Origin of the sequence: Aquabacterium olei, assembly GCF_003100395.1 — a bacterium.
Lineage (GTDB): Bacteria > Pseudomonadota > Gammaproteobacteria > Burkholderiales > Burkholderiaceae_C > Aquabacterium > Aquabacterium olei.
Genome location: NZ_CP029210.1, coordinates 2,321,280 through 2,377,751, shown reverse-complemented (window position 1 = coordinate 2,377,751; position 56,472 = coordinate 2,321,280). Strand labels below are relative to the sequence as shown.

Here is a 56,472-nt window from a genome sequence, read left to right as displayed (position 1 = left end):
TAGCCGTCCATGTCGGGCAGGTTGATGTCCAGCAGCACGAGGTCGGGATGGCGTTCGGCCGCCAGGGCAAGGCCCTTGTGCGGGGTGTCGGCCGTCAGCAGCTGCAGGTCGGGCCAGCGCGCAAACGCATGCTCGATGAACTGCAGGTTGACCGCGTTGTCCTCGATGCACAGCACCGTCCAGCGTGGGCTCGATACAGCGGCGCCTGCCCCGGGCGCATCGCGCTGCGATGGGGATGCCGGTGCGGGCGCGGGCGCGGCGGCTGGGGTGCTCCTGCCGGTCCACCGTGCCAGCGTGATCCAGAACGTGCTGCCCCGGCCGGGCTGGCTGTCCACCCCGATCTCACCGCCCATCAGGTGCATCAGGCGTCGGCTCAACGCCAGACCGATGCCGGTGCCGTCGATCTGGCGTGCATCGGCATCCAGACGCTCGAAGGGCTTGAACAGCCGTTCCTGCTGGGACGGTGTCAGACCGGCGCCCGTGTCCTGCACGCGCAACTCGATCACGGCGGGCCGCTGCAGCAGGGACAGCGTGAGCTGGCCGCCGCGCCGGTTGTACTTGACGCCGTTGGACAGCAGGTTGAGCAGCACCTGGCGCAGACGGGTCCGGTCAGCGCGCACCTCGGCCGATGCCGCGATGGCCTCGACCTTCACCTTGACGTCGTGCCCTTCAGCAAGCGGCCGCATCAGCTCGATGCATTCGGCCACCAGCTCATCCACGCGCACCCGCTCCAGACTCACGTTCATCTGGCCGGCCTCCACGCGAGAAAGGTCCAGAATCTCGTTGATCAGCGTGAGCAGGTGATGGCCTGCGCTGATGATGTGGCCGACCTGCCGACGCTGGCCGCTGTCGTGCACCGTCAGGTCGAGCAGCTGGCCGAAGCCGATGATGGCGTTGAGCGGTGTGCGCAGCTCATGGCTCATGCGCGAGAGAAACTCACTCTTGCTGCGGTCGGCCCGCTCGGCCTCGTTCTTGGCCGTCAGCAGCTCGGCCGTGCGTTCCTGAACCCGCTGCTCCAGTTGCTCATTGATGTGGCCGAGCGCCATCTCACTCTGCTTGCGCTCGGTGATGTCTCGGGAGATCACCAGGAACGTCAGCGTGCCGTCGTCGAGGCGGTTCTTGCGGGCCACCGAAATGTCGAACCAGCGCTGGCCGGCCGGCACGTTGATCGCCACCTCGCGGCCCCAGACACAACCACTGCGCGCGGCGTCGTCGATTGCCTGCTGCACAGCGGCCGCGGCCTCGGGCGAAAGGACCTCGTGGACCGTTCGGCCGACGAGGTCGGGTGGCGCCTGCACCACGAGTTCGGGGCGCATGGCAAGCACTCTGCGATAGCGGCCCCCCGCATCCAGCTCGAAGAGCAGGTCGGGTATGGCCTGCCAGGTGGCAGACAGCTCCTCGCGCAGCGCGTCCAGACCCGCCCCCAGCTGGTCGATCTCCTTGAACCCACCGCGCGGCACAGGCGTGCTCACTTCGCCCGCGCGCAGGGCGCAGGCCGCGGCGTCCAGGCGTGCCAGCGGGCGGGTCACGTTGCGTCCGAGCCACCAGCCCATGAAGACGAACACGAGGATCAGGCCGACGAGGTCCGGCAGGCGTGCCAGCAACTCGTTGCGTGCGGCCTCGGCCCGTTCTTCCTGCAAGTCGTAGGCGACGTAAGCCAGGCCCCGTTTCAGGCTGCGCACCTCGTCCGGCCCTGACGGGCGCTCGAACGACTGAAGCGCGTCCAGCGTGCCGCGATCATCGGTCATGCGCCAGTCGGGCAGGCGGCTGCTCGCAGCGCGGGCGATCCGGGCCGCGTTCAGCTCCGGCGCCACCTGGCTCACGTGGCGGCCACGCCAGTCGGTGCGGTGCGCTCGCAGCACCTCGCCGTTCTCGCTGATCAGCAGCACCATGCGCACGTAAGGCCGGCTGGCGATCTGAGCGATCTCGGCGGCGACAAGGGCGGAGGCCGTGCCCATGCCTTCGTCGCTCAGGCGCACCAGCCGAGAGACATCGCCCAGTGCCTCGCGATACACGGTCTCGGTGAGGCGGTCCTGCCGCTGCTCCAGCGAAAGCGACACGGAGACCGTGCCGATCGCGAGCAGCAGCACCGTGAGGGCCACTGGAAGAAAGAGCCGGAGGGAGCGCATGGTCATGTGGGCTCCGGAAGGTAATCGGGGACGCACAGGCCCTCGAGTGACGGCGCCCCACGCAGCAGCCGGGCGCCATGCATCAGCCGGCCGACCGTCTGGGCTGACCGGAGAAGCTGAGGTTCAGGCCCCGCAAGCCAGCGCTGGTTCTCCGCCGCGGAAGGAAGCCGGATGCCCCGGAAGGCCTCGAGCACGTCCGTGGCACTCAGCTGCTGATAAGGTGCCAGTCGCCGCGCGGCATCCTCCGGCTGGGCACGCAGGTGTGCCAGCGCGAGAAAGTAGCCGCGGACGAGCTCTCGCAGGTGCGCTTTGCCGCTGGCACCGATCTCCGGCCCGATGGCCAGCACGTCCACGATGAGGCCGGGGAAGCGGCTGCTGTCGAGCAGTTGGTGGGCACCGGCACTCCGCAGGCGGGACGCCATGGGTTCGAATGTGATCACCCCATCGACCTTGCCCGCCGTGTAGGCCTGCACGTGCTGGTCTGCCGTGAGCGGGACCTTGACCAGATCAGTGGCCTCCAGCCCCGCGACTTCGAGCAGCCGGGACAGCATCAGGGCGCCCACGGCGGTCGATTCCACGGCGATGCGCTTGCCCTTGAGCGCGCTCACACGCTGGATGGATGGATGCACCATCACCACGTCCGCGCCGCACGATTCGTCGAACACGAGCGCCGCGCGCAGGTCGAGGCCGCCTTCGCGCGCCAGCAGCAGTTCATCGAGCGTGAGCGCGGCGGCCGAAACACTGTGGTTCGCCATTGCGAGCAGGCTGGCCGTGTTGGAGGGAAATTCGACGAGGCGCGCGGTCGATTCCCGGAGATGCCCGAGCTCGCGGGCCAGAAACAGCAACGCGTAACCGATCCAGGGATTCAGAGCCACCCGCAGCGGTGTGGACGATGCGTGACAACCCGACAGGCCGGCGCCACCCAGCAGGCCGGATGACAGCGCACCAAGGCCGCCTGCCAGAACTGCGCGTCGATTCATGGTGCCATGTGCTCCGCCCCGGGACAACCGCGCTTGCAGGAAGAAAGCCCGCACGCGTACGGCGCAGAGTCTCGCCGCTCTCCGGAGAGACTGCAAGCTCGCTGCCGGGAAGGCGCAGCGGGGGCCTCGGGCGTTTGGGTCCGTCTTCGTTGTGTGTCAGCGACGCCGACGGTGGGTCACGAACGCGAAGCCGGGCTGCCCGTCGCCTTGCGCGTGATGTTCCTCACGGGACACCTCTTCAAAAGCGGTGCGAGGCCAGTCAGGAAAGAAGGTGTCTGCGTCATAGGCAGCGTGGATTTCCGTCAACACCAGCTCGTCGGCCAGGGGAAGGGCGGCGGCATAGAGTTGGCCGCCTCCCATGACGAAAACCTTGTCGGCATCGGCCGTACGGACGAGGGCTTCTTCGAGTGTGTGAGCGACTTCGGCACCCGGTGCGTGCAAATCCGGGTTGCGCGTCACCACGACATTGCGGCGTCCGGGAAGTGGCCGGAAGCGCTCGGGCAGCGAGTCCCAGGTGCGGCGTCCCATGATCACCGGGCAGCCCATGGTGGTGGCCCGGAAGTGCTTCTGGTCCAGCGGGTGGTGCCACAGCAGGTCATTGTCCTTGCCGATGGCCCCGTTCGCCGCGACGGCGGCAATCAGGCTGAGGGTGCGGGGCTTGGGTGCGGGCACGGACATGGCGCGGGACGTCAGACTGCGACCGGAGCCTTGATGGCCGGGTGGTGCTGGTACTCGGTCACTTCGAAGTCTTCGTATTCGTAATCGAAGATGGAGTCGGGCGTGCGCTTGATGTTCAGCACCGGATAAGGGTAGGGCGTGCGGCTGAGTTGCAACTCGACCTGTTCGGTGTGGTTGCTGTAGATGTGACAGTCGCCGCCGGTCCAGATGAAGTCGCCGACGTCCATGTCGCACTGTTGCGCCAGCATGTGGGTCAGCAGTGCATAGGACGCGATGTTGAACGGCACACCGAGGAAGATGTCGGCGCTGCGCTGGTAGAGCTGGCAGCTGAGCTTTGGCCGCTCACCTTCGGCCTGCGGCGGTGCGACGTAGAACTGGAAGAAGGCGTGGCACGGCGGCAGCGCCATCTGGTCGATCAGACCCGGGTTCCAGGCGCTGACGATGATGCGGCGCGAATCCGGCGAGGTCTTGAGCTGCCGGACCACCTCGGTGATCTGGTCCACATGGGTGCCGTCGGGTTTGGGCCAGTTCCGCCATTGCACGCCGTAGACGGGGCCCAGCGAGCCGTCTTCACGGGCCCACTCGTCCCAGATCGTGACGCCGCGCTCCTGAAGCCACTTCACGTTGTCGTCGCCGCGCAGGAACCACAGCAGCTCGACGATGATGGATTTCAGGTGCACCTTCTTGGTCGTCACCAGGGGAAATCCCTCGCTCAGATCGAAGCGCATCTGATGGCCGAACACGCTGCGGGTGCCGGTCCCGGTGCGGTCCGTCTTGAGCACGCCCGTCGTGTGGACGAGGCGCATGAAGTCTTCGTACTGGCTGCGCACAGGGCGGGGGGACGACGGGCTCACGGGCAGGCTCGCAAAAGGTAAAAAAGCCCTCCATTTTACTGGAGGGCCCATCTGACGGTTCCGGGGATTATCGAACAGTGCCGGCGGCCTCGGGCTCGCGCAGGAAGATTTCGACGCGGCGGTTTCGGGAGCGTCCATCCGCGGTCTCGTTGCTGGCAATCGGCTCACGCTCACCCCGGCCGGCCGTCTCGATGCGCGAGCGGCTCACGCCACGGTCCTCCAGAAAATCGCGAACCGTGTCGGCGCGGGCCACCGACAGCGTGTTGTTGGTGGCGTCGCTGCCGACGTTGTCGGTGTGGCCCACGACGCGCACCAGGGTGCCCGGGTTGGCGCGCAGGCCATCCGCAAACTGCTGCAGCACGCTGCGCAGTTGCGGCTGCAGCGCGGCGCTCCCGGTGGCGAAGGAGATGTCGCTCGGGATGTTCAGCTTCAGTTGGTTGTCGGGCGTGCGAACGACGTCCACGCCCGTGCCGGCGGTGGCCTGCTCCATGGCCTGGCGCTGCTCTTCCATGCGGCGCGACCAGACGTTGCCCGCGATGGCGCCCGCGATGCCCCCGATGGCGGCCCCCCGCACCGTGTTCTTGCCCCCCGTGGCGGCACCGAGCACCGCACCTGCGACGGTGCCGATGGCGGCCCCCTTGGCCGTGCCTTGCTGGCGCTCGTCCATGTTGGCGCAGCCGGTGGCCAGCAGCGCGGCGGCCACGGCAGCCAGGGTGAGTCGGGTGGGGGTGCGGTTCGTTGTCATGGCGATTCCTCTCAGCATGTTCGGTGGGAAGTATGTCCCTCTGTCCTTGAACGCCCGGCCGGCCTTCCGCGTTGACGGTCACGGACGCAGCCTGTGGCCGGGGGGCGTCAGGCAGGGTGGTCAGCCTTGTGGCGAGGTGTCCTTGGCACGCGGCGTGCCCGCCCCCTCCGGTGTGGGCGGTACCGTGTCGAACTGCATGGCGGCCAGCCGGGCATAGAGCCCATTGCGGGCGAGCAGGTCGGCATGGCGCCCCACATCGACGATGCGGCCCTGGTCGATCACGACGATGCGGTCGGCATTGACCACGGTGCTCAGGCGATGGGCGATGACCAGCGTGGTGCGGTCTTTCATGGCTTGTTCCAGCGCGGCCTGCACGGCGCGCTCACTCTCGGTGTCGAGGGCGCTGGTGGCCTCATCGAGCAGCAGCAGCGGGGCGTTCTTCAGAATGGCCCGGGCGATGCTGATGCGCTGTCGTTGCCCGCCAGAGAGCCGCACCCCGCGCTCGCCGAGGTAGGTGGCGTAGCCCTCGGGCAGCGCCATGATGAAGTCGTGCGCGTAGGCAGCGCGGGCGGCGGCTGTCACCTCCTCGTCGCTGGCATCCGGGCGGCCGTAGCGGATGTTCTCGATCGCCGTGGTGGAGAAGATGGTGCTGTCCTGCGGCACCAGGCCGATGCGCTGGCGCAGGTCCTCCAGCCGCAGCTGGTCAATGCGTTCACCGTCCAGGGTGATGTGGCCCTGTTGCGGGTCGTAGAAGCGCAGCAGCAGCTGGAACACCGTGCTCTTGCCTGCCCCGCTGGGCCCGACCAGCGCCACGGTTTCGCCCGGGCGCACCTCGAGGTCGAAGGCCTCCAGGGCCGCGTGCTGGGGGCGAGAGGGATAGTGGAAGTTCAGCTGGTGCAGATGCACCCGGGCGCCCGTGCGGCTGGCCGGCAGCGTGGCTGGCACGGCCGGTGACTGGATGGGGGAGCGCGTGGCGAGCAGCTCCATCAGGCGCTCGGTGGCGCCGGCGGCGCGCAGGATGTCGCCATAGACCTCGGACAGCGCGGCCACCGCACTGAGCAGCAGGATCACGTAGACGACCGTCTGGCCCAGGTGGCCGGCGCTGATGCGGCCGTCGATGACCGCTTGTGTGCCCTGGTACAGGCCCCACAGCAGGGCCCCGGTGGTGGCGGTGATGATGAAGGCCACGAGCACCGCCCGCGCCCGGATGCGGCGCACGCCGGTGCCGAAGGCGCGCTCGGTGGCGTCATCGAAACGGCGGGCCTCGCGGGCCTCGGCGGTGTGGCTCTGCACCACGGGCACCGCGTTGAGCACTTCGGCCGCGATGGCGCTGGAGTCGGCCAGGCGGTCCTGGCTGGCCCGCGACAATTTGCGCACCCGCCGGCCGTACACGATGGCTGGCAGCACCACGAGCACCAGCCCGCCCAGCACCTGGGCCATCACATACGGGTTGGTGGCAATCAGCATGATCAGGGCGCCGATGGCCATGATGGCGTTGCGCAGCCCCATCGAAAAACTGGAGCCGACGACGGTCTGGATCAGCGTGGTGTCGGCCGTCAGGCGGGACAGCACCTCGCCGCTCTGGGTGGTCTCGAAGAAGGCGGGGCTCTGCCGCAGCACGTGGGCGTAGACGGCGCGCTTGATGTCGGCGGTGATGCGTTCACCCAGCCAGGTGACCATGTAATAGCGCGAGGCCGAGAACACACCGAGCGCCAGGCCGACGCCGAACAATGCCAGGAAATGCTCGCGCAGCGCCATGACCCGCTCGCCGGGCTCGGGCGACACCATGCCCTGGTCGATCAGGGTGCGCAGCGCGATCGGGAGCACGAGCGTGGTCAGCGCCGCCATGACCAGAAAGACGAAGGCGAGCACCAGCCGCGCGCGGTGCGGCCGGAGGTAGGGCGCCAGGGCGCGAAGGGAGGCGGCGGACCGGGCCGGGGCCGGGTCACGGACGGGATCTCGGGCGGAGGGCGGCATGGGCAGACGGGAGCAAGGGAGCCAGCAGAGTATCAGCCTTGACAATATTTGCATAGGCAAACAAAATCGCGGCATGTCAGATTCGTCAAGCATGCCTGATCCGCAGGGCACACCGGGGCCCTGTCCGGCGCCCGCCGACTTCTATGTGCAGGACCGCTTCAGCCGTCACGAGAGCGTCGGCTACCTGATGCGGCGCATCATGCAGTTGCTGGTGACCGAGGTGGACCATCGCCTGCAGGACATCGGCCTCACCAATGCGCAGTGGGCGCCGCTGTTCACCATCCACAAGATCGGGACGACCACGCTCGCCGAACTCTCGCGCGAGTTGCAGACCGACCCCGGCGCATTGACGCGCACGCTGGATCGCCTGGAGGCCAAGGGCCTGGTGCGGCGAGCACGTTCGACGTCCGACCGTCGTGTCGTGCACCTGGCGCTGACGCCGGACGGCGAGGCGGCGATGGCACCCGTCCCCGGCGTGCTGTGCGAAGTCATGAACGCCTACCTGGCCGGTTTCACCCGCGAGGAATGGCAGACGCTGCTCGAGATGCTGCGTCGCATGCAGGCCAACGCGGTCGCGTTCCGTGCGCGAACCGATCCCAAAGGCCCGGGCACCCAGGGCGGCTGATGGCCGCGCTTCACCATGCAGGAGGCCCGATGCAGGGCAAGACACTTTCACTTGACGCGGCACCGCCGCGGCGGCTGTTCGCCGTGGTCGCCGCCCTGTGTGCCATGGCGCTGGCAGGCTGCGGCAGCCCGGCGGGCGTTCGTGCAACGGTCGAGCCCCTGTCGGCCGACGCCCTGAAGTTGCAGGCCCCGGATGACACCGGCCGCTTCACGCAGGCGCTGCAACCCTGGTGGCGCGTGTGGGGCGACGACAGCTTGTCCAGCCTGGTGGAGCAGGCCCTGCGCGACAGCCCCTCGATGGCCGTGGCGCGCTCGCGCCTGATGCGCGCCGAGGCCATGCGCCTGCAGGCCGATGCCGTCACGCAGCCGCATTTGCAGGCGCGCGGTGAACTGGCCCGCCAGCGCTACACGGAGCACGGGGCTGTCCCACCGCCGCTGGCCGGCTCGGTGCGCGAGAACGGCACGCTGCAGTTGGAGGGGGCATGGGAGCTTGACCTGTTCGGCCGCCACCGTGCCGAACTCGCTGCGGCCGTGGGCGAGGCCCAGGCTGCGCAGGCCGAAGCGCATGCGGCGCAGTTGCTGCTGAGCACGCAGGTGGCGCGCACGCATGTGCAGCTGGCTCGTTTGTTGAGCCTGCGCGAGGTCGGGGCCCGCACCCTGGCCCAGCGTGAAGAGACGCTCAAGCTGATCCAGCAGCGTGTGTCGGCCGGGCTCGACACCACCGTCGAGCTGCGGCAGGGCGAAGCGAGCCTGCCCGACGCGCGTCAGCAACTCGAAGCACTGGATGAGCAGATCACGCTGACTCGTCACGCGCTGGCGGTCTTGCTCGGGCAGGTGCCTGATGCACTGCAGGGCCATGCGCCGGCGCTGGACCGGCTGCAGCTGCCGGGCGAGACGGGCGTGATGCCGGTCGACCTGTTGTCTCGCCGGGCCGATGTCATGGCGGCGCGCTGGCGTGTGGAGTCGGCCGGGCAGTTGAGCCGCGCCGCCCGGGCGAGCTACTACCCCAACGTCGACCTGCGCCTGTTTGGCGGCTATGGCGCCATCGGACTGGACCGCCTGCTCGACCCGGGCAGCCTGCAGTGGGGCGTGTTGCCCGCACTGAACCTGCCGCTGTTCGATGGCGGTCGGCGCGAGGCCAGCCTGCGCGGTCGCGTGGCCGACGAGGACCAGGCGATCGCCCGCTACAACCAGACCGTGCTGCAGGCCGTGCAGGAGGTGGCCGACGCCCTCGGCAGTGGCCGCTCGCTGCAGCGTCAGCGTGCCGAGCAGGCCGCCGCTCAGCAGGCCAGCGAGGCCGCCTACCGGCTGGCGCGCGAGCGCTACCAGGCGGGCCTGGGCAGCTACCTGAACGTGCTGAGCGCCGAGACGGCGGTGCTTGCGCAGCGCCGTCTGGCGGTCGACCTCCAGGCCCGTCAGCTGGACAACCAGGCCGCGCTGGTGCGTGCCCTCGGTGGCGGCCTGTCGCCTGTGTCTACGGCCTCCCCTGCATCGCCCGTTTCCCCGATCCCCACTTCGTCGAACCCGCCCACACGGACGGCCACGCCGCATCCGACCGGAGTCCGCTCATGAGCCAAGCCCCTGCTGAAAACCTTTCCGCGGCCCAGCCCGCTCGGACCCGTCGCAAGGCGCTGTCGGCCGTGGCCGCCGTGGTGCTGTTTGGCGGCGCTGCATGGGGCGCCTGGTACGCGCTGGTCGCCAGCCACTACGAGCACACCGACAACGCCTACGTCCAGGCCAATGTGGTGCAGATCACGCCGCAGGTGGGCGGCACGGTGCTGTCCATTGGCGCCGACGACACCGACGTGGTGAAGGCAGGGCAGGTGCTTGTTCGCCTGGACCCGGCCGATGCCGACGTTGCACTGGATCAGGCCCGCGCGCAACTGGCCCAGACCGTGCGCGAGGTGCGGACGCTGTACGCCAACAACGCCAGCCTGCAGGCACAGGTGGCCCTGCGGCAGGCCGATGTCGAGAAGGCGCGCAACGAGGTGGCCCGTGCCCAGGAGGACGTGAGCCGCCGCAGCCCGCTGCTGGCCAGCGGGGCCGTCGGCAAGGAAGAGTTCCAACATGCCAGCGCCCAGCTTGTGGCCATGCGCAGCGCGCTGACCGCAGCGGAATCGGCACTCGTGGCGGCGCGCGAGCAGCTCGCGTCCAACCGGTCACTGACCGATGGCACCTCGGTGGCCGAGCACCCCAACGTGGCCCGGGCTGCGGCGCGTGTGCGCGAGGCCTGGCTGGCGCGTCAGCGGGTCGATCTGCTGGCCCCCGTGGACGGACACGTGGCCAAGCGCAGTGTGCAGGTGGGCCAGCGCGTGCAGGCCGGCTCTCCGCTGATGGCGCTGGTCACGCTGGGCCAGCCCTGGGTGGACGCGAACTTCAAGGAAAGCCAGCTGCAGCGTGTGCGCATCGGCCAACCCGCCACGCTGACGGCCGATGTGTACGGCAGCAAGGTGGCCTACCACGGCAAGGTCGTCGGGCTGGGTGCGGGCACGGGGGCGGCGTTTGCGCTGCTGCCGGCCCAGAACGCCACGGGCAACTGGATCAAGATCGTGCAGCGTGTGCCGGTGCGCATCGAGCTTGACCCGCGCGAGGTGGCGGCGCACCCGCTGCGCGTCGGCCTGTCGATGGAAGTCGAGCTGGATGTGAGCCGTCAGGATGGCCCGGTGCTGGCCGTGGCCCCGCGTGCGCGCGCCCTGACGCAGACCGACGTGTTCAACCACCAGGCCAGCGAGGCCGACGCCCTGGTGCGCCGCATCATCGACGCCAACATCGGCCACACCACGGCACACGCCGTGGCAGCCGCACGCGGAGCGTGATGTGAGTGCCACCGCGGCGGTGGCCGCCCCGCGCCCCTTGCAGGGCGGTGAACTGGCCCTGGGCACCGTGGCGCTGTCACTGGCCACGTTCATGAACGTCCTCGACTCGTCGATCGCCAACGTGTCCCTGCCCGCCATTGCCGGCAACCTGGGCGTGAGCCCCACGCAGGGCACCTGGGTGATCACCAGCTTCGGGGTGGCCAACGCCATCTCGGTGCCGCTGACGGGCTGGCTGACCCAGCGCTTCGGTGCGGTGCGGCTGTTCACGGCCAGCGTGCTGCTGTTCGTGCTGGCCTCGTGGCTGTGCGGGCTCGCCACGTCGCTCGAGATGCTGATTGCCTTTCGAGTGCTGCAGGGGCTGGTCGCCGGGCCGATGATCCCGCTGTCGCAGACCCTGCTGCTGAGCAGCTATGCGCCGGCCAAGGCTGGCATGGCGTTGGCGATGTGGTCGATGACCACGCTGGTCGCACCCGTGACCGGGCCTTTGCTGGGCGGCTGGATCACCGACAACCTGTCGTGGCCGTGGATCTTCTACATCAACGTGCCCGTCGGGCTGGGCGCGGCGGCTGTCACGTGGCGCATCTACAAGAAACGTGAGACGCCCACGCGCAAGCTGCCCATCGACACGGTCGGGCTGGCGCTGCTGGTGCTGTGGGTGGGCGCGCTGCAGGTCATGCTCGACAAGGGCAAGGAGCTGGACTGGTTTGAAAGCGGTCAGATCATCGCGATGGGCCTGGTGGCCCTGGTCGGCTTCATCGTCTTCGTGATCTGGGAGCTGACGCAGGACCACCCGGTGGTCGACCTGCGGCTGTTCTCGAAGCAGAACTTCGCCTTCGGCGTGCTGACGCTGTCGATCGGCTACGGACTCTTCTTCGGCAATGTGGTGGTGTTGCCCCTGTGGCTGCAGCAGCACATGGGCTACACCGCTTCAGTGGCCGGCATGGCGGTGGCCCCGGTCGGGCTGCTGGCGATCCTGTTGTCGCCCGTGGTGGGCAAGAACGTGAGCCGGGTCGATCCGCGGGCGCTGGCCACCGTGTCGTTCTGCGTGTTCGCGCTGGTGCTGTGGATGCGTTCGCACTTCACGGTGCAGGCGGACTTCCAGCACATCATGCTGCCCACGATCATCCAGGGCGCGGCGCTGGCGTTCTTCTTCATCCCGCTGAGCGCCATCACCTTGTCCGGGCTCACGCCCGACCGCATCCCGGCGGCCTCGGGCCTGAGCAACTTCGTGCGGATCACGGCGGGCGCCATCGGCACGTCGACCGTCACGACCGTGTGGGACAACCGGGCCACGCTGCACCACGTGCACATAGTCGAGCATGTGAGTCGAACCGACCCGGGCGCCATGGAGGCACTCGACACCCTGTCGCGCGGCGGGCTGGGCTTCGAGCAGGCCGCCGCGCAGATCACGCGTCTCATCGATCAGCAAGCCTTCACGCGCGCGGCCGACGACGTCTACCTGGCGTCGGCCTGTCTGTTCGTGCTGATGATTCCGCTGGTGTGGATGACGCGTCCGAAGCGCGCCGGCGGGGCTGCGGTGGATTCCGGCGCCCACTGACGCCGATGTCTGCACCGATGCCGGTTTAGTTCGGCACGATGTAGTTCGCGTCCGACATCAGGTCGATCCCGCACGACAGCTGCTCCGCCCAGTCGATGAACTCCTTGACGGCGGCACCGGCCAGCGGCGCGCCGTGCTGCGGCACGATCATGTCGATCTTCAGCGTGCGCACCATGCGGGCCCAGCTGCGCAGGATCTTGTTGGAGACCATGTAGCGGCGGTGGAAGCTTTCCATGCCGCGCGGCAGCGGGTTGAGCGAGCGGATGGGCTGCTTGGCGCCTTCGCCCGACACGAAGGACACGCCCAGGTCGCCCGAGAACAGGATGCGGCTGACCGGGTCGTAGAACTGGAAGTTGCCCTCGGCGTGCATGAAGTGCGCGGGCAGGGCGATGAGGTCGTTGCGCCCCACGCGGATGCGCATGCCCGGGTCGGGGATGCCGACGATGCGGCCGGTGGTCTTGCCCGGCTTGCAGAAGTGGGGCACGAAGCGCTCCCACAGCGTCGACACGTACAGCTTGGCGTCGGGCGTGGCCGTCATCCAGCGGTCGAGCGAGGCGATGATGTCCGGGTCGGCGTGCGAGGCCAGAATGGCCGACAGGCGCGAGGGCGGGAAGTGCCGCGTCATGCCCAGGTAGAGCTCGCTGTAGGCGAGGTTGCCGCCCGGGTCGATGATGGCGCCATGGTCGCCATCGACGATCAGGAACTGGTTGGCCTGCACGGCCTCGCCGCCCTCATTGCTGAGGTCGGAAAACATCAGGCAGGCGTGGCCCTGATCGCGGAACAGCTCGTATGGCATCACAACTCCAACTTCGGCCCTGAGCCGCACGTCGCACGGCAAAAAGGGGATCGCCGAGCTTAGACGCAAGTACAGTCGATTGACTTAACCCACCTCAATTCGGGGGCGAGCCTGTCGTGAAGAGTGCACGCGCCCTATCCGACAGGGTAGCAGCCGTGTCGCCCTGGTCACAGGCGATGACGTGACGCTGTTGCATGCTGCGCAACCATGTGACCTGGCGCTTGGCGAGCTGGCGCGTGGCCGCGACGCCGCGCTCGGTGACCTCGGCCAGCGTGGCCGGGTGGCGCAGGTCCAGTCCGGCGTCCAGCGCCTCCCACACCTGGCGGTAGCCCACGCAGCGGATGGCGGGCAGATCGGCATGCAACTCAGGGCGTGCGCGAAGGGCGCGTACCTCGTCGACGAAGCCGGCGGCCATCATCTGCTGGTAGCGCAACGCCACGCGGCGGTGCAACCAGGCGCGGTCCTGCGGCTCCAGCGAGACGACGACGGCCGGGCGCTGCGCGGCGGCGTCCTGCCGGTCACGCTGGTGAAAGGCCGACAGCGGCGTGCCCGTGGCGTGCCACACCTCCAGCGCGCGCTGGATGCGCTGTGTGTCGCCGGGGGCCAGGCGGGTGGCCGTCGCCGGGTCGACCCGGGCCAGCTCGGCGTGCAGAGCGTGGCTGCCCTGGGCGCGCATGCGGGTGTCGACCTCGGCGCGCACTTCGGGCGGAATGGCGGGCATCTCGTCGATGCCTTCGAGCAGGGCCTTCAGGTAGAGCATCGTGCCGCCCACCAGCAGCGGCGTGCGCCCGTGCGCACGGATGTCGACCACGAGGGCCTCGGTGTCGGCCACGAAGCGCGCCGCGCTGTAGCGCTCGGTCGGGTCGAGGATGTCGATGAGGTGGTGGGGCACCTGAGCCTGTTCCTCACGGGTGGGCTTGGCGGTGCCGATGTCCATGCCGCGGTAGATCAGGGCCGAGTCGACGCTGATGATCTCCAGCGGCACATGCCGGGCCAGCTCGAGCGCCACCGCGGTCTTGCCGCAGGCCGTGGGCCCGGTCAGGATCCACAGGGGTTCGGTGTGAGGTTGGCTCATGGGTTCAGGCGGCTTGCGGGATCAGGCCATGGCGCTGAACGCGGTGCAGCGCCACGCGGGCCGTGCAGGCGCCTCCCAACGCCATGCCGAGTGTCAGCGGGTGAATGGTGCCGACCCAGCCGGGCAGGGCGGTCCAGCCCGACATGACGGCGCCCACGCCGAAGGCGATCACCGACAGCACGAAGCCCGACAAGGCCGATGCGGCGCCCGCCTGATGCGGGAAGGCGGCCACCACGCCGGTCTGGCCGCATGGCTGGTGGATGCCGTGGCCGAAGGCATACAGCCACAGACCGGGCAACAGCGCCCAGGGGGGCACATCCCAGCCCGTGCTGAGCTGGGCCAGTGAGATGCACAACCCCCACACGCCGCCCACCAGCGGAAACCACCCCGCGCGCCGCACCGTGCCGCGCAGCCCTTGCCGGCTCAGTGTGCGCCGGCAGTGAAGGGTGCCCAGCAGGTAGGACAGCGAGGTGCTGGCCATCACGAGTCCGTAGGCCGTGCGGCTGATGCCGAGCACGTTGATGAACACGAAGGACGAGATCGACAGGAAGACGAACAACCCGCCATAGGTGGAGGCCGACAGCAGCGCGTAGCTGCGGAACACCGGCTGCTTGCCGATGCCGATCCAGTTGCGCACCAGCGTGCGCCAGGGCTGCGCGGCCTGTCGGCGCTCGGGGGCCAGCGTTTCGGGCAGGCGCCACCAGATGAAGGCGAGGATGATGGCCCCGGAGATGGCCAGGATCGACATGGTGGCGCGCCAGCCGCCATGCGTGGCCGCCAGACCGCCCAGGACCGGCCCGACCAGGGCGATCACGCCCAGCCCACCCATGCCGTGGGCCATCATGCGGGCGCCATCTTCGGGCTCGTAGAGGTCGCGCACCATGGCGCGCCCGCACATCACCACGCCGGACAGGCTGGCGCCTTGGGCAATGCGGGCGGCGATGACGATGCTGAAGTCCTGCGCCAGCGTGGCCGCGATGCTGGCCAGCACATACAGGCTCAGCCCCCAGCGCAAGACCGGGCGGCGGCCGATGCGGTCGGCAATCGGCCCCCACACCAGCTGGCCGAAACCGAAGCTGAGCATCAGCACCGACAGCGTCCATTGCGCCAGCGAGGGCGTCAGGCCGAGCGCCGCCTGCAGTTGCGGCAGCGCGGGCAGGTAGAGGTCGGTCGTGATCGGCTGCAGGCCCAGCAGCATGCTCAGCGCCACCACCACCACCCACGTGGGAATGCCGTGGCCGGCCGGGCGCGCCGCCGCGGGATCAGAAGCGCTCATCGGCCCTCAGGAATCGCCATTCGCCCACCGGCAGCTTGCCCAGCGTGATGCGGCCCATGCGCACACGCTTGAGGCCCACCACGCGCAGGCCCACCAGCTCGCACATGCGGCGGATCTGGCGCTTGCGGCCTTCGCGCAGCACGAAGCGCAGCTGCTGTTCGTTCTGCCACGACACCTGGGCTGGCTTGAGCTGGCGCCCGTCGAGCTCCAGACCAAAGCGCAGCTGCTCGATCACTTCGGGGGGCACGACGGCCGAGACGTTCTCGGCGTCCGGCGCGTCCACGGCCTGCACGCGCACCAGGTATTCCTTCTCGACGCCCGAGTCCTCGCCGATCAGCTGGCGCGCGATGCGGCCGTCCTGGGTCAACACCAGCAGCCCGGTCGAATCGATGTCGAGGCGGCCGGCCGGTGCCAGATGGCGCAGGTGCCCGCGGGTGAGCTGCAGGCCCTGGCGGTCTTCCTTCCAGCGGTTCTCGGGGCGGATCAGGATGACGGCGGGCTCATGCCCGTCTTCCGCCTGGCCGCTGACATAGCCGATCGGCTTGTGCAGCAGGATGGTGACGCGCTCGGCCTGCTGCGTGCGGGCCAGCGGGTCGATGGTGATCTCGACATCGGGCAGCACGCGGGTGCCCAGTTCGTCCACCACCTCGCCATTGACGCGCACCCAGCCCTGTTCGATCCACTCGTCGGCCTCCCGACGCGAGGCCAGGCCGCGTTCGCTCATCAGCTTGGACAGGCGCATGCGGCCGTCATCGGGCGTCGGGCGCTCGGTGTGCGGCGGTTGCGCAGGGCGCGGTGTGGCGCGGAAATCGTCACGCGACGGGGCCCGGCGGTCATCCCGGCGGTCGCCCCGCGGCTCGTCCCGGCGGTCTGCGCGTCCCCCGGTGCGGGGATCCTCGCGGCGGCCTGCCGCGGCGCGAGGCTCGCGGCGGCCTTCCCGCTGGCGTGGGTCGCCATACGGGGCAGCGCGGCGGTCCTCACCTCGCTGGGGGGCGGGCCGACGGTCGTCGTGGCGTGGGGCATCGCGACGCGGGCCCCGCTCGGCGCGGTCGTCCGGCCCGGGGCGGTAGGGCGGTGCAGCGGCGGCGCGCGCGGCCGCTTCCTCGCGCGCCTGGGCGGCTTCGGCGGCCGTCATGCGCTTGCGCGGTGCGGTGCCGCTGCCACGCACGGGGGGCTTGCGGTGCGTGGGCGCGTCACCGCCTTCGGTGGAGGCCGGGCGGTTGAGGCTCAGTTTCTTGCGTTCGGTCATGAAAAACAGTCAGGGTGGCGTCAGCGGCCGCGCATGAACAGGGCATCCAGTTCACGCAGGGCCAGCTGCCGCCAGGTGGGGCGCCCGTGGTTGCACTGGTCGGCGCGTTCGGTGGCCTCCATGTCGCGCAGCAGGGCATTCATTTCGGTCAGCGTCAGCTGGCGGTTGGCCCGCACGGCGCCGTGGCAGGCCATGGTGGCCAGCAGTTCGTGCTGGGCGCGCTGCACGACGTGGCTGGCATCCAGCTGGGCCAGTTCGGCCAGCACCGAGCGCGCCAGCTCCACGCCGTCGGCCTGCGCCAGCGCGGCGGGCACGGCACGCACGGCGAGCTTGCCGGGGCCGATGGCGTCGATGTCCAGGCCGAGTTCGGTCAGGGCCTCGCGTGCGGTCTCGGCTGTGGCCATCTCGGCCGGCGAGGCGGCAAAGGTCAGCGGGATCAGCATCGGCTGGCTTTCGAGCCGAGCCTGCGCCAGTTGCGCCTTCAGCCGCTCGTAGACCACGCGCTCATGGGCGGCGTGCATGTCGACGATGACCATGCCTTTCGCGTTCTCGGCCAGCACATAGATGCCGCCGATCTGACCGATGGCGCGGCCGAGGGGCCACTCTTCGTGGGGCGCTTCGTCGGTGGAGGCGGGCGATGCCATCTGGCCAAAACCCGACGGCGCGGCGAGCAGAGGGGCCGGCACGCCTTCGGCGACCCCCAGCGGGTGCGGCGCGGCGGGCGTGTACGTCACGGGCAGCGCGGCCTCGGCCTCGGCGTCCGCGCGGGCCACCACGCGGGGCAGGGCCAGGTCGGCAAAGGGATCCGGCGTGGTCGGCAGCGGCGCGGTCGGCGCGCCCGAGGCCGCAGGCCAGCCGGCCCAGCGCTGCTCGGGCGCGGTCGTGCCGGCGGGGCGCGCCCAGGGCAGGGCGCTCTGCGTGCGGTTGGCGCCGCTCCAGCTGCCGGCGTCCGATGCCTGCGATGGGCCGGGGGCCGGGTCCGGCACATCGGCAGCCGCACGGGCCAGGTCGGGCATCAGTGGCGCGGCCTCGGCCCCCGCGCGGGAGCGGGCCAGCGTGGCCTCGACCGCCTTGCGCACGGCCTGGTGCACCTCGCGCGAATCGCGGAAACGCACCTCGATCTTGGTCGGGTGCACGTTCACGTCCACCCGCTCGGGGTCGATCTCGATGAAGAGCACATAGGTGGGCTGGCGTGAGCCGTGCAGCACGTCCTCATACGCCGAGCGCACGCCGTGCGAGATCAGCTTGTCGCGCACATAGCGGCCATTGACATAGCAGTACTGCCAGTCGGCACGGGAGCGGGCGGCATCGGGCAGCCCGGCCCGCCCATGCACCCGCATCGGCCCGATCTGCAGATCGACCTCGCGGCTGGTGCGCACGAATTCGTCGCCCAGCACGTCCTGCAGGCGTTGGGCCGGCGTGCCGGGCCGCAGCTGTTCGACCAGCTTGCCTTCGTGCCATACGGCAAAGCCGACCTCCGGTCGAGCCAGGGCATGGCGGCGCACGGCCTCGAGGCAATGCGCGAGCTCGGTCGCGTCGCTCTTGAGGAACTTGCGCCGGGCCGGCGTATTGAAGAAGAGCTCACGGGCCTCGACGCTGGTGCCCACGGCACGGGCCGCAGGCGTCAGTTCGCCCGAGCGGGCATCCAGCCGGTGGGCGTGGGCGTCGTGCGGGGTGCGGCTGGCCACCGACATGTCCGACACCGAGGCAATGGCGGCCAGCGCCTCGCCCCGAAAACCCATGGTGCCGACGTGTTCCAGGTCGTCCAGCGAGCGGATCTTGCTGGTGGCGTGGCGCTTGAGCGCCAGCGGCAGCTCGGGCACGGGAATGCCGCAGCCGTCGTCCTCGACCAGAATCTGGCGCACGCCGCCCGCCATCAGCTTGACGGTGACCTGCCTGGCGCCGGCATCCAGGGCGTTGTCCACCAGTTCGCGCACCACCGACGCCGGCCGTTCGACCACCTCGCCCGCGGCGATCTGGCTGATCAGCTCGTCGGGCAGTTCCTGGATGGTGCGCCGCTGGACCGGCTCGGCCCCGGCGTCAGGCGCCGCGGCGGTCTGATCGGCGGTGGCAGGGTCGGGGGCGGTATCCAGATTCATCTGCGCATTGTAGAAGCGCGGGGCCGCCCGGACAGGTGGTGGGGCTTGCGGGCAAAGCGTCCATAATCCCGCGCTATGGAGCTCGCCCACTTTCTGATCGATTTCATTCTGCACGTCGACAAGCACCTTGCCGAGTTCGTGCAGCTCTACGGCCCGTGGGTGTACGCCCTGCTGTTTCTGATCGTGTTTGTGGAAACCGGGCTCGTCGTGATGCCGTTTCTGCCGGGCGACTCGCTGCTGTTCATGGTGGGCGCGCTGGCCGGCACCGGCTCGCTGAGCCTGCCGGTGGCCATAGGGGTGCTGCTGGTGGCCGCCATTGCGGGCGACCAGCTGAATTACTCCATCGGCCGCTACATTGGCCCCAAGGTGTTCCAGTGGGAGGACTCGCGCTGGTTCAACCGCAAGGCGTTTGATGCGGCCCATGCGTTCTACGAAAAGCACGGTGGCATCACCATCATCCTGGCCCGCTTCATGCCCTTCATCCGCACCTTCGCGCCTTTCGTGGCCGGCGTGGCGCAGATGAACCGGGCCACGTTCACCGCCTACAACGTCATCGGCGCGCTGATCTGGGTGGTGGGCCTCACGGTGGTGGGCTACCTCTTCGGCAACATCCCCTTCGTGCAGCAGCATCTCAGCAAGATCATCTGGGCGATGATCCTGGTGCCGGGGCTGATTGCCATCTTCGGGGCCTGGAAGGCCGGGCGCCAGGCGCGCGCCACGGCCTGAGTCGGGCGGTCACAGCGCCCGGTTGCGAGCCAGCGGCGGGTTGCGCGCGAAGTAGCGCTGGATGCCCGCCAGCAGGGCATCGGCGAGCTGGGCCTGGTAGGCCTCGTCCTTCAGCTTCGATTCCTCTTCCGGATTCGAGATGAAGCCCGTTTCGACCAGGATGGACGGGATGTCCGGGGCTTTCAGCACCGCAAAGCCGGCCTGCTCGACGCGCGGCTTGTGCAGCCGTCCGACCTTGCCGAGGTGGCCCAGCACGGCCTGACCGAGCTTCAGGCTGTCCTTGATCTGCGCGGTGGTCGACATGTCGAGCAGGGCGCGCATGATGGTTGCGTCCTTGGTCTTGATGTTGACGCCGCCCACGATGTCGGCCGCGTTTTCCTTCTTGGCCATCCACCGTGCTGCGGCGCTGGTGGCACCCGTCTCTGACAGCGCGAAGACCGACGCCCCCCGTGCTTCCGGGTTCATGAAGGCATCGGCGTGGATGGAGACAAACAGGTCGGCCTGCACCCGGCGGGCCTTGTTCACGCGCTCGTGCAGCGGCACGAAATAGTCGGATTCGCGGGTCAGCATGGCGCGCATGCCGGGCAGGGCGTTGATGCGCGTGCGCAGTTTGCGCGCAACCGCCAGCACCACGTCCTTTTCGTACAGGCCGCTGGGGCCGACGGCGCCCGGGTCTTCGCCACCGTGGCCGGCATCGAGCGCCACGATCACGAGCCGCTGGGTGGCGTCGGCGGCCGGCGGCGGTGGTTCATTGGGCTCGAGGCGCTCGGCGGTGGGGCGCGGCTCGGCGCGTGCACCGGGCTTGGTGTCCTTGTCCGCCGGCTTGGGCAGTGTCCGGGTGGCCACGCGGGTATCGCCGCGGTCTGCCTCGACTGGCGGGCGGCGCAGACCACCGATGAATTCGCCCAGGGCGTCGTTCATCGCGTCGGCGGCCTGCTCGGACGAGCGTTGCGCCGCCATCCCGGCCACAGCGGCGGGGCTCTGCTGGGCTGCGCTGGCCGCGGCCTGCTGGCCAGGCAGTGTGGTGCCCGCAGGGGCGGAGGGCGCCGCATTCGGCGACGAAGCTGGCGTGTCCGGCATGCCGGCATTCAGCGCCACACGCGGGTCGATCGGCGCGCCAGGATGCAGATCGAACACCAGTCGGTGCTGGTAGGCCGCCACGGGCGCCAGACCGAACACCTGCGGCTTGATCGCCTGCTTGAGGTCGATCACCAGACGGGCCACGGACGGCTTGTACTGGCCCACCCGCACGCCGGCGATGTAGGGGTCATCGCTGCGGATCTTGCGCACCAGTTCCTTGAGCTGGCTGCTCAGGGCGAGGCCCTCGATGTCGATCACCAGCCGGTTGGGGCGGTCCACCGAAAAGAACGTCGCGTTGAGTGCCGTGTCGGATTCCAGCGTGACCCGGGTGTAGTCCTGCGCCGGCCACACCCGCACGGCCACCAGCTCGGCACCCCAGGCGAGTTCCTTCGGGCCGAGCAGAAAGATGAGCGTGCCCCCCGCAGCCTGCTTGAGCAGGGTGCGGCGTGACGGAGACGGGGCAGGGTCGCGCTCACGCATGGGCGGGGCCTCCTTCGGTCGGGGCGGCTTTCAAGGCCGCGAGTGCGGCGCGGCCGATGGGGCTCAAGGCCTCGAGTCGGGCATCGCGTCGCGTGTCGTCGTGCAGGGTCAGCATCAGACGCAGGTCCGGGCGAGGCAGCAGCCCGGCGGCTTTGTCCGGCCATTCCACGAGCTTGAGGCCGGGCGCGGCGAACAGGTCGCGGAAGCCGGCGTCTTCCCATTCCTGCGGGTCGTTGAACCGATAGAAGTCGAAGTGCTGCACGGTGTGCCCGGGCAGTTCATGCGGCTCGACCACGGCGTAGCTCGGGCTCTTGATGCGGCCGGTCACGCCCAGCGCGCGCAGCAGGTGCCGCGTGAAGGTGGTCTTGCCCGCGCCCAGGGTGCCATGCAGCTCGATCACGGCGGAGCCACCGGAGTCGAGCCGCTGGCGCAGCGCCTGAGCCAGGGCGGAGGCCAGGGCCGCGCAGGCGGACTCGTCCGACCAGGTCTGGCAGACCTCGTCGGCAGAAGCGTTGGGCGGGCTTGCTACGATCGTCACATGCGTCATGAAATTCGGTCACCCCGGCAGCCAGATCAGGCAGGCTCATCGGATGCGCCTGCGGCGTCGCAGCCGCTGTCCGACCCGCGCGCCGTACTCGGTGCACTGCGTGAATGGGCCGCAGAACTGGGATTTTCCCAGATTGGCGTAGCAGATGTCGATTTGTCAAGTGCCGAGCCGGGCCTGCTGGACTGGCTGGCGCGCGGTTTTCATGGCGAGATGCACTACATGGCCAGCCACGGACTCAAGCGGGCGAGGCCGGCCGAGCTGGTGCCAGGCACGGTCCGCGTGATCACGGCCCGCATGGATTACCTGCCGACCAGCCTCCCCGAGGGCTGGCAGCGGGTGGAGTGGCGTCGCCTGGCCGACCCGTCACAGGCCGGCGTGTCGATGTATGCCCGGGGCCGGGACTATCACAAGGTGTTGCGTGCCCGGCTGCAGAAGCTGGCCGACCGGCTGGCCGCACAGATCGGGCCGTTTGGCCACCGCGTGTTCACCGATTCGGCGCCGGTGCTGGAAGTGGAGCTGGCCAGCCGAAGTGGCCTGGGCTGGCGCGGCAAGCACACGCTGCTGCTGTCCAGGGACGCGGGCTCGACCTTCTTTCTGGGTGAGATCTATGTGGACGTTGCGCTGCCGTTGACCGAGCCGGAAACGGCCCACTGTGGTGCCTGCCAGGCTTGCATGACGGTCTGCCCGACACAGGCCATCGTGGGCGAGCAGCAGGTGGATGCGCGCCGCTGCATCTCCTACCTGACCATCGAGCACCCAGGGCCCGTTCCGCTCGCGCTGCGCCCGCTGATGGGCAACCGCATCTACGGGTGCGACGACTGCCAGCTGGCCTGCCCGTGGAACAAGTTTGCCCGCCGGGCCAGGGTGCCGGACTTCGATGTGCGGCCGGCGCTGGCCGCGCCCGACCTGCTCGGCCTGTGGCAATGGGACGAGGCGACCTTTCTGCGGCTGACGGAAGGCAGCCCGATCCGGCGCATCGGCCATGTGCGCTGGCAGCGCAACCTGGCGGTGGCAATGGGCAATGCGCTGGCGTCGCCTGCGCTGGCTGCAGACACACGAGAGGACCTCGTGCAGGCCCTGCGACGCTGGGCCGACACCACCCCGCTGGCGGGCGACGACCACGCCCTCGTGGCCGAGCACGTGGCGTGGGCGCTGTCACAGTCTCCGTCTTAGTCGTTGACCAGCACGACCTTGCCGCGCACCTGACGTGAGCCCATCAGCGCAAAGCCCTCCTTGAGCTGGCTCATCGGCAGCTTGTGCTCGATGACGGGCTTGATCTTGCCTTCCATGTACCAGGCCGCCAGCTGCATCAGGCAGGCGGCGTTGGCCTGCGGTTCGCGCCGCGCGAACTCGCCCCAGAACACGCCGACGATGGACGCGCCCTTGAGCAGCGCCAGGTTCAGCGGCAGGTTGGGGATCTGCCCATTGGCAAAGCCCACCACCAGCAGGCGACCGCGCCAGGCGATCGAACGGAAGGCCTGCTCGGTCATGTCGCCGCCCACCGGGTCGTAAACCACGTCCGGGCCCTTGCCGTCGGTCAGCGTCTTCAGCGCGTCGCGCAAGTTGGTGGTGGTGTAGTTGATGGTCTCGTCGGCGCCGAGCTCGCGGCAGAGCGCGCACTTCTCGTCGGTGGAGGCCGCGGCAATCACGCGGGCGCCGGCTGCCTTCGCGATCTGGATGGCGGCCGTGCCGACACCGCCAGCGGCACCGAGCACCAGCACCGTCTCACCAGCCTTCAGCGCGGCGCGGTCCATCAGCGCGTGGTAGGTGGTGCCATAGGTGCACAGGAAGGCCGCGGCGTCTTCGAACGAGAACACCGGCGGCAGCGGCATCAGCACGGCAGCCGGCGCAAGGGCGTGGGTGCCGAAGCCACCCGTGCCTGCAAAGCCGGCCACATGCGTGCCCACGGCCAGGTGCTTGACGCCTTCCCCCACGGCTTCCACCACGCCCGCGAACTCGGCGCCCGGCACGAAGGGCAGGGCCGGCTTCATCTGGTACTTGCCTTGCACGATGAGCAGGTCAGGGAAGTTCAGGCTCGCGGCCTTGATGGCCACGCGCACCTCGCCCTTGCCCGGTTCGGGCGTGGGCTGCGTCTGCCAGGCCAGTTGCTCGGGGCCGGCGAATTCGTTGCAGATCCAGGCTTGCATGAGGGGTGTCTCCAAAGTGAGGTCCGTCAGGGACTCTGTATGAGGGTACAGACGAGTATCACACTGCGCCGCGAGCGAAAGTGTCGCATTGGCGCAGATCGCCGGTGTCGAGGCCGCGCCGGAACCAGGTCTGGCGCTGCACGCTGGTGCCGTGGGTGAAGGAATCCGGACGGACCTCGCCGCCGGCCTGCCGCTGCAGCGCGTCGTCGCCAATGCGCGCGGCCGCGTTCAGCCCTTCCTCGATGTCGCCGGTTTCCAGCACCTGACGAGCGCGGTCGGCGTGGTGGGCCCAGACGCCGGCATAGCAATCGGCCTGCAATTCCAGCCGCACGCTCAGCGCGTTGTACTGGGTTTCGCTGACGCGGCCGCGCATGGCGTCCACCTTGTCGGTGGTGCCCAGCAGGTTCTGTACGTGGTGGCCCACCTCGTGCGCGATCACATAGGCCTGGGCGAAGTCGCCGGGGGCGCCGAGTTGCTGACGCAGCACGTCGTAGAAGCCGAGGTCGATGTAGACCTTCTGGTCGGCCGGGCAGTAGAACGGACCCATGGCCGACTGGCCCGTGCCGCACGCGGTGGGGACGCTGCCCCGGAACAGCACCAGGCGCGGGTCCTGGTACTGCCCGCCACCTTCCTTGAACAACGTGCGCCACACGTCTTCGGTGTCGGCCAGCACGGTGCGCACGAAGCGCGTCTGTTCGTCGTTCTGCGGTGCGGTGCCCGGCTGCTCGACGGCGGGCTGGCTGACCGGGGCAGGGCCGCCGGCCAGCATCTGCAGCACCGTCAGGGGGTTGACGCCGAGGAAGTAGCTGGCCACCAGCGCGATCACGACCGAGCCGATGCCCAGGCGTCCGCCGCCCAGCCGCAGGCCGCCGCCGGGCCCGCCACCCTGGTTGCGCACATCGTCCACGTTGTCGCTTTCGCGGTTGCCTTCCCAGCGCATGACGCTCCTCCCTTTGTGTTCGGGACATCGTAGCAGCGGGCGCCTAGAATTCCCGCTCGTCGGCACACCGGCTTCCGGGCCTTGCCTTCCCCCTTGTCCTGACCCACGTGGCCCGTGCCGCGGCCCTGCTTCATGTCCGTTCTGCCCGCCACCCGTGTTGACCATGCCCGACTGGGGCCCGACCTCGTGCGCTGGCTCTGGGTGGTGGGGCTGGCGTCGGTGGGCTTCCGGGCCTGGCTGGCCGCGGTGCTGCCCATGACGGGCGACGAGGCCCTGTTCTACTGGTGGGCGCGCTTTCCCGACTACGGCTATTACGACCACCCGCCCATGGTGGCGTGGTGGATCATGGGCACGCGGGCGTTGTTCGGCGATGCGGCCTGGGCCATCCGGCTGCCGATGCTGGTGTTGCCGCTGGGTGTCGGGGCGGCCATCTGGTGGGCCTGGGCGCCGGCGGACCGGACGCGGGCGGCGTGGGCCGTGCTGCTGTACTGGCTGATGCCGATCAACTGGCTCAACGCCCTGATGACGACGGACTCGCCGCTCATCCTGTTTGCGGCGTGGTCGGTGGCGGCCCTGGTGCGCGCCGAGCGGCAGTCGGCCAGTGGGCGCATGGCCTGGGGGATGTATGCCTTCAGCGGCGTGGCCATCGGCCTGGCCTTCCTGTCCAAGTATTTTGCGGTGCTGCTGGGGCTGGCCTACCTCGTCTACTTTGCGGGTTGGGCGCGCGGGCGCTGGCGTGGCCTGCTGCTGCTGGTGTTGTGCGGTGTGCCGGCCGCCCTCGTGAACCTGATGTGGAACCTGGACCACTGCTGGACCAACATCATGTTCAACGTCTTCAACCGCAACGAAGACGCCGATTTCGGCTGGGACAAGCCGCTGGGGTATCTGCTGACGCTCGTGTACCTGGTGAGCCCGGTGTGGCTCTGGTACGCGTGGCGGGCGCGCGCCGCCCTGCGCGGGGCGCTGCGAGGGCAGGCCCTGCTGGCCTGTGTGGCGCTGGTGCCGCTGGCGCTGTTTGCGCTGATGTCGGGGCGCAAGGTGATCGGGCTGCACTGGCTGCTGGCCTTCCTGCCCTTCGTGACGGTGCTGCTGACCTGGCGGCTGCCGGCCGTTCGGCTCGCGGGCGTGCGCCGGGGGCTGGTGATGTTCCTCGGCCTGCACGTGGCCGTCGTGGTGGCGCTGTCGCAGACCAGCTTGACGCAGTGGCAGCAATTCAAGCACTACAAGCGCATCGTCGAGGCTGTGCGGGCGCCCGAACTGGTGCAGCAGGTGGCCGCACCCGGTGTGGTGCTGATGGGCCATGCCTATTCGGCCGCCTCCATCTACGGTTACGCAGCGGGGCAGCATGTGCCGGTGTTCGGGCTGGGCAGCGTGCATGCGCGACAGGATGACCTCGTGGTGAACTACAGCCGCTTCGATGGCCGCACCATCCGTGTGCTGCGCACGAGCGCCCCGGCGCCGGGCGAGTACGAGCCGTACTTCCACACCGTGCGAGCCTGGCAAGTGGTGCAGGATGGTCAGCCCTTCCATGTGATCGAGGGCCAGGGCTTCCGGTTCGATGTGTACCGCGAGCAGGTTCTGAACGAAGTGAACCGCCGCTATTACGCCTTCCCTGCATGGCTTCCTGTGCGCGGCTGCGTGTTCTGCGAGCGTTTGTGCGGCGCGGCCCGCTGCGCACCCTGAGCGTGGGCGGCAGCCTCCGGACCGATACCGGAGGGGACCATCGCCGCTGTCATCGTCATGCCGCACATGGGATGCCCAGCCCACCCCTGCCCAGGCAGGGCGAGGGCTAGAATTCGGCCTCCATTCCTGCCCTGAGGCGCTGCCGCACCATGTCCGCTCCCGAGTCGTCCCTGCCCGTGGTCATCATCGGTGCCGGCCTTGCCGGCCTGACCGTGGCGCTGAACCTGGCAGAGACCCAGCCTGTGATCGTACTGGCCAAGCGTCAGTTGGAAGAGGCCGCCACGGCGTGGGCTCAGGGCGGCATCGTGGGTGTGCTCGGCAGCGACGACAGCGTTGAATCGCACGTGCGCGACACGCAGGAGGCCGGCGCCGGCCTGGTGGACGAGCGCACCGCCGAATTCATCGCCCGCCACAGCGCCGAAGCGGTGGAGTGGCTGGTGGCCCGGGGCGTGCCGTTCTCGCCCGACCCCCAAGGCCCGCTGGGCCTGCACCTGACGCGTGAGGGCGGCCACGCCGTGCGGCGCATTGCGCACGCCGCCGACGCCACGGGCAAGGCCATCCACGACGTGCTGCTCGATGAGGTCAAGAAGCACCCGAACATCACGCTGCGCGAGCGCTGGATGGCGGTCGACCTGATCACGCAGCGCCACCTGAAAAAGGGCAGCGACGACCGCGCCGAGAACCGCCGTTGCCACGGCGTGTACGCGCTGAACATTGACACGCACGAGGTGGAGACGCTGGCGGCCTCGGCCGTGGTGCTGGCCACCGGGGGCGTGGGCAAGGTCTACCGCTACACCAGCAACCCCGACACCTCGACAGGCGATGGCATCGCGATGGCGTGGCGCGCTGGCTGCCGCGTGGCGAACATGGAGTTCATCCAGTTCCACCCGACGTGCCTGTACCACCCACAGGAGCGCAGCTTCCTTATCACCGAGGCGCTGCGTGGCGAGGGTGGCCTGCTGAAGCTGCCCAACGGCCACCGCTTCATGCCCGACCACGATGAGCGCGGCGAGCTGGCCCCCCGCGACATCGTGGCGCGCGCCATCGACTTCGAGATGAAGAAGCACGGCGTCGATCACGTGTGGCTGGATGCCACGCACCTGGGCGAAGCCTTCCTGCGCTCGCACTTCCCGACGATCTACGCGCGCTGCCTGGAGCTGGGCATCGACATCGCCCGCCAGCCGATTCCAGTCGTGCCGGCTGCGCATTACACCTGCGGTGGCGTCGTGACCGATCTGCATGGCCGGACCGACCTGCCGGGCCTGTACGCCGTGGGCGAAACCACCTACACCGGCCTGCATGGCGCCAACCGCCTGGCCAGCAACTCGCTGCTGGAATGCGTGGTGCTGGGCAAAACCTGCGCGGACGACATCGAGGCGCAGATTCCGAAGGCCGTGCCCAAGGTGCAGGCCTGGGACGAGAGCCAGGTGATCGACGCGGACGAAGAGGTCGTGATCGCCCACAACTGGGACGAACTGCGCCTGCTGATGTGGAACTACGTGGGCATCGTGCGCACCACGCGCCGCCTCGAGCGCGCACTGCATCGCATCAAGCTGCTGCGTTCCGAGATCGACGATTACTACGCAGCCTTCCGCGTCACGCGTGACATGCTGGAGCTGCGCAATCTGGTCGATTGTGCCGAGCTGATCGTGCGCTCGGCGCTGTCGCGCCAGGAGAGCCGCGGCCTGCACTACAGCCGCGACTACCCCTACACATTGCCCGCGAGCTTCCCGACCATTCTGTGCCGCAAGGCCAAGAAGAAGGACAAGGACGCCTGGCTGCCGTGATCGGTGGTCAGCGCCGTGCCCGCATGGCGTAGCGGGCCTGGACGAATTCGAAGGCGAACAGCACCGCCTCGCGGATGGCCTGCTCGCTCTCCTGGCGCTCCTTCTCGGTCATGTGGAAGGACAGGTCCACCTGGTGGCGGATGTAGCGCGGCGGCAGGCGGTTGAGGGCCACGCAGGCGACGTCCGGGTGGTGGTCTTCCGTCAGCAGCGGATAGCCGGCGGCGAGGTCGACCACCAGATCGACCACCAGGCGTTCGTGGTAATTGTGCAGAGACGTGAAGTCGGCAGGCATGGTGTGGCGAGGGGGCGCAATGGTCGCAGTGTGGCTGAGCCCGAGCGGGCCCGGCCGTGAAAAAGGGCCCGTGAAGGGCCCCGGTTCGGCAATATGGCGCAGGCGAGGGCGCTTTCGTGCATGCCTGCCGGTGCGCTTCAGCCGCCGATGCGCTCCAGCACCCGCAGCGAGAAGTCGACCGCCTTGACGTCCTTGGTGAGCTTGCCCACCGAGATGCGGTCGACGCCCGTTTCGGCGATGCCGCGCAACTGGTCCATGGTGACGCCGCCCGACACCTCGAGCAAGGCCTGGCCGTGCGTGAGCTGCTGGTTGAGGGCGACGGCCTCGCGCATCATGTCGTTGCTGAAGTTGTCCAGCAGCACGCTGGTGGCGCCGGCGGCCAGGGCTTCGCGCAACTCATCGAGGTTCTCGACCTCGACCTGGATGGTGATCTGCTCGCGCTGCGGCGAAGGCTGTGCGGCCACCAGGGCCTGGGCGTTCTTCACGGCGGCCGTCACGCTGCCGGCCGCGGCAATGTGGTTTTCCTTGATGAGGATGCCGTCGTACAGGGCCAGGCGCTGGTTGGCGCCGCCGCCCACGCGCACGGCGTACTTCTGCGCCAGGCGCAGGCCGGGCAGGGTCTTGCGGGTGTCGAGCACCACGCAGCCGCGCGGGTTGGGCGAGGCGCCTTCGATGGCGTCCATGTGCTTGCGCGCCATCGTGGCCACGGCCGACAGCGTCTGCAGGAAGTTCAGGCCCGGGCGCTCTGCGGTGAGCAAGGCGCGGGCATCGGCTTCGATGGCGCAGACCTCGGTGTTCGGCTGCATCAGCGCGCCCTCGGCGTAGGCCCACGTGATGCGGGCGGTGGCGTCGAGCTGGTTCAGGCAGGCCTCGAACCAGTCGCGGCCGCACAGCACGGCTTCTTCGCGCACGATGAGGCGGGCCTTCACGCGCTGGCCGGCCGGCACCAGTTGCGCCGTCCAGTCGCAGACGCCGACGTCTTCGAACAGGGCGTCACGCACGTTGCGGGCGCGGGCTTCTTCCAGGGTTTCGTTGTGGTCGAACATGGATGGGGTCTTGTTGTGTTCTGCGGTGCCCAGGCTCAGGCTGCGCCGATGTTGGGCACGAAGCCCTGCGCGGGCTTGGTGATGGCCGACGGGTTGGCGGCCACGAAGTCCAGCATGCGGTCGATGCAGCCCTTGGCCTTGGCGCGGGTGGGCTCGTCCACCGTGATCTCGCCCGTGCCCTTGTCCAGGCAGTCGAGCACGCCCTGCAGGCCGTTCATGGCCATCCACGGGCAGTGCGCGCAGCTCTTGCAGGTGGCGCTGTTGCCGGCGGTGGGCGCTTCGATCAGCGTCTTGCCCGGCGCCAGCTGGCGCATGCGGTGCAGGATGCCGTTGTCGGTCGCGACGATGAACTCGCGCGCGGGCGACTCGATCACGGCCTTGAGCAACTGCGAGGTCGAGCCGACCACATCGGCCTGGTTGACCACGCTCTCGGGTGATTCGGGGTGCACCAGCACCAGGGCCTCGGGGTGGTCCTTCTTGAGCAGGTCGAGCTCCAGGCCCTTGAATTCGTCGTGCACGATGCAGGCGCCGTTCCACATCAGCATGTCGGCACCGGTCTGCTTCTCGATGTAGCGGCCGAGGTGGCGGTCGGGCGCCCACAGGATCTTCTCGCCCTGAGCCTTCAGGTGGTTGACGATGGCCAGCGCACACGAGCTGGTCACCATCCAGTCGGCGCGGGCCTTCACGGCGGCGCTGGTGTTGGCGTACACCACGACCTTGCGGTCCGGATGGGCGTCGCAGAACTTGGCGAAGTCGTCGGCGGCACAGCCCAGGTCGAGCGAGCAGGTGGCGTCGAGATCGGGCATCAGCACGCGTTTTTCCGGGCTGAGGATCTTGGCCGATTCGCCCATGAACTTCACGCCCGCCACGATCAGCGTCTGCGCGGCGTGGTCGCGGCCGAAGCGGGCCATCTCCAGCGAGTCGGACACGAAGCCGCCGGTCTCCCAGGCCAGGTCCTGCAGGTCGCCGTCGACGTAGTAGTGGGCGACGAGCACGGCGTTCTGGCGTTTCAGCTCTGCCTTGATCCGCTCCTTCACGCGGGTCTTCTCGTCGGGCGACAGAGGCGCGGGCACCTTGGCCCACGCGTGGGCCGTGCAGGTGGCGCCAGTGGCGTCCTGGCGGTCGTAGTCGTATTCAACGGTCTGGGCGGTGGACATGGCAGGGTCTCGGTGCGGGGACAAGGGACGGTCGCGATGATCGCCGATCTGCAGGTGGGGCGTGGTGGGCCGCGATCAAGACGGAGCCGTTCGCGGGGTCTGTCGGCGGCGGTCCAGCCAGGCGACCAGTTCGCACGACAGCCAGATGGCGTAGAAGGAAAAGAGCACGTCGCTCAGGTAGTGGCCACCCTGCAGGATGCGGCCGAAGCCGATCACGCTGCCACCCACGAGGCCGATGAGCAGCCAGCGGCGACGCCAGACGGGCCCGCAGGCCAGGCCGAGACACATCAGCGAGAAGCCGGTGGCGGCATGGCCGCTGGTGAAGCTGCGGTGGTGTTCGGGATCGGCGCCCAGCCGGAGCGGTGCCACATAGGGCGTGGGCCCGCCGAACTCGACGGTCTGAACCGGGCGCGGGCGCCCCATGGTGTTCTTCAGAATGCCTTCGACCACCAGGCCGTTGCCCAATGCCGCAGCCAACGCGGCCAGCGCTGCCACCCGGCGCCACGGGCCGGCACAGCGTTCGGCCGCGTCGGAACGCCCACGGCGTTGCAGCCAGCGGGCGATGGCGGGGGCTGCAAAGGCGAACAAGGCCATGGCCAGCAGCAGGGCGCGGCCGACCCAGGGCGTCCAGGTGTAGAGGGTGACGACCACGGGGTCCTGCGCGTGGATGAACCCGACCTCCGGCCGCCAGTAGCGTGCAGAGACCAGCAGATCCAGGCCGGGCAGCTTGCCGAAGATGGCCAAGGCAAAGAACAGCGTGCTCCAGATCAGGAAGGTGATCCGGTCGTTGACGTCTTGCTCGGTGGTGTCCGGCGTGGTGGCGGCGTGCTCAGGGCGCATCGGTCAGGGGCTCGGGCCGGTCGGCGCCGCTTTGCTGAAGGTAGGTCGCATGGTCGTAACCCAGGAAGCCACGCAGGAAGAACAGATGCAACTCGACGGCCCGATCCGGGCCCACGGCAACCTTGACCGACTTCATGGGACGCACGATGGCGAAGCGCCGGGTGATGGCATCGGGCTGCGGGTTGTCGGTCAGCAGCATCGCGTCCTGGCCCACCTTGTTGGGCAGGCTGCGCGTCATCTCGTAGTGGTTGTGGCGCACGCCGAGCGGATTCCACATGTAGGTGGCGACGCCCTGGTTGCGCCAGTGGTAGGCCGCATGCGTGATCAGCAGGCGCTGGTCCGTCAGCACGGGCAGGCCGCGTACGACAGGGTCCTGCAGCACCGGGGCCAACTGGGCCAGCGCCTCTTGCCAGCCGCGCATGCGCACCAGTACGTCGAGCCGCGAGGGCATCTGAGGGCCGGCGATTTCGCGCAGATGGAGCACGGCGCTGCTGAGCAGCAGGTTGACGGCCAGCACGGCCACCAGCCAGCGGCCCGGACGCGGTGCCGACAGCGGCACCAGGGGCTGGCTCAGGCGAGAGGCAATGAGCAGGGTGAAGCCGACCATCGACGGCGCCGCCCAGTTCACATGCGCATCGGCGTGGAAGGCCTGGGCCACCGCCACGATCTGCAGCGGCACACTCATGGCCCACAGAAAGCGGTAGCTGGACACCGAGGCCAGGTAGTACGCCGAGCCCCGCACGGCCGGGCGGCGAGCCGGGAAGGTGCCCGAGGTCGAGGGCGGCGACAGCGTCTGCTGGGAGGCCGCCCACTGGCTGGCGGGCACCGAGCCCGGCGGCGTGCTGGCCGCTTCGCGGCGCTGACGCAGCAGCAGCCAGACGCCGGCGAACACGGCCAGCGGTCCGAGCATGACGATCTGGCCGCCGAGGAAGCGGGCCACGGCGCCGAAGCCCCCGCTGCGGGTGGAGTCGGTGGTGATCTCGGCGGTGTGGGCCAGGGTGGGGAAGTCGTTCTGCACGTTCCACCACAGGTTGGGCGAGAGCAGGGCCAGCGCCACCAGCACCGTCAGCCATGGCCCCACACGCAGCACACCGCGCTTCGGGCCTTGCACGCCCCACAGCACCCAGATGGCGGTCAACGCAAACGCCGCCATGGTGTACTTGCCCATCAGGCCGACGCCGCACGCCACACCACACAGCAACCAGTAGCCCGCTCGGTCGGTCACCTGGGCACGCCACAGCATCCACGAGGCCAGTGTCCAGCACAGGATCAGCGGGGCATCGGTGCTGGCGAACAGGCCCATCAGGCTGGTGACCGGCAGCGTCATGAACAGTGCAGCCGCCACGATGCCGGTGCGCACGCCGCTGCTGGTGGGCCACAGAGCGCGGGCAAAGCCGACCATGGCCAGCGCCGTGGCCGGATACAGCAGCATGGGCAGCGCCTTGACGCCCAGCAGGCCGTCGCCGAACAGCGCGGTGCTCAGCCAGATCAGGCCGGCGATCAGGGGGGGCTTGGAGAAGAAGCCCCAATCCAGGTGCCGAGACCAGTCCCAATACTGCGCCTCATCGAAGAACAGCGAGATGCCGACGTGCTGCACCGCCCAGTAGCGGTAACCCATCAGCACGACGATGAAGGCCAGCAGCCAGCCCAGGCGCGGGCCCCACAGGCGTGGCCACCGCTGGGCAGTCGAGGGGGAGGGACGGTCTTGTGGCTGGGTCATGGTCCGGGGGCGTACGGCGTTGGATCAGGCGCGATGGTGCCAGCCAGCGGTGGGTGCCATCTCAGGGGCTTTGCTGGTGTGATAAGGCGCCACCTCACCGCGGTCGTAGTAAATGCGGATCAGGAGTTCGGCCAGCACGCCCGTGGTGAGGAACTGCAGGCCCCCCAGCACGCAGAAGAAGCCCAGCCACAGCAGGGGGCGGCCGCCGATGTCTTCGCCGAGCAGCTTGAGTGCACCCAGGTAGGCCAGGATCAGGCCGCCGACCATGCCGACCGCCAGGCCGACCCCCCCGAAGAAGTGCCCCGGGCGGCCCGAGAAGCGCAGGAAGAAGTTCACCGCCAGGAGGTCGAGCACGACGCGCAGCGTGCGCGAGATGCCGTATTTGGACTCGCCGCGGGTGCGGGCGTGGTGGCTGACCGGCTCTTCGGCCATGCGGGCCGGCGAGGTCACGGTGGCCATCCAGGCGGGGATGAAACGGTGCATTTCACCGTACAGGCTCACGCGCTTGAGCACGCTGGCGCGGTAGGCCTTGAGGCTGCAGCCCAGATCCTGGAACTCGAGCTGGGTGATCTTGCGGATCAGGCGGTTGGCAATGCGCGACGGCACCTTGCGCAGCAGCATGCCGTCCTGCCGGTTCTGGCGCCAGCCGGCCACCAGGTCCAGGTCTTCCTTGAGCAGGCGGGCCACCAGCTTGGGGATGTCCTTGGGGTCGTTCTGCAGGTCGCCATCGAGGGTAACGATGACGTCCCCGCGGGCCGCGTCGATGCCGGCCTGCATGGCGGCCGTCTGCCGGAAGTTGCGCCACAGGTGGATGGGGCGCACGTGCGGGCCGCGCAGGCGCGCCTGTTCGTCGAGCGCCTGGCGGGTGCCGTCGCGGCTGCCGTCGTTGACAAGCAGCAGCTCCCACTCGAAGCCGTAGTCGCCCAGCGCTTCGTGCACGGCCGTCACGAACGGTTCGACGTTGTCGACCTCGTTGTACATCGGCACGACGATGGAGAGGCGGTGCGGCGGCACGTCGCTCAGGACGTTGGACGGGGCTTGCGTGGCAAGGGTCATGGGCAGCTTTCGGAAGTCAGGGGGCCGGCGGTCAGCCGCGGCCGGAAGAAGCGGGGGTATGCGGGGCGGCCGGCCGCTCGATGTGGTTGAGCAGCGAGGCGATGGCGCCAGCCAGGACGGCACACAGCAGGAAGCACACATGCAGGGCAAGCGCCGCGGGGATGGCCTGGGCCAGTGCCGCCGAGCCGCGCGGCAGGTGCGCGGCAAAACCGGCCCACACGCCGGCCTCGTAGGTGCCGAAGCCGGCGGGACCCTGCAGGGGCACGATGGCTGCCAGCTCGCCGCCGAGAGCGCCCGACCAGGCAGTGCCCCACGGTGCGGTGCTGATGGCCGACAGCAGGCAGGCACCGGCGGCGAGTTTCAGGCTCCAGTTGGCCGCGGTGAAGAACCAGGCCAGCGGATGGTGGTGGGCGGGTTCGAGCAGCGCGTGGCGCACCTTGGTGAGCAGGCCGCGCAGGCCGCCGGGCACTGCGTCGGCGTTCGGGTGGGCGGCCAGCCATCGGGCCAGCAGCCGGTTGCCGATGTGCCACGCGCCCGCCACGGTGGCCAGTGCGCCGATGCGCATGGCCCAGTCCAGGCCCGGCCACAGCACGATGCCCAGCAGGATCAGCACGGCCAGGTCCTGCACCCGCATCCACAGCAGGCAGGCCACGGCCCGTGGCACGCTCAAACCCAGCTGGCGGGAGGCCAGCCAGGGAAAGCTCAATTCACCGGCGCGCATGGGCAGCAGGTTCACGGCGGCGTTGTGCATCAGGATGACGCGCAGTGCGTCCATCCGCAAGCCGAGCACGCGGCGGCTGGGTGGGGCGCTGCTGGCCAGATCGAACACGACCTGCACGCGCGCGGCCCGCAGCGCGTAGCTGCCGAGCAGGCCCGCCAGCGTCAACAGCCAGATGCCCGGGGCGGGGCGTTGCAGCGCGGCCGTGAGCTGGGCCAGCGGCACATGGCTCAACAACCACGCGAGCAGCCCCAGCCCCACGGCCCAGGCCACGGCCATGCGCGCCCGGCGTGCGGCCGGACGAGGGGCGTCGGAAGAAGGCGTCGGAGAAGCGGACACGGTGGCGGCGCTGGCAACAAGGCAACCTGTGATTGTCCCGCATCTTGGCGCCCGTGCGCGCGGCGCATTGCAAAGCGCGCGACACACAGGCCATGCGGAGGGCCGATCTAGAATCAATTTCAGTTTCAACCCTGCCCGATTGGGATGCATCCATGTCGAACACCTTTGCAACCTGCGACCTCTGCGACGAGCACAAGAACGACACCGACGGCGCTTTCCGCGTCCTGCCGCCCCTGTTCAAGGATTACGGTGGGCGCATCAAGTTCGCCGGCCCGGTCAGCACGGTGAAGTGCTTCGAGGACAACACGCTGGTGAAGGCTGCTGTGGATTCGCCGGGGCAGGGCCGGGTGCTGGTGGTGGACGGCGGCGGTTCGCTGCGACGGGCGCTGGTCGGCGGCAACCTGGGCAAGGCCGCGGCGCGCAACGGCTGGGCCGGGGTCGTGGTCTACGGTTGTGTACGGGATTCGGCCGAGCTCGCGGCATGCGACGTCGGCATCCGGGCGCTGGCGCTGATGCCGCTGCCCACCGAGAAACGCAACGAGGGCCAGACGGATGTGGCCGTGCAGATCGAAGGCGTGTGGATCCGCCCGGGCGACTGGCTGTACGCCGACGAGGACGGCATCGTCGTCATGGACAAGCCGGCCGCCTGACGTCCGGTTGACGCGGGTGACCGCGCGACGCTGAGTTCGCCTCAGGGCGTGGGGGCTGGCCAGCGCATGCCGGCATCCAGCTGCCACCGCCACAGTGCGAGCCAGGCCTCGGTTTCGGCCTGGGCCGATTGCAGGGCCTGCTCGCGGGCCAGTCGGCGTGCCTGCAGTACCTGATCGAGGGGCCCCTCACCCAGCCGATACCCCTTGTTCAGCGCCTCTGCCGCCTCTTCCAGACGGGCGAGGGCGTCGCGTTGCCAATGCCAGCGGGCCATCGCGTCGTGCGTGGCCTGCCAGCGCTGCTGCAGCGTGGCACGGGCCTCGGCCAGTTCGGCCGCCTGCTGCGCGGTCGCAGCGCGGTAGCGCGCCTGCTGGGCCTGCGCAGCCAGATCCCGATAGGCACCGCCCAGCGGCCAGTTCACCTGCAGCAGCAGGGCCTGTTCGGCGCCGCTGCGGTCCCGCGCGAGCTGAACGCCCACGGTGGGGGTGCCACGGCGGGCTGCGTCGGCCTGACGGGCCTGTTGCGCGCCCACATCCAGCAAGGCCAGGGCGCGAACCTGGGCCGGGTGGCGCTGCAGCAGGGCCTGCATGGTGGCTTCATCCAGATTGGCAGGAACCGCCTGCAAGGCGGACTCGGCCGCTGCCCAGCTCTCCGGTGCGAGCGGCGACGGGCTGCGAGGCCAACCGGGCAGGGTCAGGCTCAGGCGGCGCTCCAGCGCAAGCAGGCGCTGGCTGGCGGCCGCGGCCTGAGCGCGGGCCTGCGCCAGCGCCGCTTCGGCCTGCACGGCGTCCAGCCGGGCCGCGTCACCCAACTGCACTCGCTTGCGCACGCCGTCGGCCTGCTGCCGGGCCACTTCGACCTGGGCATTCCAGATGCTGGCCTGGCGCGCTGCGAGCAGCCAGTCGGCGTGGTTGTCCAGCACCTGGGCAGCCAACTCGTTCCATCCCAGCAGCAGGGCGGCTTCGCCTGCGCGGCGCGCTGCGTCTGCCGTCGCTTCGTCGGCGGCCTGTTGACCGGGCAGGCGCACCGGGCGGCTCAGGCCGGTCTGCCATTCCCGCGTGCCGGGCTCGCCCGAGGCCGGGCCCCGGTAGCGACGCGTTCCGCCGCTCAGGTCGACCGCCCATTCGCCAGGGCCCACGGCGGTCTGCCGGGCCTGCGCAAGGTCTGCTTCCCGCTGTGCAAGGTGGCTCTGCCAGAGTGGATGGGTGCTCAGCACGGAGAGCGTCACTGCATCCGGAGGCAGGGGCTCGCTGGCTTCGGCCGTGAAGGCGAGGAGCGCAGCCAGGGCGCATGCCACGGCCAGCCCCAACGGGCGTGCGGGTGGGGGCCCCGAGCGGCGGGCGGTGGGGATCATGGTCAGGCTCCTGTGGGGTGCGCGGTGCCCTGCACGCCGTGGCGCTCGTACATGATCGGCAAGAGCAGCAGCGTGAGCGCGGTGGAGGTGAGCAGGCCGCCGATGACGACGATGGCAAGCGGGCGCTGGATCTCGCTGCCGGGGCCGGTGGCGAACAGCATGGGCAGCAGGCCGCCCGCGCTGATGGAGGCAGTCATGAGCACGGGGCGAAGCCGCCGTTGCGCACCTTCGATCACCGCCTGACGGGCGGGCAGCCCTTCGGCAATGAGCTGGTTGAAGTGGCTGACCATCACGACGCCGTTGAGCACCGCGATGCCCAGCAGGGCGATGAAGCCGACGGAGGCGGGCACCGAGAGGTACTCGCCGGCGAGCGCCAGGCCCAGCACGCCGCCAATGAGCGCCAGCGGGATGTTGGAGAGCACCAGCGCGGCCTGGCGCACGGAGCCGAATGTGGAATACAGCAGGAAGAAGATGAGCCCGAGCGAAACGGGGACGACCAGCGCCAGACGGCGGGCGGCGCGCTGCTGGTTCTCGAACTGGCCACCCCAGGTGAGGCTGTAGCCGGTCGGCAGCTGGATGGCGGACGCCACCTGGGCGCGCGCTTCTTCCACGAAGCCGACCAGGTCGCGCCCGGTCACGTTGGTCTGTACCACCACGTAGCGCTGGCCTTGTTCACGGTCGACCTTGACCGGGCCGTCGGTCCGTTCGAGCTTGGCAATGCTTCTCAGGGGCACCGCCTGACCGTCCGGGGTGCCGACACGCAGGGCGGCGAAGGCTTCGGGATCGTCCCGCAGCGTGCCGCCGCCGCGAATCACCAGCGGGGTGCGGCGGCCCTCTTCGTGCACGATGCCGATGGGGCGTCCCTCCACCCACCGGCGAAGGTCGGCCTGCACGCCCTGGCTGTCGAGGCCCAGTCGGCCGGCCGCTTCACGGTCTACCCGGACCTGGAGGTATTGCACGCCATCGTTGCGCAGCGTGAGGGTGTCGGTGGCGCCAGGAATGGCGGCCACCAGCTTCTCGGTCTGCGCCGCCAGCGCATTCAGCCGGGCCAGGTCGGTGCCGTAGATCTTGATGGCCACGTCGCCCCGCACACCGGTGAGCATTTCCGACACGCGCATGTCGATCGGCTGCGTGAAGGTGATGTCGACCCCGGGAAAGTCGTGCATGACGGTGCGTAGTTCGTCGATGAGCCAGTCCTTGGACGGGTTGCGCCACGTCTCCTGCGGCTTGAGCACCATGAAGACGTCGGTCTGGTTCAGCCCCATCGGGTCGAGGCCCAGTTCGTCCGAGCCACTGCGCGCGATGACGGCCTCCACCTCTGGCACCCGGGCGAGGATGGCCTGCTGCACGTTGCGGTCCATGTTCACAGCGGCATCCAGGCTGATGGAGGGCAGCTTTTCGAGCTGCATGATGATGTCGCCTTCGTCCAGCACGGGCATGAAGGTCTTGCCGATCTGGGTGAACAGGCCGGCGGCCAGCAGCAGCGACACCAGCGCGCTGCCGATGACGCGGCGGGGATGGGCCACCGCCAGGCCCAGCAGGTGCGCGTAGCCGCGGTCCAGATGGCGCATCAGCCAGGGGGTGGAATGCACGCCGACGCGCAGCAGCCATGACGACAGCACGGGCACCAGCGTGAGCGACAGCAGCAAGGACACCGACAGCGCAAAGACGATGGTGAGCGCCACCGGCCCGAAGAGCTTGCCCTCCAGCCCCTCCAGCGTGAGCAGCGGCAGGAACACGATCACGATGATCGCCATGCCGGAGGCCACGGGCTGCGCCACCTCGCGCGCGGCATCGAGCACCACGTCGCGCAGTGGGCGCCGGTTGGCATCGCCGTGGGCCAGGTGGTTCTCGATGTTCTCCACCACGACCACGGCCCCGTCCACCAGCATGCCGATGGCGATGGCCAGCCCGCCCAGGCTCATCAGGTTGGCCGACAGCCCGTACCACCGCATCAACAGAAAGGTGCCCAGCGCCGACAGGGGCAGCATCACCGCCACGACGATGGCCGCGCGCAGGTTGCCCAGAAAGGCCAGCAACAGGGCGAGCACCAGCACCACGGCTTCCAGCAGGGCCTTGCCCACGGTGTAGATAGCCCGGTCGACCAGCGTGCCCCGGTTGTAGAACGGCGTGATGACCATGCCGGGGGGCAGCGAGCCTTTCAGCGTGTCGAGCCGCTGCGTCACCAGGTCGACCAGCTCGCGCGCGTTTGCCCCCCGCAGCGACAGCACCAGCCCTTGCACGGCCTCGCCCTGGCCGTTGCGGGTGACGGCGCCATAGCGCGTGAGCTCGCCCAGGCGCACCTCGGCGATGTCGCCCACGCGGGTCACGCGGCCATCGTCGTGCCGCCGCACCACGGTGTGGCGCACATCGTCGAGTGTCCGGATGGCGCCTTCTGCGCGCACGATCAACGCTTCTTCGCCGGCACGGAGGCGGCCTGCGCCGTCGTTGCCGTTCTGCTGGCGCAGGGCGGTTTCCACATCATCGAGGCGGATGCCCTGTCCCTGCAGCGCCAGGGGCGAGGGCTCGACCTCGAACGTCTGCACGCGTCCGCCCAGGCTGTTCACGTCGGCCACACCGGGCAGGGTGCGCAGCGCCGGTCGGATCACCCAGTCGAGCACCCGGCGCCGCTCCGCCAGCGACTGCGGTCCTTCCACGGTGAACATGAAGACCTCGCCCAGCGGCGTCGTGATGGGGGCCAGGCCGCCTGAAGCGCCGGGCGGCAGCACCTCCATGACCCCGGCCAGTCGCTCGTTGACCTGCTGGCGCGCCCAGTAGATGTCGGTGCCGTCTTCGAAGTCGAGGGTGATGTCGGCCAGGGCGTACTTCGAGGTGGAGCGCAGCATCTTCTGCTGCGGAATGCCGAGCAGCTCCTGTTCGATGGGGGCGGTGATGCGGGTCTCGACTTCTTCCGGCGTCATGCCGGGCGCCTTGATGATGACCTTGACCTGGGTGCCCGACACATCGGGGAAGGCGTCGATCGGCAGCTTCTGCCAGGCGAACAGGCCGCCGCCGACCAGCATGGCGACCAGCAGCAGAACCAGGACGCGCTGCGACAGCGCGGCGGAGATGAGGCGGTTGAACATGGTCCAGCCTTCAACGCGGCAGCAAGGCCTTGAGCGCCGCGGTGCCCCGCATCACCACCTGGCTGCCGGCAGGCACGCCAGTGACGGTGACCTCATCGCCCTGGCGCGACAGCAGCATCACGTCGAGCAGTTCAAAGCGCTCGCCGCTGCGGGCCACGAAGACCTGCTGGACATCGCCTGCCGTCGGCATCAGCGCATTGGCGGGCAGGGCGACGCCGTTCTCCTGGTTGCGGCGTTGCAGGCGCACCCGCACCAGCTCGCCCGGTTGCCAGTCTGCCTGTGGCTCGCTCAACTTGGCACGCACTGTGCGCGACTGGCTGCGCGGGTCGACCAGCGGCCCCACCGTCACCACCCGCCCCGCCGTGGGAGCCGCCGTCCCACTGGGGGCCACCAACTGCACGGCATCACCCGGGCGAATGCCATGGGCCTCGCGAGCGGGCACCTGCAGGTCCACCCACAGGGGCCGGAGGATGGCCAGCCGGTACAGGGGCGTCATGGCCTCGACCCGCTGGCCCACTTCGGCGAGTTGCGCCAGAACCTGCCCCTGGATCGGCGCCGTCAGTGACACCAGCCCATCGGCCTGGACGCGCGCGCCGCCGGTGGTCGCCCGCAGCGCCGAGCGGCGCTCATCGGCCAGTGCCTGGGCCTGACGTGCCTGGGCGCGCGCCGCCTCCAGCCGCGCCTGGGGGATCAGGCCCTCGCGGAACAGTGCCTCGTCGCGCGCCAGCTGGCGCTGGGCCAGGTCGAGCTGGCTGCCGCTTTGCAGCACGTCGCGCTGGAGTTCCTGCGATTGGGCGCTGCGGATGCGCACCAGCACCTGGCCCGGTCGCACCGTGTCGCCCACGCTGACGGACAACGCCTCGATCAGGCCGGCCGCCGGTGCGGCCACCACGCGCTGCTGCGCAGGCGGGATGACGATCTCACCTGGGTAATCCTGCCAGGCGCCGGCGCTGGGCTTGGCCGCCGCCAGCACGATGCCCAGGCGGCCGCGTTGCGTGGCGGACACGGGCTCGGTCAGCGGGCCGGCCGTTGCGACCAGGGGCAGCGCCAGAAGCCCGGCGAGGCACAGCGTGCGCACCTGCCCGAGAAACCGGGCAGCCGCTGGGGCAGGGCGGGAGAGCAGGGGCACAACAAGGAGCAGCATGAGACGCGATCGAGTCAAGGCGCTGTCAGCGTGCGCCCTGCAACTGAACCGAGCCTGAAGATCGACCCGGATGCCCGGTGATATGGTCTCGACATGACCCGTGCGGCCGTGTCCGCCGCACCTTGCCGGAGCCCGCGCCATGCGCCTGTTGTTGCTGGAAGACGATGCCATCCTGGGCGAAGGCCTGCGCGATTTCCTGCGCGCGGAAGGGCATCTTGTCGACTGGGTGACCCGGCTGCTGGATGCTCGCGCGATGCTGGGCGAGCCCTACGACGCGCTGCTGGTGGACTGGCAGCTGCCCGACGGATCTGGGTTGGATCTGGTGCGCCGCTTGCGCCGCGAGGGCGATGGGCGACCGATCCTGATGCTCACCGCGCGTGACCTGCTGAAAGACCGGCTGGAAGGCCTCGACTCGGGCGCGGACGATTACCTGATCAAGCCGTTCGAGCCGGAAGAACTGGTGGCCCGCCTCCACGCCGTGCGCCGCCGCAGCATCGGCGCGCCCAGCGGGCTCGTGCGCCTCGGTGACATCGAGGTCGACCTGGCCGGCTGCACGGTGTGGCGTCTGGAGGAGGCGGGGGGCCGCCAGCGCGTGGAGCTGACCGCCCGCGAATGGTCCGTGCTGGAGGCGCTTGTCACCCGCGCGGGCCGGCTGGTCTCCAAGACCGATCTGGAAGGGTTGATCCTCGGCCCGGAGCGCGACGTGACCAGCAACGTGCTTGAGGTCTACATCGGCAGCCTGCGCCGCAAGCTGGGCCGCAGCCTCATCGACACGGTGCGCGGCCTGGGCTACCGCATCGACACGGGTGTGGCCGGATGACCGCCCGCGTGCTGCCCTCGATGCGCGCCCGGCTCTCGCGGGTCGTGCTGACGCTGTCGCTCGTGTGGGGCGTGCTCATGGCGCTGGCGGTGGGCCTGATGCTGCATCGGGCGCTCGACGTGCTGCTGGACCAGGGCTTGCAGGAGTCGGCCGAAATCCTGTACGGCCTGGCGCAGGTGGCCGGCGAGGATGTCCACCGCGGCATGGGCATGCTGCCCGCACCGCCGCATGACGAAGGTCTGGTCTGGCAGCGCGTTTCGGCGGGCGGGCAGGTGCAGCTGCGTTCGCACAAGGCACCGCTCGCGCCGCTGAGCAACCGGCTGGACAAGGGGTTCACGGACGAGGGGCCCTGGCGCGTCTACACGTTGCCGTTTCCTGGGCAGCAGGGCCGGCTGCTCGTGGCCCAGCCGGAAGCCCACCGTGACCACACGCAGTGGGCGACGCTGGCGGGCACGCTGGGCCTCGCCTTGCTGGTGGGCCTCACGTCGGTACTGTGGCTCAACCGGCGGCTTCAGCGCGAGTTGCAGCCGCTGCAGGCCCTTTCGGCGGCCGTGGCGCGCTACAACCCGCTCGAGGCGGGCGGCGCGCGAACCTTGCCCGAGCCCCCGCGTGCCGAGCTGGTGCCCATGGCCCACGCCATCGCCGACCTGGGCCAGCGCCTCGCGGCCCGGGTGGACCACGAGCGTGCGTTTGCAGCGCATGCGGCCCACGCACTGCGCACGCCGCTGGCCGGCATGGACGCGCAACTGGCCGTGGCCCTGCGTGAGGCGCCCGACAACCTGCGCCCGCGCCTGACGCAGACCCGCGAGGCCGCCACCCGCCTGCGCACGGTGGTCACCGCGCTGATCAGCCTGTTTCGCGCCAGCGGCGAATTGCGCCGTCAGCCGCTTGAGCTCGCATCGCTCATGGCCCGGCTGCCTGTGCGCGGGGTGCAGGTCACGGTGGCACCCGACGCCGGGGTGGAGGCCGACGCCGATTTGCTGTCTGCCGCCCTGATGAACCTGCTTGACAATGCGGCGCGCCACCAGGCAACACAGGTGGAGGTTGCCGTGCGGCGCGAGGCCGGTGACGGCGCCTGTTGCGTCATCCTGCGAGACAACGGCACCGGCATCACGCCCGAGCGGCAGGCTGCCGTGAACGCCGCGCTGGCGTCCGGGCAGGGCGGCGACGTGCTAGGCCTGGGCCTCACGCTCGCAGAACAGGTGGCGCGCATGCACGGTGGCCGTCTGGTCCTGCACACGCACGCGGCGGAACCCGATGGCACCCCGGGCGGGGTGAGCGTCGAGCTCTGCCTGGGCCCGCTCAGGCCATCAGGGCCAGCACCCGATCCAGACCGCCTTCATTGATCGCCACCATCGCCTGTTCGCGCACTTTCGGCTTGGCGTGGTAGGCCACGCTCAAGCCCGAGACGCCCATCATCGGCAGGTCGTTGGCGCCGTCACCCACGGCAATCGATTGCCTGGGATCGCAGCCGAGGCGCGCGCACAGGGCCAGCAGGTGCTGCTTCTTGGCCTCGCCGTCGACGATGTCGCCCAGCACGCGGCCGGTCAGCAAGCCGCCCTCGACCTCCAGCGTGTTCGAGTGCGCCTCGTGCATGCCCAGGCGGGCCTTCACGCGGTCGGCGAAGAAGGTGAAACCGCCTGACACCAGCAGGGTCTGCAGGCCGGCTGCCTTGGCCGCGTCGATCAGTTCCGGGGCGCCGGGGTTGATCTTCAGGCGCTCGTCGTACACGCCCTGGAGGGCTTCAGCCGGCACGCCCTTGAGCAGGGCCACGCGGCGGCGCAGGCTGTCCTTGAAGTCGGTGATCTCGCCGCGCATGGCGGCCTCGGTGATCGCGGCGACCTCGGCCTTCTTGCCCACCGCATCGGCGATCTCGTCGATGCATTCGATGCTGATCAGGGTCGAATCCATGTCGAAGGCAATGGCCTTGAAATCAGCCAGCTTCAGCGGCGGCGCGATGTGCTGGATGACGAGACCGGGGGCGAATTCGATGGCAGGCATGGACAGGGCGGCGGCAATGCGGACAATCCGCGATTATCCCCGGAGAGCGCCCATGTCGACCCCCTCGTCCCGCCCCATCCCGCCGGCAGCCCGGCGTCGCGAGGCCTTCGCGCACGACATGCTGGCGCGGATGGCCGATCTGGGCGACGTACAGGCCCGGCCCATGTTCGGCGGCCATGGCCTGTTCCGCCACGGCCTGATGTTCGCGATCACGATGGACGAGCGGCTGTACTTCAAGACCGACGCCGAGTCGGCGCCGGCATTCGAGCAGCAGGGGCTGCAGCCCTTTTGCTACACCGACCGGCACGGCCGCGAGGGCGCGCTGCGCTACCACGAGGCCCCCGCCGAGGTCTACGAAGACCCGCAGGCCATGCACCGCTGGGCCATGCTCGGCTGGGAGACTGCCTTGCGTGCCCAGGCCCGGCCTGCACGCTCGCGCACGGCGGCGCGCAAAGACAGCACGCCCGTGAAGGCCCCCGCCGCCCTGACCGACCTGCCCAACCTGGGACCGGCCAGTGCTGCCATGCTGGCCAAGGCGGGCATCCGCACGGTGGCTGCGTTGCGGCGCCTGGGCGCGGTGCGGGCCTTCGTGCGCACCCGTGCAGCGTGCCCGGGCGCCAGCCTCAATCTGCTCTGGGCCCTGGAGGGCGCGCTCACGGGTCGCCCCTGGCAGGCGGTGGCCGCAGAAGACCGCGCAGCGCTGTTGATGGCCCTGGAGGACGCACGGGGCAACGCCCTCCCTGGCGTTGAATGATCCTGTTGGTGATACAACGCAGCCCTGGACCGCAGTACAACCAGGAGACAGACACCATGCCCCGTTCCCTCGGCGCCATGCCGCGCCTCGCCTTGCTTGCTTCGCTCACCCTCGCGGCCGTTGGGCCGGCCCACGCCGCCGCGCCGTCTGCGCCCGCCAGCGCGCGCGGGGTGGCCTACGTGAGCCATCAGGACGCCGGCATCGCCGTGATCGACCTCGACACCTTCCAACTCCGCGCCGAGCTCGCGGTGGAGGGGCAGGGGGCCCGCGGCATCGGCCTCACCGAGGACGGGCAGAAGCTCGTCGTTGCCGTGCGCGAGTCCGGCGACGTCCAGATCATCGACATCGCCAGCAAGATGGTCGTGCAGCGCATACACGTCGGCAAGAACCCGGAGTTCGTGCGGGTGCGCGGTGACCTGGCCTTCGTGTCGTACGAGCCGTCGTCGACGGGCAAGCCGCCCAAGCCCGGCGCCCACGACGCCCGAAAGGCCGATGACGATGGCGACGAAGAACCCGCGCGTGTTGCGGTCATCGACCTCAAGCAGCGCAAGGTGCTGCGTCACATCGTGTGCGGCGCCGAGACAGAGGGCATCGAGATCACACCGGACGGCCAGCGCATCGTCGTCACCAACGAGGCCGACCACACGCTGACCCTGCACGACGTGCGTACGGGCAAGCGCCTGAAGACGGTCGACACCAAGCGCTACGGCGTGCGCCCGCGCGGCATCAAGCTTTCGCCCGACGGCCAGACCTTTGTCGCCACGCTCGAGTTCGCCAACAAGCTGCTGGTGCTGGACCGCGACCTCAAGCCCCTGCGCACGGTCGACACCGGCGCCTCGCCGTACGGTGTGGCCTTCGACAGCACGGGCAAGCATGTGCTGGTGGCCGCGGCGCGCGACCAGAAACTGCAGGTGTTCGACGCCCGCAGTTTCGACAAGGTGGCCGAGGTGCCGGTGGGCGAGCGCTGCTGGCACTTCAGCTTCACCCCCGACGAGCGTCAGGTGCTGGTCACCTGTGGTCGCTCGAAGGAAACCCTGGTGGTGGATACCGCCAGCTGGCAGGTCACGCAGAAGCTGCCCACGCAGGGGCTGTCCTGGGGCGTGCTGACCTGGCCCCGCGCCATGGGCAGCCTGGACCAGCGCTGATCAGGCCTTGATCGGCTGACCGAGGGCCCGCAGCAGGTCGCGCACGTACTGTGCGCGGTCCTTCGGGTCCTTCAGTTCCTTCTCGATGCGCAGCTTGTCGTTGCCCGCCAGCTTGATGTGGCGGTTCTTCTGCACCAGCTCGATGATGCGCATGGGCTCGACCGGCGGGTTGGGCCGGAAGGTGATGTTGATCACGCCGGGCGCCGCGTCGATCTTGATCACGCCATAGGGCTTGGACTGCACGCGCAGCTTGTGCGTGTCGAACAGCGCCTGCGCCTGCGGCGGCAGCTTGCCGAAGCGGTCGACGATCTCCTCCAGCATGGTCTCGATCTTGTCGAGAGAGTCGGCGGTGGCCAGGCGCTTGTACAGGCTCAGGCGCACGTGCACGTCGCCACAGAAGGCATCGGGCAGCAGCGCGGGCGCGTGCAGGTTCACATCGGTGTTGCTGCCAAACATGCCCAGCGGCGACAGCAGGTCGGGCTCCTTGCCCGCCTTCAGCGACTTCACCGCCTCGGCCAGCATCTCGTTGTAGAGCTGGAAGCCCACCTCCATCATGTTGCCGCTCTGGCTGTCGCCCAGCACCTCGCCGGCGCCACGGATCTCCAGGTCGTGCATGGCCAGATAGAAGCCGCTGCCCAGCTCTTCCATGTTCTGGATGGCGTCCAGGCGCTGCGCGGCCTGCTTGGTCAGGCCTTCCACATCGGGCACGAGCAGGTAGGCGTAGGCCTGGTGGTGCGAGCGGCCCACGCGCCCGCGCAGCTGGTGCAACTGCGCCAGGCCGAACTTGTCGGCCCGCGTGATCACGATGGTGTTGGCCGAAGGCACGTCGATGCCGGTCTCGATGATGGTCGAGCACAGCAGCACGTTGAAGCGCTGGGCCACGAAGTCGCGCATCACGCGCTCCAGCTCGCGCTCCGGCATCTGGCCGTGGGCGATGCCGATGCGCGCCTCGGGCAGCAACTCCACCAGCTTGTCGCGCCGGTTCTCGATGGACTCCACCTCGTTGTGCAGGAAGTAGACCTGGCCGCCGCGCTTCAACTCGCGCAGCACCGCCTCGCGGATCGTGTTGCTGCTTTCGCTGCGCACAAAGGTCTTGATCGCCAGACGCCGCTGCGGTGCGGTGGCGATCACGCTCAGGTCGCGCAGGCCTTCCATCGCCATGCCCAGCGTCCTCGGGATCGGCGTGGCCGTCAGCGTCAGCACGTCGATGTCCGCGCGCATGGCCTTGATGGCCTCCTTGTGGCGCACGCCGAAACGGTGCTCCTCGTCGATGACGAGCAGACCCAGGCGCTTGAACTTGACGGACTCGCTCAGCAGCTTGTGCGTGCCCACGATGATGTCGATCGAGCCGTCTTCCAGCCCCTGCATCGCCGCCTTGATCTCCTTGGCCGAGCGGAAGCGCGACATCTCGGCCACCTTCACCGGCCACTGCGAGAAGCGGTCCGAGATGTTCTGGTAGTGCTGCTCGGCCAGCAGCGTGGTGGGCGCCAGCAGCGCCACCTGCTTGCCGCCCGTCACGGCCACGAAGGCCGCCCGCAGTGCCACCTCGGTCTTGCCGAAGCCCACGTCGCCGCACACCAGGCGGTCCATCGGCCGTGGGCTGATCATGTCTTGCACGACCGCGTGGATGGCCGCGCGCTGATCGGGCGTCTCCTCGAAGCCGAAGCTGGCCGCAAAGGCCTCGTAATCCTGCGCCGAGAAGCGGAAGGCAAAGCCCTCGCGCGCCGCACGCCGCGCGTACAGGTTCAGCAACTCGGCCGCGGTGTCGCGCACCTGCTCGGCGGCCTTGCGCTTGGCCTTGTCCCACTGCGGCGAGCCCAGCTTGTGCAGCGGCGCTTCTTCTGCGCTCACGCCGGTGTAGCGGCTGATCAGGTGCAACTGCGACACGGGCACGTACAGCGTGGCCTTGTCGGCGTACTCCAGGTGCAGGAACTCGGAAGGGCCGTCGCCCAGGTCGAGGTTGATCAGACCCTGGTAGCGCCCGATGCCGTGGTTGCTGTGCACCACCGGGTCGCCCACGTTCAGCTCGCTCAGGTCCTTGATCAGCGAGTCGACGTCGGTGGCCTGCTCGTTCTTCTTGCGCCGGCGCGTGGTCGGCGTCGCGTCGAACAGCTCGGTTTCGGTGACGAGGTGCAGCGCCCGCTCGCCGTCCTGCCAGATGAAGCCCGCAGCCAGCGGCGCGGCCGTGATCGCATGGCGGTGGTCGCTCTCGGCAAAGGCCTGCAGCGTGTCCAGCGAGGGCAGGTTGATGCGGTGGTCGCGCAGCAGCTCCATCAGGCTTTCGCGGCGGCCGGCGCTTTCGGCCACCACCAGCACGCGCGCCGCCGTCTTGTTGATGTGCGATTCGAGCTTGTTCAGCGGGTCCTGCCCGCCTCGGGTCACCGCCAGATCGGGCAGCGGGCGCGCCCAGTCCACCGGCTCGCTGCCACGCACCACCAGCGTCGCATGCACATTGGCCAGCGTGAAGAAGTCCTCCACCTTCAGGTACAGGTCTTCTGGTGGCAGGATGGGGCGTTCCGGGTCGTGCTGCAGGAAGCGGTGGCGCTCCTTGGTCTCCGTCCAGAAGCGGCGCAGCGCCTCGTCGATGTCACCGTGCAGCACCAGGGCCGCCTGCTCGCCCAGATGGCCGAAGAAGGTCGCCGTCTCATCGAAGAACAGCGGCAGGTAGTACTCGATGCCCGCCGTGGCCACGCCGTTGCCGATGTCCTTGTAGATGCGGGACTTGGTCGGGTCACCCTCAATGCGCTCGCGCCAGCGGTTGCGGAACGCGCCGCGCGCCGCCTCGTCCATCGGGAACTCGCGACCCGGCAGCAGGCGCACCTCGGGCACGGGGTACAGGCTGCGCTGCGTGTCCGGATCGAAGGTGCGGATCGAGTCGACCTCGTCACCGAACAGGTCCACGCGATACGGCACGGGCGAGCCCATCGGGTAGAGGTCGATCAGCCCGCCGCGCACCGCGTACTCGCCCGGCGACACGACCTGGCTCACGTGGTTGTAGCCCGCCAGCGTCAGCTGCGACTTCAGCGCGGCCTCGTCCAGCTTCTGCTTTTGCTTGAAGTGGAAGGTGTAGGCGGCGAGGAAGGAGGGCGGCGCCAGGCGCGTCAGCGCGGTGGTGGCCGGCAGCAGCACCACGTCCACACCGGTCTCGGCACCCACGCCCTGCTGGATCTTCCACAGCGTGGCCAGCCGCTCCGAGATCAGGTCCTGGTGCGGCGAGAAGGTGTCATACGGCAACGTCTCCCAGTCGGGGAACACGCTGCAGCGCAGATCGGGCGCGAAGAACGCCATCTCATCCAGCAGGCGCTGCGTGTCGGCCGGATCGGCCGTGATCACGCACGTCAGCTGGCGCTGCGCCTTGCGCCCCTGGGCGTACTGCGCCAGCAGCAGCGCATCGGCCGAGCCGGGCGGGCGGGGCAGGGTGTAGCGTTTGCCGGGGGCGATGGAGGGCAGGGGCAGCTTAGGCAACATGGCGCGCAACAATGACAAAGCGCCCGAACCGAAGGCGGTGCGGGCGTGATGACGTGATTCTAGGCCGCCAGATTGACGTCCCACGATGCCGCGGCCATGGCCCGGGCGGTGTCCCGTGTTTGACGCGGCCTCGGCGAGCGCGCCGCCCCCGCGCCTTCTTCCGGGACAATGCGGGCATGTTTGCCGTGACACCCGACCCGACCTTCCGCCCTCGCTGTTTTGCCATCGTCCCCTGTGCCGGGGTGGGGGAGCGTGCCGCGGCCGGGGGGCCCAAGCAATACCATCCGGTGGCCGGGCAGGCCCTGGTAGCGCACACCTTGTCGGCGCTCGCCCGCGTGGCCCGGCTCGATGCCACGCTCGTTGTGCTGTCGCCGTCGGATGACCAGTTCGAGCGCCACGTGCCCCACTTTGGCGGCGAGCACGCCTGGGTGGCGCGCGTCGGCGGTGCTTCGCGGGCCGAGAGCGTGCTCAACGGGATGGACGAACTCGTCGCCCGCGGGGCCCAGCCGCACGACTGGGTGCTGGTGCACGACGCGGCGCGCTGCCTGGTCGAGCCGGCCTGGGTCGACCGGCTGATGGCCGAGTGCGAAGACGACGAGGTCGGTGGCCTGCTGGCGCTGCCCCTGGCCGACACCCTCAAGGCGGGGGCCTCAGGTGCCGATGGCGCGGCGCGGGCCACCACCACGGTCGACCGCCGTGACAAGTGGGCCGCCCAGACCCCCCAGGTCTTTCGCCTGGGGCTGCTGCAACCCGCCTTGCGCCATGCGCTGGCTGACCCCGTGACCGCGGCCGCCATCACCGACGAGGCCAGCGCCATCGAGGCCCTGGGCCACCAGCCGCGTCTGGTCGTCGGCAACTACGAGAACATCAAGGTGACCTGGCCGGGCGACTTCGCCCTGGCCGAGCGCCTGCTGCGCACGCGGGCCTGAAGCGCCGCCTGCCGGGTGCCCTTACCAGGACACCTCCTGCTCGGGCGTGGCCTTGATGCGGTGGATCGACAGGTCGGCGCCTTCGAACTCTTCTTCCTGGCTCAGACGCAGGCCAGCCACCTTGTTCAGCACGCCGTAGACCAGGCCGCCCGTCGCCAGCGCACACAGCACCACGATGACGGTGCCCAGCACCTGGGTGCCCAGGTTCACGCCGCCAATGCCGCCCAGTGCCTGCTGGCCGAAGACCCCGGCGGCCATGCCGCCCCATGCGCCGCACAGCCCGTGCAGCGGCCACACACCCAGCACGTCGTCGATCTTCCAGCGGTTCTGCACCAGCGTGAACATCACCACGAAGATGGCCCCCGCGATGGCGCCCACCACCAGCGCACCGGCCGGATGCATGATGTCCGAGCCCGCACACACGGCCACCAGGCCCGCCAGCGGGCCGTTGTAGGCAAAGCCCGGGTCGTTCTTGCCCATCAGCACGGCCACCAGCGTGCCGCCCACCAGGGCCATCAGCGAGTTCACCGCCACCAGGCCCGAGATCTTGTCGATCGTCTGCGCGCTCATCACATTGAAGCCGAACCAGCCCACGGCCAGAATCCACGAGCCCAGCGCCAGGAAGGGGATGCTCGACGGCGGGTGGGCCGACATCGCGCCATCCTTGCGATAACGGTTGCGGCGCGCACCCAGAATCAGCACGGCCGGCAGTGCGATCCAGCCACCGAACGCATGCACCACCACCGAGCCTGCGAAGTCATGCATGGGCGCGCCCGTCACTGACTGCAGCCAGTCTTCAAAGCCGAAGCGGTTGTTCCACACGGCGCCCTCCACCAGCGGGTAGGCCAGTCCCACGATCACTGCGGTGGCCATCAGCTGCGGACCAAACTTGGCGCGCTCGGCAATGCCGCCCGAGATGATGGCGGGAATGGCCGCTGCGAAGGTCAGCAGGAAGAAGAACTTCACCAGTGCATAGCCGTTGTTCTGTGCCAGCGTGCCGGCCCCGACCATGAAGTCCACGCCGTAGGCGACGGTGTAGCCCACGAAGAAGTACACCAGCGTCGACACACAGAAATCCACCAGGATCTTGACCAGGGCGTTGACCTGGTTCTTGTGGCGCACGGTGCCCAGTTCCAGAAAGGCGAAGCCCGCGTGCATCGCCAGCACCATCACGGCGCCCAGAAGAATGAACAGCGCGTCAGCGCCTTGTTTGAGTTGCTCCATGCTCGGCTTTCACGAAAGAACGCGATGGCGCACTGAGCTGGGGCCGAGTGCGCCATCTTGGGTTGATGCGCACCAAGAGAAAGCAAGAGAAGTGCCAAGGATTGCGGACGTGCGCGCCGCTGGTGCACGGCCTGCCCTGCACGCCGCTGGTGCATGGATGCGGCCGAAGTGTGCACGCCGATGGTGCATTCGCGCTGGCCGGATGGCGGCCGCTGTGCGCGCGACAATGCCACCATTCAAGCAACGATGAACGCATCCGCCATGAACCTGCCCCCTCTGCGCGTGGGCGAAGGCTGGGACACCCATGCCCTCGTCTCGGGTCGCCCGCTCATCCTGGGCGGCGTCACCATTCCGCACACCCACGGCCTGCTCGGCCATTCCGACGCTGACGCCCTGCTGCATGCCATCACCGACGCCCTGCTTGGCGCGGCTGGCCTGGGCGACATCGGCCGCCATTTCCCTGACACCGACCCGCAGTTCAAGGGCGCCGATTCTGTCGTGCTGCTTACAGAGGCCGCCCGCCGTGTGGCCGAGGGCGGCTGGGGCATCGTCAACGTCGACAGCACCATCGTGGCCCAGGCGCCCAAGATGGCGCCCCACATCCCGGCCATGCGCGCGCGCATCGCGAGCGTCCTCGGGCTGGCCCAGGACGCCGTCAACGTGAAGGCCAAGACAGCCGAGAAGATGGGGCCGGTGGGCGAGGGCCGCGCCATCGAGACGCGGGCCGTATGCCTGCTCTACCGGCGCTGAGCCTCAGGGCGCGCGGCGCAGCTTGATGTGCGCCACCAGCCCGCCGCCCGGTGCGTTGGCGAGTTCCAGGGCGCCGCCCATGCGCTGCAGGGCCTTGTCCACAATGGCCAGCCCCAGCCCGGCGCCGGTGGCCGCTGTGCGGGCTGCGTCCCCGCGGAAGAAGGGCGTGGTCAGCGCCGCCAGCTTTTCAGGTGCCACGCCCGGACCGTGGTCCCGCACGCTCAGAATCACCCATGAGCCGGATCGCGTGTAGCTCACGTCTACATTGGTCACGCCCGTGTAGGTGTTGCGCCCGTAGCGCCGCGCGTTCTCGAACAGGTTCATCAGCACGCGGCTGAGTTCGGTCTCGTCGGCCATCACCCGCGTGTCGATCGGCAGCTTGGCCGTGATGCGGATGCGCTTGGTGTCCCGGAACTGGCTGATCGCCTTGTCCACCACCGACGACACGTGCACCGGCACCAGCTCCACCTCGCCGGGGCGGGCGTAGTCCATGAACTTGTCGATGATGGCGTCGAGCTGATCGATGTCGGCCGCGATGTTGCGCTTGGCTTCCTCGTCCACCACGCTCATCTCGGCCTCCAGCCGCAACCGTGCCAGCGGGGTGCGCAGGTCATGCGAGATCCCGGCCAGCATCACCGCCCGGTCTTCCTCCACCTTGGCCAGCTCGCGCGCCATGCGGTTGAAGCCCTGGTTCACCTCGCGGATCTCCCGCGTGATCATCGACTCGTCCAGCACCGAGTCGTACTCGCCCTCGCGAATCCGACTGGCCGCAAACGACAACTCCTTCAACGGCTGGTTGATCAGTCGGGCGATCACCGCAGATCCCAGCAGCGTGGCCAGCAGCGCAATGCCCACCCAGACGAACCAGGTCTTGCCCGTCAGCGGCACGATGCGGTTGGCATCGGCCTGCAGCCAGTAGTTGTCTCGCTCGATCTGGAAGCCCACCCACAGGCCGGCCTTGCCATTCACCGCGCTGGCCACCACGGTGCTGGGCCCCAGGCGTGAGCGGAGTTCCTGCCCGATGGTCCGCGTGAAGCGGTTCACCTCGAAGGGCTCATAGCGGTCGGTCGGCTCCCGGGGTTTCAGCACGATCGCTTCCTGGTCGAACAGCGTCTTGACCAGCGTGACGCGGTTGATGCTGTCGGCGTAGCGCAACGCCGCGCGCGACAGGTTGACCAGGCTGGCCACCTGCTGGGCGGCCTGCACCGACCGGGGCTCGAACTCGAGCGCCCGGAAGGTCTGGACCCAGGCCACGATGCCGGCGGTCAGCAGCAGACCCAGGAGGATGAAGGTCCGCCAGAACAAGCTGAGGGCAAACCGTTTGCGCGCCATCGATCAGGATCCGCCGTCCGGCACGAACACGTAGCCGACGCCCCACACCGTCTGGATGTAGCGCGGCTGGGCCGGGTCGGGCTCGATCATCTTGCGCAGACGCGAGATCTGCACGTCCAGGCTGCGGTCGAAGGGCTCGAACTCGCGGCCGCGGGCCAGCTGGGCCAGCTTGTCGCGCGAGAGCGGCTGACGCGGGTGACGCACCAGGGCCTTCAGCATCGAAAACTCGCCCGTTGTCAGGGCGATCGGCTCGCCTTCCTTGCTCAGGCGGCGCAGGGCCAGATCGAACTCGAACGGGCCGAACTGCACGGTCTGCGCTTCCTTCGCGGGTGCGCCAGGCGCCTCCTGGGCCGGGCGGCGACGCAGCACGGCGTGGATGCGGGCCAGCAGTTCGCGGGGGTTGAAGGGTTTGGGCAGGTAGTCGTCCGCCCCGACTTCCAGGCCAACGATGCGGTCCACATCCTCGACCTTGGCCGTCAGCATGATGATCGGCGTCACGTCGTTCGCGGCGCGCAGGCGGCGGCAGATGGACAGGCCGTCCTCGCCGGGGAGCATCAGATCGAGCACGATCAGATCGACCGTCTCGCGGGTCAGCAGGCGGTTGAGCGCCTTGGCGTCTTCAGCCAGCAGGACCTCGAACCCCTCCTGGCTGAGGTAGCGGCGCAGCAGGTCGCGGATGCGGGCATCGTCGTCCACGACCAGGATGCGGTCGGGACGCTGGTTGGTAGGCGTCGTGCTCATCTCTGCTTTCCTCGGATTTGTAACAGAGGCGGATTGTGGACAGGTTCCGGCGTGCAAAAACGCCGGTCTGACCAGCTGTTACAAATCTTGCGGGTCTGGCGGGCTTGCGTCAAGCGGGTTTCGATTCCATCAGCGGGGTCGTCCGGATGCCACGGCGCGGCGTTGTATAAGAACGCAAACCACGTCTCAGAGGGACTGTTCACCCATGCAATCCATCCATCGCGCTCTGTCATCCCGCCGTGCAGCGGCTGCCCTGGCCGTCACGGCCGCCACCCTGGCGGGCCTGCCCGCCATGGCTGCCGAGCCCGTGCGCGACAACGTCGTCAGCTTCAGCACCACCGCCACCCGCGAACTCGTTCAGGACCTGATCCAGATCACCCTGCAGGCCCGGCAGGAGGGCCCCGTGGCGGCCGATGTGCAGGCCCAGCTCAAGCAGCAGCTGGAGGCGGCCCTGGTCGAAGCCCGCAAGGCCGCCGTGCCCGGTGGCATGGATGTCCGCACAGGTGGTTTTCACCTCTCGCCTCGCTACACGAACAACGGGCGCGTCAACGGCTGGCAGGGGCAGGCGCAGCTGGTGCTGGAGGGCACCGACATGGCCCGCATCAGCCAGACGGCCGGCAAGCTCAACGCCCTGCAGATCACCAGCGTGTCGTATGGCCTGTCCCGTGCGCTTCGCGAGTCTCAGGAGAGCGAGCTCACCAGCCAGGCGATCGCCCGCTTCCGTGAGCGCGCCCAGCGCATCGCCGCTGATTTCGGGCAGCGCGGTTTCAGCTTGGGCGAGGTGAGCGTGTCGTCCACCGATCCGGGCTTCGAAGGGCGCCCTGTCCTCATGGCGGCCCGGGCCAAGACCATGGAAATGATGGCCGACGCACCGGTGCCGGTTGAACCCGGCAAGGGCACGCTGTCGGTGACCGTCAGTGGTCAGGTTCGGCTGACGCCTTGAGTCGGTCAGCGGCGGTCCGCTCCTGCCAAAGGCCGCCCAGCAGCACCTGATGGGGCAGAAACTGCGCCTTGTAGGCCATCTTCTGGCTCGCCTCGATCCAGTAGCCCAGGTACAGATAGGGCAGGCCCAGGTGTGCGGCCTGTCTGATCTGCCACAGCACGTTGTAGGTGCCGTAGCTGGCCCGTGCTTCCGGCTCATAGAACGTGTAGACCGCCGACAGCCCGTCGTTGAGGATGTCGAGGATCGACACCATCTTCAGTCTGCCCTGCGTCTCGCCGGGTCGGGCAGGTTCCCGGAACTCCACCAGGCGGGAGTTCACCCTGCTTTGCAGCAGGAACTGCGTGTACTGATCGACTGAATCGTGGTCCATGCCGCCGCCGCGGTGTCGGCCGGCCTGATAGCGCAGGTACATCTGGTAGTGCTCGGGCACGAAGCACAGGCGCAGTACCCGGGCCTCCAGGTGTTCATGCGCACGCCAGGCGCGCCGCTGGCTCCGGTTCGGCTCGAAGTTGGCCACCGGCACGCGCAAGGGGATGCACGCCCGGCAGCCATCGCAGTGCGGCCGGTACGTGAACATGCCGCTGCGACGGAATCCGTTGGCCACCAGCCCCGAATACACGTCGGCATTGATCAGGTGGCTGGGCGTTGCCACCTGCGAACGGGCGCCTTTCCCCTCCAGGTAGCTGCAGGGGTAGGGCGCGGTGGCGTAGAACTGCAGA

47 protein-coding genes (2 of these 47 running past the window's edge) are annotated in these 56,472 nt (G+C 69.3%); 16 read left to right on the top strand and 31 right to left on the bottom strand.

All coding sequences use genetic code 11. The features are described 5' to 3' along the window. The 6 genes from DEH84_RS10690 to DEH84_RS10665 form a co-directional block, all read right to left on the bottom strand. Positions 1-2,135, bottom strand: the 5' portion of a protein-coding gene (locus tag DEH84_RS10690; RefSeq protein WP_109036838.1) for a PAS domain-containing sensor histidine kinase. It extends 229 nt beyond the left edge of the window; the window shows 2,135 of its 2,364 coding nt (coding positions 1-2,135); it begins with the start codon at positions 2,133-2,135; the stop codon falls past the left edge of the window. Continuing rightward, a complete protein-coding gene (locus DEH84_RS10685) occupies positions 2,132-3,109 on the bottom strand; it encodes an ABC transporter substrate-binding protein (protein ID WP_109036837.1) in 978 nt (325 codons plus the stop codon). The genes DEH84_RS10690 and DEH84_RS10685 overlap by 4 nt, the downstream gene beginning before the upstream one ends. Before the next feature lie 156 nt (positions 3,110-3,265). Then, positions 3,266-3,787 (bottom strand): dihydrofolate reductase, encoded by a 522-nt coding sequence (locus tag DEH84_RS10680; protein WP_109036836.1) that lies wholly within the window; start codon positions 3,785-3,787, stop codon positions 3,266-3,268. Between the two features lie 11 nt (positions 3,788-3,798). Next, positions 3,799-4,593: a thymidylate synthase gene (locus tag DEH84_RS10675; protein WP_245932774.1), complete on the bottom strand. Its 795-nt coding sequence runs from the start codon at positions 4,591-4,593 to the stop codon at positions 3,799-3,801. 115 nt (positions 4,594-4,708) lie between these two features. Further along, positions 4,709-5,386: a YiaD family glycine zipper/OmpA-like lipoprotein gene (locus tag DEH84_RS10670; RefSeq protein ID WP_109036834.1), complete on the bottom strand. Its 678-nt coding sequence runs from the start codon at positions 5,384-5,386 to the stop codon at positions 4,709-4,711. A 120-nt stretch (positions 5,387-5,506) separates the two neighbouring features. Continuing rightward, the gene (locus DEH84_RS10665) at positions 5,507-7,363 is read right to left on the bottom strand and encodes an ABC transporter transmembrane domain-containing protein (protein WP_109036833.1); all 1,857 of its coding nucleotides are present in this window, start codon (positions 7,361-7,363) and stop codon (positions 5,507-5,509) included. Positions 7,364-7,454: 91 nt separating this feature from the next. On the opposite strand from DEH84_RS10665, the gene DEH84_RS10660 reads away from it, so the two are divergent. The 4 genes from DEH84_RS10660 to DEH84_RS10645 all read left to right on the top strand — a co-directional run bounded on the left by DEH84_RS10660 (position 7,455) and on the right by DEH84_RS10645 (position 12,361). Next, positions 7,455-7,988: a MarR family winged helix-turn-helix transcriptional regulator gene (locus tag DEH84_RS10660; protein ID WP_109036832.1), complete on the top strand. Its 534-nt coding sequence runs from the start codon at positions 7,455-7,457 to the stop codon at positions 7,986-7,988. Between the two features lie 29 nt (positions 7,989-8,017). Next, entirely contained in the window at positions 8,018-9,559 is a 1,542-nt protein-coding gene (locus DEH84_RS10655) for an efflux transporter outer membrane subunit (protein WP_109036831.1), read from the top strand. Continuing rightward, positions 9,556-10,803 carry an HlyD family secretion protein gene (locus DEH84_RS10650; RefSeq protein WP_109036830.1) on the top strand — a complete coding sequence of 416 codons (1,248 nt, stop codon included), beginning with the start codon at positions 9,556-9,558 and terminating at the stop codon, positions 10,801-10,803. The genes DEH84_RS10655 and DEH84_RS10650 overlap by 4 nt, the downstream gene beginning before the upstream one ends. Before the next feature lie 91 nt (positions 10,804-10,894). After that, positions 10,895-12,361 (top strand): DHA2 family efflux MFS transporter permease subunit, encoded by a 1,467-nt coding sequence (locus DEH84_RS10645; protein ID WP_109038336.1) that lies wholly within the window; start codon positions 10,895-10,897, stop codon positions 12,359-12,361. A gap of 25 nt (positions 12,362-12,386) precedes the next feature. Here the strand turns inward: DEH84_RS10645 and DEH84_RS10640 are convergent, their stop codons facing one another. From DEH84_RS10640 to mutL, 5 genes are all read right to left on the bottom strand, one after another. Continuing rightward, positions 12,387-13,157, bottom strand: coding sequence for an oxygen-binding di-iron domain-containing protein (locus DEH84_RS10640; protein ID WP_109036829.1), 771 nt, complete (start codon positions 13,155-13,157; stop codon positions 12,387-12,389). 94 nt (positions 13,158-13,251) lie between these two features. Further along, entirely contained in the window at positions 13,252-14,232 is a 981-nt protein-coding gene (miaA, locus tag DEH84_RS10635; RefSeq protein ID WP_109036828.1) for a tRNA (adenosine(37)-N6)-dimethylallyltransferase MiaA, read from the bottom strand. A gap of 4 nt (positions 14,233-14,236) precedes the next feature. After that, complete coding sequence (locus DEH84_RS10630; RefSeq protein ID WP_109036827.1) at positions 14,237-15,508, bottom strand: multidrug effflux MFS transporter; 1,272 nt, start codon at positions 15,506-15,508, stop codon at positions 14,237-14,239. Continuing rightward, a complete protein-coding gene (locus DEH84_RS19755) occupies positions 15,495-16,757 on the bottom strand; it encodes a pseudouridine synthase (protein ID WP_109036826.1) in 1,263 nt (420 codons plus the stop codon). The genes DEH84_RS10630 and DEH84_RS19755 overlap by 14 nt, the downstream gene beginning before the upstream one ends. Before the next feature lie 20 nt (positions 16,758-16,777). Continuing rightward, positions 16,778-18,856: a DNA mismatch repair endonuclease MutL gene (mutL, locus tag DEH84_RS10620; RefSeq protein ID WP_109036825.1), complete on the bottom strand. Its 2,079-nt coding sequence runs from the start codon at positions 18,854-18,856 to the stop codon at positions 16,778-16,780. Between the two features lie 75 nt (positions 18,857-18,931). Between mutL and DEH84_RS10615 the strand changes: the two genes are divergently transcribed. Further along, complete coding sequence (locus DEH84_RS10615) at positions 18,932-19,582, top strand: DedA family protein (protein ID WP_109036824.1); 651 nt, start codon at positions 18,932-18,934, stop codon at positions 19,580-19,582. A 9-nt stretch (positions 19,583-19,591) separates the two neighbouring features. Here the strand turns inward: DEH84_RS10615 and DEH84_RS10610 are convergent, their stop codons facing one another. Further along, positions 19,592-21,142, bottom strand: coding sequence for an N-acetylmuramoyl-L-alanine amidase (locus DEH84_RS10610; RefSeq protein WP_109036823.1), 1,551 nt, complete (start codon positions 21,140-21,142; stop codon positions 19,592-19,594). Beyond that, positions 21,135-21,689 carry a tRNA (adenosine(37)-N6)-threonylcarbamoyltransferase complex ATPase subunit type 1 TsaE gene (gene tsaE / locus DEH84_RS10605; RefSeq protein ID WP_109038335.1) on the bottom strand — a complete coding sequence of 185 codons (555 nt, stop codon included), beginning with the start codon at positions 21,687-21,689 and terminating at the stop codon, positions 21,135-21,137. The genes DEH84_RS10610 and tsaE overlap by 8 nt, the downstream gene beginning before the upstream one ends. A gap of 96 nt (positions 21,690-21,785) precedes the next feature. Between tsaE and queG the strand changes: the two genes are divergently transcribed. Further along, positions 21,786-22,862: a tRNA epoxyqueuosine(34) reductase QueG gene (gene queG / locus DEH84_RS10600; protein ID WP_342755637.1), complete on the top strand. Its 1,077-nt coding sequence runs from the start codon at positions 21,786-21,788 to the stop codon at positions 22,860-22,862. On the opposite strand, the gene DEH84_RS10595 is transcribed toward queG, so the two are convergent. Together DEH84_RS10595 and ypfJ are read right to left on the bottom strand one after the other, a co-directional pair. Then, on the bottom strand, positions 22,859-23,836 hold the full coding sequence (locus tag DEH84_RS10595) for an NADPH:quinone oxidoreductase family protein (RefSeq protein WP_109036822.1): 978 nt from the start codon (positions 23,834-23,836) through the stop codon (positions 22,859-22,861). The two genes, queG and DEH84_RS10595, sit on opposite strands and share 4 nt — an antisense overlap. Before the next feature lie 58 nt (positions 23,837-23,894). Then, positions 23,895-24,776, bottom strand: coding sequence for a KPN_02809 family neutral zinc metallopeptidase (ypfJ, locus tag DEH84_RS10590; protein ID WP_109036821.1), 882 nt, complete (start codon positions 24,774-24,776; stop codon positions 23,895-23,897). A gap of 132 nt (positions 24,777-24,908) precedes the next feature. Between ypfJ and DEH84_RS10585 the strand changes: the two genes are divergently transcribed. Continuing rightward, positions 24,909-26,459 carry an ArnT family glycosyltransferase gene (locus tag DEH84_RS10585; protein WP_109036820.1) on the top strand — a complete coding sequence of 517 codons (1,551 nt, stop codon included), beginning with the start codon at positions 24,909-24,911 and terminating at the stop codon, positions 26,457-26,459. A 149-nt stretch (positions 26,460-26,608) separates the two neighbouring features. Continuing rightward, on the top strand, positions 26,609-28,246 hold the full coding sequence (gene nadB, locus DEH84_RS10580; protein WP_109036819.1) for an L-aspartate oxidase: 1,638 nt from the start codon (positions 26,609-26,611) through the stop codon (positions 28,244-28,246). A 7-nt stretch (positions 28,247-28,253) separates the two neighbouring features. Here nadB and DEH84_RS10575 read toward each other — a convergent pair whose 3' ends face one another. From DEH84_RS10575 to DEH84_RS10545, 7 genes are all read right to left on the bottom strand, one after another. Continuing rightward, complete coding sequence (locus DEH84_RS10575; protein ID WP_109036818.1) at positions 28,254-28,538, bottom strand: late competence development ComFB family protein; 285 nt, start codon at positions 28,536-28,538, stop codon at positions 28,254-28,256. A 137-nt stretch (positions 28,539-28,675) separates the two neighbouring features. Then, positions 28,676-29,584, bottom strand: coding sequence for a carboxylating nicotinate-nucleotide diphosphorylase (gene nadC / locus DEH84_RS10570; RefSeq protein WP_109036817.1), 909 nt, complete (start codon positions 29,582-29,584; stop codon positions 28,676-28,678). 35 nt (positions 29,585-29,619) lie between these two features. Next, a complete protein-coding gene (nadA, locus tag DEH84_RS10565; RefSeq protein WP_109036816.1) occupies positions 29,620-30,741 on the bottom strand; it encodes a quinolinate synthase NadA in 1,122 nt (373 codons plus the stop codon). 75 nt (positions 30,742-30,816) lie between these two features. Continuing rightward, entirely contained in the window at positions 30,817-31,581 is a 765-nt protein-coding gene (locus DEH84_RS10560) for a phosphatase PAP2 family protein (RefSeq protein ID WP_109036815.1), read from the bottom strand. Beyond that, positions 31,571-33,301, bottom strand: a complete 1,731-nt coding sequence (locus tag DEH84_RS10555; protein ID WP_109036814.1) for a glycosyltransferase family 39 protein — start codon at positions 33,299-33,301, stop codon at positions 31,571-31,573. Before DEH84_RS10555 ends, DEH84_RS10560 begins: the two co-directional genes overlap by 11 nt. A 24-nt stretch (positions 33,302-33,325) precedes the next feature. After that, positions 33,326-34,357: a glycosyltransferase family 2 protein gene (locus tag DEH84_RS10550; protein WP_109036813.1), complete on the bottom strand. Its 1,032-nt coding sequence runs from the start codon at positions 34,355-34,357 to the stop codon at positions 33,326-33,328. Between the two features lie 31 nt (positions 34,358-34,388). Further along, positions 34,389-35,414, bottom strand: coding sequence for a lysylphosphatidylglycerol synthase transmembrane domain-containing protein (locus DEH84_RS10545; RefSeq protein WP_159098931.1), 1,026 nt, complete (start codon positions 35,412-35,414; stop codon positions 34,389-34,391). 152 nt (positions 35,415-35,566) lie between these two features. Between DEH84_RS10545 and rraA the strand changes: the two genes are divergently transcribed. Next, positions 35,567-36,064, top strand: a complete 498-nt coding sequence (gene rraA, locus DEH84_RS10540) for a ribonuclease E activity regulator RraA (RefSeq protein WP_109036811.1) — start codon at positions 35,567-35,569, stop codon at positions 36,062-36,064. Between the two features lie 41 nt (positions 36,065-36,105). Here rraA and DEH84_RS10535 read toward each other — a convergent pair whose 3' ends face one another. Genes DEH84_RS10535 through DEH84_RS10525 form a run of 3 tightly spaced genes read right to left on the bottom strand, consistent with a single transcriptional unit; the run spans position 36,106 to position 41,646 of the window. Further along, on the bottom strand, positions 36,106-37,416 hold the full coding sequence (locus DEH84_RS10535; protein WP_109036810.1) for a TolC family protein: 1,311 nt from the start codon (positions 37,414-37,416) through the stop codon (positions 36,106-36,108). Positions 37,417-37,418: 2 nt separating this feature from the next. Further along, positions 37,419-40,502 carry an efflux RND transporter permease subunit gene (locus DEH84_RS10530; protein ID WP_109036809.1) on the bottom strand — a complete coding sequence of 1,028 codons (3,084 nt, stop codon included), beginning with the start codon at positions 40,500-40,502 and terminating at the stop codon, positions 37,419-37,421. Between the two features lie 10 nt (positions 40,503-40,512). Beyond that, complete coding sequence (locus DEH84_RS10525) at positions 40,513-41,646, bottom strand: efflux RND transporter periplasmic adaptor subunit (RefSeq protein WP_159098930.1); 1,134 nt, start codon at positions 41,644-41,646, stop codon at positions 40,513-40,515. A gap of 139 nt (positions 41,647-41,785) precedes the next feature. On the opposite strand from DEH84_RS10525, the gene DEH84_RS10520 reads away from it, so the two are divergent. Further along, positions 41,786-42,466 carry a response regulator transcription factor gene (locus tag DEH84_RS10520; RefSeq protein ID WP_109036807.1) on the top strand — a complete coding sequence of 227 codons (681 nt, stop codon included), beginning with the start codon at positions 41,786-41,788 and terminating at the stop codon, positions 42,464-42,466. Continuing rightward, positions 42,463-43,812: a sensor histidine kinase gene (locus DEH84_RS10515; RefSeq protein WP_109036806.1), complete on the top strand. Its 1,350-nt coding sequence runs from the start codon at positions 42,463-42,465 to the stop codon at positions 43,810-43,812. Before DEH84_RS10520 ends, DEH84_RS10515 begins: the two co-directional genes overlap by 4 nt. On the opposite strand, the gene serB is transcribed toward DEH84_RS10515, so the two are convergent. Beyond that, positions 43,769-44,467, bottom strand: coding sequence for a phosphoserine phosphatase SerB (gene serB / locus DEH84_RS10510; RefSeq protein WP_109036805.1), 699 nt, complete (start codon positions 44,465-44,467; stop codon positions 43,769-43,771). The genes DEH84_RS10515 and serB overlap by 44 nt on opposite strands. A gap of 52 nt (positions 44,468-44,519) precedes the next feature. Here serB and DEH84_RS19130 point away from each other — a divergent pair, with 52 nt between their 5' ends. After that, entirely contained in the window at positions 44,520-45,221 is a 702-nt protein-coding gene (locus tag DEH84_RS19130; RefSeq protein WP_159098929.1) for a TfoX/Sxy family DNA transformation protein, read from the top strand. Positions 45,222-45,277: 56 nt separating this feature from the next. Beyond that, entirely contained in the window at positions 45,278-46,366 is a 1,089-nt protein-coding gene (locus DEH84_RS10500) for a YVTN family beta-propeller repeat protein (RefSeq protein ID WP_245932561.1), read from the top strand. On the opposite strand, the gene mfd is transcribed toward DEH84_RS10500, so the two are convergent. Next, a complete protein-coding gene (mfd, locus tag DEH84_RS10495) occupies positions 46,367-49,834 on the bottom strand; it encodes a transcription-repair coupling factor (protein ID WP_425428951.1) in 3,468 nt (1,155 codons plus the stop codon). It abuts the gene before it with no gap. Between the two features lie 176 nt (positions 49,835-50,010). Between mfd and ispD the strand changes: the two genes are divergently transcribed. Further along, positions 50,011-50,763 carry a 2-C-methyl-D-erythritol 4-phosphate cytidylyltransferase gene (gene ispD / locus DEH84_RS10490; protein WP_109036804.1) on the top strand — a complete coding sequence of 251 codons (753 nt, stop codon included), beginning with the start codon at positions 50,011-50,013 and terminating at the stop codon, positions 50,761-50,763. 21 nt (positions 50,764-50,784) lie between these two features. Here ispD and DEH84_RS10485 read toward each other — a convergent pair whose 3' ends face one another. Beyond that, entirely contained in the window at positions 50,785-51,987 is a 1,203-nt protein-coding gene (locus DEH84_RS10485) for an ammonium transporter (RefSeq protein WP_109036803.1), read from the bottom strand. A 261-nt stretch (positions 51,988-52,248) separates the two neighbouring features. On the opposite strand from DEH84_RS10485, the gene ispF reads away from it, so the two are divergent. Next, the gene (ispF, locus tag DEH84_RS10480) at positions 52,249-52,737 is read left to right on the top strand and encodes a 2-C-methyl-D-erythritol 2,4-cyclodiphosphate synthase (protein WP_109038331.1); all 489 of its coding nucleotides are present in this window, start codon (positions 52,249-52,251) and stop codon (positions 52,735-52,737) included. A 3-nt stretch (positions 52,738-52,740) separates the two neighbouring features. Here ispF and DEH84_RS10475 read toward each other — a convergent pair whose 3' ends face one another. Both DEH84_RS10475 and ompR read right to left on the bottom strand, forming a co-directional pair. After that, on the bottom strand, positions 52,741-54,069 hold the full coding sequence (locus DEH84_RS10475; RefSeq protein WP_109036802.1) for a sensor histidine kinase family protein: 1,329 nt from the start codon (positions 54,067-54,069) through the stop codon (positions 52,741-52,743). Between the two features lie 3 nt (positions 54,070-54,072). Continuing rightward, the gene (ompR, locus tag DEH84_RS10470; RefSeq protein ID WP_109036801.1) at positions 54,073-54,810 is read right to left on the bottom strand and encodes an osmolarity response regulator transcription factor OmpR; all 738 of its coding nucleotides are present in this window, start codon (positions 54,808-54,810) and stop codon (positions 54,073-54,075) included. A gap of 205 nt (positions 54,811-55,015) precedes the next feature. Between ompR and DEH84_RS10465 the strand changes: the two genes are divergently transcribed. After that, positions 55,016-55,753 (top strand): SIMPL domain-containing protein, encoded by a 738-nt coding sequence (locus DEH84_RS10465; RefSeq protein WP_245932560.1) that lies wholly within the window; start codon positions 55,016-55,018, stop codon positions 55,751-55,753. Here the strand turns inward: DEH84_RS10465 and DEH84_RS10460 are convergent. Continuing rightward, positions 55,725-56,472, bottom strand: partial view of an arginyltransferase gene (locus tag DEH84_RS10460; RefSeq protein ID WP_109036800.1) — the 3' portion only. The gene runs 32 nt beyond the window's last position; only the last 748 of its 780 coding nucleotides appear in the window; its start codon lies off the right edge, out of view; the stop codon is at positions 55,725-55,727. The genes DEH84_RS10465 and DEH84_RS10460 overlap by 29 nt on opposite strands.

Excerpts from the sequence above, each read along its gene's own strand:
- DEH84_RS10675 (WP_245932774.1), bottom strand. The coding sequence starts at position 4,593 with ATGCGCCTCGTCCACACGACGGGCGTGCTCAAGACGGACCGCACCGGG.
- DEH84_RS10535 (WP_109036810.1), bottom strand. The coding sequence starts at position 37,416 with ATGATCCCCACCGCCCGCCGCTCGGGGCCCCCACCCGCACGCCCGTTG.
- ispF (WP_109038331.1), top strand. The coding sequence starts at position 52,249 with ATGAACCTGCCCCCTCTGCGCGTGGGCGAAGGCTGGGACACCCATGCC.
- mfd (WP_425428951.1), bottom strand. The coding sequence starts at position 49,834 with ATGTTGCCTAAGCTGCCCCTGCCCTCCATCGCCCCCGGCAAACGCTAC.
- miaA (WP_109036828.1), bottom strand. The coding sequence starts at position 14,232 with ATGAGCCAACCTCACACCGAACCCCTGTGGATCCTGACCGGGCCCACG.
- nadC (WP_109036817.1), bottom strand. The coding sequence starts at position 29,584 with ATGTTCGACCACAACGAAACCCTGGAAGAAGCCCGCGCCCGCAACGTG.
- DEH84_RS10485 (WP_109036803.1), bottom strand. The coding sequence starts at position 51,987 with ATGGAGCAACTCAAACAAGGCGCTGACGCGCTGTTCATTCTTCTGGGC.
- ypfJ (WP_109036821.1), bottom strand. The coding sequence starts at position 24,776 with ATGCGCTGGGAAGGCAACCGCGAAAGCGACAACGTGGACGATGTGCGC.
- rraA (WP_109036811.1), top strand. The coding sequence starts at position 35,567 with ATGTCGAACACCTTTGCAACCTGCGACCTCTGCGACGAGCACAAGAAC.
- nadB (WP_109036819.1), top strand. The coding sequence starts at position 26,609 with ATGTCCGCTCCCGAGTCGTCCCTGCCCGTGGTCATCATCGGTGCCGGC.
- DEH84_RS10680 (WP_109036836.1), bottom strand. The coding sequence starts at position 3,787 with ATGTCCGTGCCCGCACCCAAGCCCCGCACCCTCAGCCTGATTGCCGCC.
- DEH84_RS19755 (WP_109036826.1), bottom strand. The coding sequence starts at position 16,757 with ATGACCGAACGCAAGAAACTGAGCCTCAACCGCCCGGCCTCCACCGAA.
- DEH84_RS10555 (WP_109036814.1), bottom strand. The coding sequence starts at position 33,301 with ATGACCCAGCCACAAGACCGTCCCTCCCCCTCGACTGCCCAGCGGTGG.
- DEH84_RS10550 (WP_109036813.1), bottom strand. The coding sequence starts at position 34,357 with ATGACCCTTGCCACGCAAGCCCCGTCCAACGTCCTGAGCGACGTGCCG.
- DEH84_RS10515 (WP_109036806.1), top strand. The coding sequence starts at position 42,463 with ATGACCGCCCGCGTGCTGCCCTCGATGCGCGCCCGGCTCTCGCGGGTC.
- ispD (WP_109036804.1), top strand. The coding sequence starts at position 50,011 with ATGTTTGCCGTGACACCCGACCCGACCTTCCGCCCTCGCTGTTTTGCC.
- nadA (WP_109036816.1), bottom strand. The coding sequence starts at position 30,741 with ATGTCCACCGCCCAGACCGTTGAATACGACTACGACCGCCAGGACGCC.
- DEH84_RS10475 (WP_109036802.1), bottom strand. The coding sequence starts at position 54,069 with ATGGCGCGCAAACGGTTTGCCCTCAGCTTGTTCTGGCGGACCTTCATC.
- DEH84_RS10670 (WP_109036834.1), bottom strand. The coding sequence starts at position 5,386 with ATGACAACGAACCGCACCCCCACCCGACTCACCCTGGCTGCCGTGGCC.
- DEH84_RS10585 (WP_109036820.1), top strand. The coding sequence starts at position 24,909 with ATGTCCGTTCTGCCCGCCACCCGTGTTGACCATGCCCGACTGGGGCCC.
- DEH84_RS10530 (WP_109036809.1), bottom strand. The coding sequence starts at position 40,502 with ATGTTCAACCGCCTCATCTCCGCCGCGCTGTCGCAGCGCGTCCTGGTT.
- tsaE (WP_109038335.1), bottom strand. The coding sequence starts at position 21,689 with ATGACGCATGTGACGATCGTAGCAAGCCCGCCCAACGCTTCTGCCGAC.
- DEH84_RS10650 (WP_109036830.1), top strand. The coding sequence starts at position 9,556 with ATGAGCCAAGCCCCTGCTGAAAACCTTTCCGCGGCCCAGCCCGCTCGG.
- DEH84_RS10595 (WP_109036822.1), bottom strand. The coding sequence starts at position 23,836 with ATGCAAGCCTGGATCTGCAACGAATTCGCCGGCCCCGAGCAACTGGCC.
- DEH84_RS10465 (WP_245932560.1), top strand. The coding sequence starts at position 55,016 with ATGCAATCCATCCATCGCGCTCTGTCATCCCGCCGTGCAGCGGCTGCC.
- DEH84_RS10630 (WP_109036827.1), bottom strand. The coding sequence starts at position 15,508 with ATGAGCGCTTCTGATCCCGCGGCGGCGCGCCCGGCCGGCCACGGCATT.
- DEH84_RS10525 (WP_159098930.1), bottom strand. The coding sequence starts at position 41,646 with ATGCTGCTCCTTGTTGTGCCCCTGCTCTCCCGCCCTGCCCCAGCGGCT.
- DEH84_RS10665 (WP_109036833.1), bottom strand. The coding sequence starts at position 7,363 with ATGCCGCCCTCCGCCCGAGATCCCGTCCGTGACCCGGCCCCGGCCCGG.
- DEH84_RS10685 (WP_109036837.1), bottom strand. The coding sequence starts at position 3,109 with ATGAATCGACGCGCAGTTCTGGCAGGCGGCCTTGGTGCGCTGTCATCC.
- serB (WP_109036805.1), bottom strand. The coding sequence starts at position 44,467 with ATGCCTGCCATCGAATTCGCCCCCGGTCTCGTCATCCAGCACATCGCG.
- DEH84_RS10610 (WP_109036823.1), bottom strand. The coding sequence starts at position 21,142 with ATGCGTGAGCGCGACCCTGCCCCGTCTCCGTCACGCCGCACCCTGCTC.
- DEH84_RS10560 (WP_109036815.1), bottom strand. The coding sequence starts at position 31,581 with ATGCGCCCTGAGCACGCCGCCACCACGCCGGACACCACCGAGCAAGAC.
- DEH84_RS10645 (WP_109038336.1), top strand. The coding sequence starts at position 10,895 with ATGAACGTCCTCGACTCGTCGATCGCCAACGTGTCCCTGCCCGCCATT.
- DEH84_RS10615 (WP_109036824.1), top strand. The coding sequence starts at position 18,932 with ATGGAGCTCGCCCACTTTCTGATCGATTTCATTCTGCACGTCGACAAG.
- ompR (WP_109036801.1), bottom strand. The coding sequence starts at position 54,810 with ATGAGCACGACGCCTACCAACCAGCGTCCCGACCGCATCCTGGTCGTG.
- DEH84_RS10640 (WP_109036829.1), bottom strand. The coding sequence starts at position 13,157 with ATGCCATACGAGCTGTTCCGCGATCAGGGCCACGCCTGCCTGATGTTT.
- DEH84_RS10500 (WP_245932561.1), top strand. The coding sequence starts at position 45,278 with ATGCCCCGTTCCCTCGGCGCCATGCCGCGCCTCGCCTTGCTTGCTTCG.
- mutL (WP_109036825.1), bottom strand. The coding sequence starts at position 18,856 with ATGAATCTGGATACCGCCCCCGACCCTGCCACCGCCGATCAGACCGCC.
- DEH84_RS10575 (WP_109036818.1), bottom strand. The coding sequence starts at position 28,538 with ATGCCTGCCGACTTCACGTCTCTGCACAATTACCACGAACGCCTGGTG.
- DEH84_RS10520 (WP_109036807.1), top strand. The coding sequence starts at position 41,786 with ATGCGCCTGTTGTTGCTGGAAGACGATGCCATCCTGGGCGAAGGCCTG.
- DEH84_RS10655 (WP_109036831.1), top strand. The coding sequence starts at position 8,018 with ATGCAGGGCAAGACACTTTCACTTGACGCGGCACCGCCGCGGCGGCTG.
- DEH84_RS19130 (WP_159098929.1), top strand. The coding sequence starts at position 44,520 with ATGTCGACCCCCTCGTCCCGCCCCATCCCGCCGGCAGCCCGGCGTCGC.
- DEH84_RS10660 (WP_109036832.1), top strand. The coding sequence starts at position 7,455 with ATGCCTGATCCGCAGGGCACACCGGGGCCCTGTCCGGCGCCCGCCGAC.